General features: G+C 72.0%; 48 protein-coding genes, 1 tRNA gene and 1 riboswitch (2 of these 50 cut by a window edge). Of the genes, 38 read left to right on the top strand and 11 right to left on the bottom strand.

What is annotated here, in order from left to right; genetic code table 11:
• A protein-coding gene (gene polA, locus AC1C2W_RS08305) for a DNA polymerase I (protein ID WP_495389200.1) crosses the window boundary here: on the top strand, positions 1 to 1,251 show its final stretch. The gene continues 1,524 nt to the left of window position 1, outside the view; 1,251 of the gene's 2,775 nt are visible here — the last part of the coding sequence; its start codon lies beyond the left edge, outside the window; its stop codon occupies positions 1,249 to 1,251.
• 36 nt (positions 1,252 to 1,287) lie between these two features.
• On the opposite strand, the gene AC1C2W_RS08300 is transcribed toward polA, so the two are convergent.
• On the bottom strand, positions 1,288 to 2,109 hold the full coding sequence (locus AC1C2W_RS08300; protein WP_495389201.1) for a class I SAM-dependent methyltransferase: 822 nt from the start codon (positions 2,107 to 2,109) through the stop codon (positions 1,288 to 1,290).
• Positions 2,110 to 2,354: 245 nt separating this feature from the next.
• Between AC1C2W_RS08300 and rpsA the strand changes: the two genes are divergently transcribed.
• On the top strand, positions 2,355 to 3,896 hold the full coding sequence (gene rpsA, locus AC1C2W_RS08295) for a 30S ribosomal protein S1 (RefSeq protein WP_495412855.1): 1,542 nt from the start codon (positions 2,355 to 2,357) through the stop codon (positions 3,894 to 3,896).
• 207 nt (positions 3,897 to 4,103) lie between these two features.
• Here the strand turns inward: rpsA and AC1C2W_RS08290 are convergent, their stop codons facing one another.
• A complete protein-coding gene (locus AC1C2W_RS08290; RefSeq protein ID WP_495412854.1) occupies positions 4,104 to 5,987 on the bottom strand; it encodes an ABC transporter ATP-binding protein in 1,884 nt (627 codons plus the stop codon).
• Between the two features lie 82 nt (positions 5,988 to 6,069).
• Here AC1C2W_RS08290 and coaE point away from each other — a divergent pair, with 82 nt between their 5' ends.
• The 4 genes from coaE (at position 6,070) to AC1C2W_RS08270 (ending at position 11,259) form a co-directional block, all read left to right on the top strand.
• Positions 6,070 to 6,705 (top strand): dephospho-CoA kinase, encoded by a 636-nt coding sequence (gene coaE, locus AC1C2W_RS08285; RefSeq protein WP_495412853.1) that lies wholly within the window; start codon positions 6,070 to 6,072, stop codon positions 6,703 to 6,705.
• A gap of 55 nt (positions 6,706 to 6,760) precedes the next feature.
• On the top strand, positions 6,761 to 8,875 hold the full coding sequence (gene uvrB / locus AC1C2W_RS08280) for an excinuclease ABC subunit UvrB (RefSeq protein WP_495412852.1): 2,115 nt from the start codon (positions 6,761 to 6,763) through the stop codon (positions 8,873 to 8,875).
• 222 nt (positions 8,876 to 9,097) lie between these two features.
• Positions 9,098 to 10,126, top strand: a complete 1,029-nt coding sequence (locus tag AC1C2W_RS08275; protein WP_495389206.1) for a TerC family protein — start codon at positions 9,098 to 9,100, stop codon at positions 10,124 to 10,126.
• Positions 10,123 to 11,259, top strand: coding sequence for a TerC family protein (locus AC1C2W_RS08270; protein ID WP_495412851.1), 1,137 nt, complete (start codon positions 10,123 to 10,125; stop codon positions 11,257 to 11,259). Before AC1C2W_RS08275 ends, AC1C2W_RS08270 begins: the two co-directional genes overlap by 4 nt.
• A 16-nt stretch (positions 11,260 to 11,275) precedes the next feature.
• On the opposite strand, the gene AC1C2W_RS08265 is transcribed toward AC1C2W_RS08270, so the two are convergent.
• Together AC1C2W_RS08265 and AC1C2W_RS08260 are read right to left on the bottom strand one after the other, a co-directional pair.
• Positions 11,276 to 11,572 (bottom strand): YciI family protein, encoded by a 297-nt coding sequence (locus tag AC1C2W_RS08265; protein WP_495389208.1) that lies wholly within the window; start codon positions 11,570 to 11,572, stop codon positions 11,276 to 11,278.
• A 62-nt stretch (positions 11,573 to 11,634) separates the two neighbouring features.
• The gene (locus tag AC1C2W_RS08260) at positions 11,635 to 13,200 is read right to left on the bottom strand and encodes an SDR family oxidoreductase (protein ID WP_495412850.1); all 1,566 of its coding nucleotides are present in this window, start codon (positions 13,198 to 13,200) and stop codon (positions 11,635 to 11,637) included.
• A gap of 73 nt (positions 13,201 to 13,273) precedes the next feature.
• On the opposite strand from AC1C2W_RS08260, the gene uvrA reads away from it, so the two are divergent.
• The 15 genes from uvrA to AC1C2W_RS08185 all read left to right on the top strand — a co-directional run bounded on the left by uvrA (position 13,274) and on the right by AC1C2W_RS08185 (position 31,042).
• Positions 13,274 to 16,276, top strand: coding sequence for an excinuclease ABC subunit UvrA (uvrA, locus tag AC1C2W_RS08255; RefSeq protein ID WP_495412849.1), 3,003 nt, complete (start codon positions 13,274 to 13,276; stop codon positions 16,274 to 16,276).
• A 17-nt stretch (positions 16,277 to 16,293) separates the two neighbouring features.
• Positions 16,294 to 16,797 carry an OsmC family protein gene (locus AC1C2W_RS08250; protein ID WP_495389212.1) on the top strand — a complete coding sequence of 168 codons (504 nt, stop codon included), beginning with the start codon at positions 16,294 to 16,296 and terminating at the stop codon, positions 16,795 to 16,797.
• A 402-nt stretch (positions 16,798 to 17,199) separates the two neighbouring features.
• A complete protein-coding gene (ngcE, locus tag AC1C2W_RS08245) occupies positions 17,200 to 18,582 on the top strand; it encodes an N-acetylglucosamine/diacetylchitobiose ABC transporter substrate-binding protein (RefSeq protein ID WP_495412848.1) in 1,383 nt (460 codons plus the stop codon).
• Positions 18,579 to 19,592 carry a carbohydrate ABC transporter permease gene (locus AC1C2W_RS08240; protein ID WP_495412847.1) on the top strand — a complete coding sequence of 338 codons (1,014 nt, stop codon included), beginning with the start codon at positions 18,579 to 18,581 and terminating at the stop codon, positions 19,590 to 19,592. The genes ngcE and AC1C2W_RS08240 overlap by 4 nt, the downstream gene beginning before the upstream one ends.
• 41 nt (positions 19,593 to 19,633) lie before the next feature.
• The gene (locus AC1C2W_RS08235; RefSeq protein WP_495389496.1) at positions 19,634 to 20,488 is read left to right on the top strand and encodes a carbohydrate ABC transporter permease; all 855 of its coding nucleotides are present in this window, start codon (positions 19,634 to 19,636) and stop codon (positions 20,486 to 20,488) included.
• 51 nt (positions 20,489 to 20,539) lie between these two features.
• Positions 20,540 to 22,675: an excinuclease ABC subunit UvrC gene (gene uvrC / locus AC1C2W_RS08230; protein WP_495389215.1), complete on the top strand. Its 2,136-nt coding sequence runs from the start codon at positions 20,540 to 20,542 to the stop codon at positions 22,673 to 22,675.
• Positions 22,672 to 23,607 (top strand): RNase adapter RapZ, encoded by a 936-nt coding sequence (gene rapZ, locus AC1C2W_RS08225; RefSeq protein WP_495389216.1) that lies wholly within the window; start codon positions 22,672 to 22,674, stop codon positions 23,605 to 23,607. Before uvrC ends, rapZ begins: the two co-directional genes overlap by 4 nt.
• A complete protein-coding gene (locus tag AC1C2W_RS08220; protein ID WP_495389217.1) occupies positions 23,604 to 24,581 on the top strand; it encodes a gluconeogenesis factor YvcK family protein in 978 nt (325 codons plus the stop codon). The genes rapZ and AC1C2W_RS08220 overlap by 4 nt, the downstream gene beginning before the upstream one ends.
• A 122-nt stretch (positions 24,582 to 24,703) precedes the next feature.
• On the top strand, positions 24,704 to 25,684 hold the full coding sequence (gene whiA, locus AC1C2W_RS08215) for a DNA-binding protein WhiA (RefSeq protein ID WP_495412846.1): 981 nt from the start codon (positions 24,704 to 24,706) through the stop codon (positions 25,682 to 25,684).
• 292 nt (positions 25,685 to 25,976) lie between these two features.
• A complete protein-coding gene (gene gap / locus AC1C2W_RS08210; protein WP_495412845.1) occupies positions 25,977 to 26,981 on the top strand; it encodes a type I glyceraldehyde-3-phosphate dehydrogenase in 1,005 nt (334 codons plus the stop codon).
• 162 nt (positions 26,982 to 27,143) lie between these two features.
• The gene (locus tag AC1C2W_RS08205; RefSeq protein ID WP_495389220.1) at positions 27,144 to 28,343 is read left to right on the top strand and encodes a phosphoglycerate kinase; all 1,200 of its coding nucleotides are present in this window, start codon (positions 27,144 to 27,146) and stop codon (positions 28,341 to 28,343) included.
• A 37-nt stretch (positions 28,344 to 28,380) separates the two neighbouring features.
• Positions 28,381 to 29,175: a triose-phosphate isomerase gene (gene tpiA, locus AC1C2W_RS08200; RefSeq protein ID WP_495389221.1), complete on the top strand. Its 795-nt coding sequence runs from the start codon at positions 28,381 to 28,383 to the stop codon at positions 29,173 to 29,175.
• A gap of 186 nt (positions 29,176 to 29,361) precedes the next feature.
• Complete coding sequence (gene secG, locus AC1C2W_RS08195; RefSeq protein WP_495389222.1) at positions 29,362 to 29,604, top strand: preprotein translocase subunit SecG; 243 nt, start codon at positions 29,362 to 29,364, stop codon at positions 29,602 to 29,604.
• Positions 29,605 to 29,714: 110 nt separating this feature from the next.
• Positions 29,715 to 30,080 (top strand): RNA polymerase-binding protein RbpA, encoded by a 366-nt coding sequence (locus tag AC1C2W_RS08190; protein WP_495389223.1) that lies wholly within the window; start codon positions 29,715 to 29,717, stop codon positions 30,078 to 30,080.
• A gap of 65 nt (positions 30,081 to 30,145) precedes the next feature.
• A complete protein-coding gene (locus AC1C2W_RS08185; RefSeq protein ID WP_495389224.1) occupies positions 30,146 to 31,042 on the top strand; it encodes a phenylalanine 4-monooxygenase in 897 nt (298 codons plus the stop codon).
• Between the two features lie 53 nt (positions 31,043 to 31,095).
• On the opposite strand, the gene pgl is transcribed toward AC1C2W_RS08185, so the two are convergent.
• The 5 genes from pgl to tkt form a co-directional block, all read right to left on the bottom strand.
• Entirely contained in the window at positions 31,096 to 31,896 is an 801-nt protein-coding gene (pgl, locus tag AC1C2W_RS08180) for a 6-phosphogluconolactonase (RefSeq protein WP_495412844.1), read from the bottom strand.
• Positions 31,893 to 32,828, bottom strand: coding sequence for a glucose-6-phosphate dehydrogenase assembly protein OpcA (gene opcA / locus AC1C2W_RS08175; protein ID WP_495389226.1), 936 nt, complete (start codon positions 32,826 to 32,828; stop codon positions 31,893 to 31,895). Before opcA ends, pgl begins: the two co-directional genes overlap by 4 nt.
• A gap of 79 nt (positions 32,829 to 32,907) precedes the next feature.
• Complete coding sequence (gene zwf / locus AC1C2W_RS08170; protein WP_495389227.1) at positions 32,908 to 34,449, bottom strand: glucose-6-phosphate dehydrogenase; 1,542 nt, start codon at positions 34,447 to 34,449, stop codon at positions 32,908 to 32,910.
• 79 nt (positions 34,450 to 34,528) lie between these two features.
• Complete coding sequence (tal, locus tag AC1C2W_RS08165) at positions 34,529 to 35,647, bottom strand: transaldolase (protein ID WP_495412843.1); 1,119 nt, start codon at positions 35,645 to 35,647, stop codon at positions 34,529 to 34,531.
• 100 nt (positions 35,648 to 35,747) lie between these two features.
• The gene (tkt, locus tag AC1C2W_RS08160) at positions 35,748 to 37,874 is read right to left on the bottom strand and encodes a transketolase (RefSeq protein ID WP_495412842.1); all 2,127 of its coding nucleotides are present in this window, start codon (positions 37,872 to 37,874) and stop codon (positions 35,748 to 35,750) included.
• Between the two features lie 582 nt (positions 37,875 to 38,456).
• On the opposite strand from tkt, the gene AC1C2W_RS08155 reads away from it, so the two are divergent.
• From AC1C2W_RS08155 to scpB, 5 genes are all read left to right on the top strand, one after another.
• Positions 38,457 to 39,377 carry a heme o synthase gene (locus AC1C2W_RS08155; protein WP_495412878.1) on the top strand — a complete coding sequence of 307 codons (921 nt, stop codon included), beginning with the start codon at positions 38,457 to 38,459 and terminating at the stop codon, positions 39,375 to 39,377.
• Positions 39,378 to 39,428: 51 nt separating this feature from the next.
• Complete coding sequence (xerD, locus tag AC1C2W_RS08150; protein ID WP_495412841.1) at positions 39,429 to 40,430, top strand: site-specific tyrosine recombinase XerD; 1,002 nt, start codon at positions 39,429 to 39,431, stop codon at positions 40,428 to 40,430.
• 204 nt (positions 40,431 to 40,634) lie between these two features.
• Entirely contained in the window at positions 40,635 to 41,450 is an 816-nt protein-coding gene (locus AC1C2W_RS08145) for a ParA family protein (protein ID WP_495389498.1), read from the top strand.
• Positions 41,443 to 42,345 (top strand): segregation and condensation protein A, encoded by a 903-nt coding sequence (locus AC1C2W_RS08140; RefSeq protein WP_495389499.1) that lies wholly within the window; start codon positions 41,443 to 41,445, stop codon positions 42,343 to 42,345. The genes AC1C2W_RS08145 and AC1C2W_RS08140 overlap by 8 nt, the downstream gene beginning before the upstream one ends.
• The gene (gene scpB, locus AC1C2W_RS08135) at positions 42,342 to 43,058 is read left to right on the top strand and encodes an SMC-Scp complex subunit ScpB (RefSeq protein WP_495389231.1); all 717 of its coding nucleotides are present in this window, start codon (positions 42,342 to 42,344) and stop codon (positions 43,056 to 43,058) included. Before AC1C2W_RS08140 ends, scpB begins: the two co-directional genes overlap by 4 nt.
• A 47-nt stretch (positions 43,059 to 43,105) precedes the next feature.
• Here scpB and AC1C2W_RS08130 read toward each other — a convergent pair whose 3' ends face one another.
• Entirely contained in the window at positions 43,106 to 43,528 is a 423-nt protein-coding gene (locus AC1C2W_RS08130; protein ID WP_495389232.1) for an organic hydroperoxide resistance protein, read from the bottom strand.
• Positions 43,529 to 43,764: 236 nt separating this feature from the next.
• Here AC1C2W_RS08130 and AC1C2W_RS08125 point away from each other — a divergent pair, with 236 nt between their 5' ends.
• From AC1C2W_RS08125 to AC1C2W_RS08070, 12 genes are all read left to right on the top strand, one after another.
• On the top strand, positions 43,765 to 44,331 hold the full coding sequence (locus tag AC1C2W_RS08125) for a TetR/AcrR family transcriptional regulator (protein ID WP_495412840.1): 567 nt from the start codon (positions 43,765 to 43,767) through the stop codon (positions 44,329 to 44,331).
• 84 nt (positions 44,332 to 44,415) lie between these two features.
• Positions 44,416 to 45,306 (top strand): pseudouridine synthase, encoded by an 891-nt coding sequence (locus AC1C2W_RS08120; protein ID WP_495389234.1) that lies wholly within the window; start codon positions 44,416 to 44,418, stop codon positions 45,304 to 45,306.
• An 81-nt stretch (positions 45,307 to 45,387) separates the two neighbouring features.
• A complete protein-coding gene (gene cmk / locus AC1C2W_RS08115; protein WP_495389235.1) occupies positions 45,388 to 46,092 on the top strand; it encodes a (d)CMP kinase in 705 nt (234 codons plus the stop codon).
• Between the two features lie 94 nt (positions 46,093 to 46,186).
• On the top strand, positions 46,187 to 47,761 hold the full coding sequence (gene der, locus AC1C2W_RS08110) for a ribosome biogenesis GTPase Der (RefSeq protein WP_495389236.1): 1,575 nt from the start codon (positions 46,187 to 46,189) through the stop codon (positions 47,759 to 47,761).
• Between the two features lie 30 nt (positions 47,762 to 47,791).
• Positions 47,792 to 48,838, top strand: coding sequence for a hypothetical protein (locus AC1C2W_RS08105; RefSeq protein ID WP_495389237.1), 1,047 nt, complete (start codon positions 47,792 to 47,794; stop codon positions 48,836 to 48,838).
• A 68-nt stretch (positions 48,839 to 48,906) separates the two neighbouring features.
• Positions 48,907 to 49,036: riboswitch (FMN riboswitch) on the top strand.
• A gap of 142 nt (positions 49,037 to 49,178) precedes the next feature.
• Positions 49,179 to 50,297, top strand: coding sequence for a bifunctional diaminohydroxyphosphoribosylaminopyrimidine deaminase/5-amino-6-(5-phosphoribosylamino)uracil reductase RibD (gene ribD, locus AC1C2W_RS08100; protein ID WP_495412839.1), 1,119 nt, complete (start codon positions 49,179 to 49,181; stop codon positions 50,295 to 50,297).
• Between the two features lie 3 nt (positions 50,298 to 50,300).
• Positions 50,301 to 50,936: a riboflavin synthase gene (locus AC1C2W_RS08095; RefSeq protein ID WP_495412838.1), complete on the top strand. Its 636-nt coding sequence runs from the start codon at positions 50,301 to 50,303 to the stop codon at positions 50,934 to 50,936.
• On the top strand, positions 50,933 to 52,306 hold the full coding sequence (locus AC1C2W_RS08090; RefSeq protein ID WP_495412837.1) for a bifunctional 3,4-dihydroxy-2-butanone-4-phosphate synthase/GTP cyclohydrolase II: 1,374 nt from the start codon (positions 50,933 to 50,935) through the stop codon (positions 52,304 to 52,306). Before AC1C2W_RS08095 ends, AC1C2W_RS08090 begins: the two co-directional genes overlap by 4 nt.
• Entirely contained in the window at positions 52,303 to 52,830 is a 528-nt protein-coding gene (gene ribH, locus AC1C2W_RS08085; protein ID WP_495389241.1) for a 6,7-dimethyl-8-ribityllumazine synthase, read from the top strand. Before AC1C2W_RS08090 ends, ribH begins: the two co-directional genes overlap by 4 nt.
• A 57-nt stretch (positions 52,831 to 52,887) precedes the next feature.
• Positions 52,888 to 52,961 (top strand) — tRNA-Pro (locus AC1C2W_RS08080).
• Between the two features lie 457 nt (positions 52,962 to 53,418).
• Positions 53,419 to 55,356, top strand: a complete 1,938-nt coding sequence (locus AC1C2W_RS08075) for a hypothetical protein (RefSeq protein ID WP_495412836.1) — start codon at positions 53,419 to 53,421, stop codon at positions 55,354 to 55,356.
• A gap of 27 nt (positions 55,357 to 55,383) precedes the next feature.
• Positions 55,384 to 57,192: a hypothetical protein gene (locus AC1C2W_RS08070; protein ID WP_495412835.1), complete on the top strand. Its 1,809-nt coding sequence runs from the start codon at positions 55,384 to 55,386 to the stop codon at positions 57,190 to 57,192.
• 29 nt (positions 57,193 to 57,221) lie between these two features.
• On the opposite strand, the gene AC1C2W_RS08065 is transcribed toward AC1C2W_RS08070, so the two are convergent.
• On the bottom strand, positions 57,222 to 57,671 hold the final stretch of the coding sequence (locus tag AC1C2W_RS08065; protein WP_495412834.1) for a sugar phosphate isomerase/epimerase family protein. The gene runs 552 nt beyond the window's last position; the window shows 450 of its 1,002 coding nt (coding positions 553–1,002); its start codon lies beyond the right edge, outside the window; it ends in the stop codon at positions 57,222 to 57,224.

Here is a 57,671-nt window from a genome sequence, read left to right as displayed (position 1 = left end):
TCGGGCCAGCTCGCCGACCGCGGGGCGGACGGGCTGCTCACCGACCTCGAGCTGCCGCTGACCGGCGTCCTGGGCCGGATGGAGGCCACGGGGATCGCCGCCGACGTCGAGTACCTCACCGAGCTCGAGCAGCAGTTCGCGGTCGCGGTGGCCGACGCCGCGGCCGAGGCGTACGACGTCATCGGCCGGCAGGTGAACCTTGGCAGCCCGAAGCAGCTCCAGGAGGTGCTCTTCGACCAGCTGGGGATGCCCAAGACGAAGAAGATCAAGACGGGCTACACCACCGACGCCGCCTCGCTGCAGGACCTCTACGTCAAGACGGAGCACCCCTTCCTCGAGCACCTGCTCGCGCACCGGGACGCCACGCGCCTCCGGTCGACCGTGGAGGGCCTGCTGAAGTCGGTCGCGCCCGACGGCCGGATCCACACGACGTTCCAGCAGACGATCGCGGCGACCGGGCGGCTGAGCTCGACCGACCCGAACCTGCAGAACATCCCGATCCGCACGGAGGAGGGTCGCCGCATCCGCCGGGCGTTCCGGGTCGGCGAGGGGTACGACACGCTGCTGACCGCCGACTACAGCCAGATCGAGATGCGCATCATGGCGCACCTGTCGGGCGACGAAGGGCTCATCGAGGCGTTCCGGTCGGGCGAGGACCTGCACCGTTACGTGGGCTCGCGGGTGTTCGAGGTGGCGCCCGAGGACGTCACCGCCGCGATGCGCTCGAAGATCAAGGCCATGAGCTACGGCCTCGCGTACGGGCTCAGCGCCTTCGGCCTCTCGCAGCAGCTGACCATCCCGACCGGCGAGGCCCAGTCGCTGATGGACGACTACTTCACGCGCTTCGGCGGCGTGCGCGACTACCTCACGGGGGTGGTCGAGGAGGCGCGCGCCACCGGGTACACGGCGACGATCCTCGGCCGTCGTCGCTACCTGCCCGACCTGACGAGCGACAACCGGCAGCGCCGGCAGATGGCGGAGCGCATGGCGCTCAACGCCCCGATCCAGGGCAGCGCGGCCGACATCATCAAGGTCGCGATGCTCGGAGTGCAGCGCGAGCTGGACGAGCGCGGGCTCGCGTCCCGCCTGCTGCTCCAGGTGCACGACGAGCTCGTGGTCGAGGTCGCGCCGGGGGAGCGGGAGGCCGCCGAGGACGTGCTGCGCACGCAGATGGGCTCTGCCGTGAGCCTTGATGTGCCGCTCGACGTCTCGGTCGGGGCCGGGCCGACCTGGCACGACGCGGGGCACTGACCGACCGTGGGCGCGCGCTGGCGGCGGTGCGCGGGCTCAGCCCTTGGTCGTCACGAAGACCGCCGTGCCGGGCAGGTAGGCGCCGCGGTCGGGCCCCCAGCCTCCCCAGGTCGCGGTGTTCCACGCGGGCCACTCCGGCTCGATGATGTCCCGGACCTGCAGCCCGGCGGCGACGACGTCCCGGACGTGGTCGCCCAACGTGCGGTGGTACTCGGCGTACGCGACGTCGCCGCGGTCGTCGATCTCGACGTAGGGCCGCCGGTCGAAGTACGAGCGGTGCGCGGTGAGGCCGCGGAGGCTGGGGTCGTCGGGGAAGGCCCAACGCAGCGGGTGGGTCACGGAGAACACCCAGCGCCCACCGGGCCGCAGCACGCGCGCCGCCTCCGCGTGCACCCGCACGGCGTCGGCCACGAACGGGATCGCCCCGAACGACGTGAAGACGGCGTCGACGCTCGCGGACGCGAAGGGCAGCGCCCGCGCGTCGGCCTGGACCAGCGGGACCGCGACACCGGTGCGCGAGTTCAGGCGCGCCGCCCCGGCGAGCATCTCCCCGGACACGTCGGTCGCCACCGCGTGGGCGCCGCGGGTGCGGAGCCACCGCGAGCAGTGCGCCGCCCCGGCTCCGACCTCGAGGACCTGGGCACCGTCGACGTCACCCAGGAGACCTGCCTCCGCCTCGGTCAGGCCCTCGGGCCCCCAGCGGAAGCCCGAGTCGCCGAGGAACCCGCCGTGCTCCTCGAGGTACTCGGCGGCGTTCGCGTCCCACCACCCGCGGGCGGCGGCGCTGCCGGCGGCGACCGGGACCTCGCGGTAGCCGGTGCGCTCGATCGGCCGGGGTGCGGGAGGATGGTGGCTCACCCGGTCATCGTGGCACGCCGGAGGGTCGCGTCGCCGGGCCGGGCCGAGGGGCGATCGACGGGTTCGCCCTGCGGCGGGAAGCCGCCGCGTTGACCCTTCGCATCCCCATCGATAGGATTGCCGGCGGTGCAGTGCGCCCGAGCACGTCCGGGGCGCGGAATCTCTCGCCTCGTCGTCTGCCCTGTCGCCCCGTACCAACTTCCTCTGTCCGCACTACGTCCTGTCCGCATCGGAGCATCCACTCAATGACCATCTCCACCACGAAGTCCGCCCCGCAGGTTGCCGTCAACGACATCGGCACCGAGGAGGACTTCCTTGCCGCCGTCGACGCCACCATCAAGTACTTCAACGATGGTGACATCGTCGAAGGCACGATCGTCAAGGTCGACCGCGACGAGGTTCTCCTCGACATCGGCTACAAGACCGAGGGCGTGATCCCCTCCCGCGAGCTGTCGATCAAGCACGACGTCGACCCCGGCGAGGTTGTCGCCGTCGGTGACGCCGTCGAGGCGCTCGTCCTCCAGAAGGAGGACAAGGAGGGTCGTCTGATCCTGTCCAAGAAGCGCGCACAGTACGAGCGCGCCTGGGGCACGATCGAGAAGATCAAGGAGGATGACGGCGTCGTTACCGGCACCGTCATCGAGGTCGTCAAGGGCGGCCTCATCCTCGACATCGGCCTGCGCGGCTTCCTCCCCGCCTCGCTCGTGGAGATGCGTCGCGTCCGCGACCTCGCGCCGTACGTCGGCAAGGAGATCGAGGCCAAGATCATCGAGCTCGACAAGAACCGCAACAACGTGGTCCTGTCGCGCCGCGCCTGGCTCGAGCAGACGCAGTCCGAGGTTCGCTCCACCTTCCTGCAGACCCTGCAGAAGGGCCAGGTGCGCCCCGGTGTCGTCTCGTCGATCGTCAACTTCGGTGCGTTCGTGGACCTGGGCGGCGTGGACGGCCTCGTGCACGTCTCCGAGCTGTCCTGGAAGCACATCGACCACCCGTCCGAGGTCGTCGAGGTCGGCCAGGAGGTCACCGTCGAGGTGCTCGACGTCGACTTCGACCGCGAGCGTGTCTCCCTGTCGCTGAAGGCGACGCAGGAGGACCCGTGGCAGACCTTCGCCCGTACGCACGCCATCGGACAGGTCGTGCCGGGCAAGGTCACGAAGCTCGTGCCGTTCGGTGCGTTCGTCCGCGTCGAGGACGGCATCGAGGGTCTCGTGCACATCTCCGAGCTGGCCGTGCGCCACGTCGAGCTGCCCGAGCAGGTCGTCAGCGTCGGTGCCGAGGTGTTCGTCAAGGTCATCGACATCGACCTCGAGCGTCGTCGGATCTCGCTGTCGCTCAAGCAGGCCAACGAGGGCATGGACGCGGAGTCCGAGGACTTCGACCCCGCGCTCTACGGCATGGCTGCCGAGTACGACGAGAACGGCGAGTACAAGTACCCGGAGGGCTTCGACCCGGAGACCAACGAGTGGCTCGAGGGCTTCGAGACCCAGCGCGAGGCCTGGGAGGCGGAGTACGCCAAGGCGCACACCCGCTGGGACTCGCACCGCGAGCAGGTCCGTGCGGCCATCGCGGCGGACGCTGACGCGGCCGTGAACGACGCGGTCCCCGGCGGCAGCAGCAGCAGCTCCGGCTCCTCCTCGTCGTCGTCCTCGTCGTCGTCCTCCTCCTCGTCGTCTTCGTCGTCGTCCTCGTCCTCCTACTCGTCGGCTCCGCCGGCGGAGGAGGCCGCGGGCACGCTCGCCTCGGACGAGGCGCTCGCCGCGCTTCGCGAGAAGCTCACCGGCAACTGATCCGGCCGGGTCGCCCCGCGACCCACCGGTGCCCACGACGGCCCGTCACCCCGAGGGGTGACGGGCCGTCGTCGTCCCGTGCCGCTCTCGTCGCCGCTCTCGTCGCCGCTGTCGACCACCGCCCTCGCGACCACCGCCCTCGCGACCACCGCCCTCGCGACCACCGCCCTCGCGACCGGCGGGAGAACGGGCGCCCGGGCCCTGTGCCTACGCCCGGGGCCCAGGGGTGCCGTCGGCGAACTGGGTCGCGTAGAGCTCGGCGTACAGGCCGCCGGCGGCGAGCAGCTCGGGGTGCGTGCCGTGCTCGACGACGCGCCCGTCCTGCAGCACGACGATGGCGTCGGCGGCCCGGACGGTGGAGAGCCGGTGGGCGATCACCAGCGAGGTGCGGCCCGCCAGCGCCTGGTCGAGCGCCGCCTGCACCGCGGCCTCCGACTCCGAGTCGAGGTGCGCGGTCGCCTCGTCGAGCACGACGACGTCCGGGGCCTTGAGGAGGAGCCGGGCGATCGCGAGGCGCTGCCGCTCGCCGCCGGAGAGCCGGTAGCCCCGGTCGCCGACGACGGTGTCGAAGCCCTCGGGCAGCCGCGACACCAGGTCCCAGATCCGTGCCTGCCGCAGGGCCCGCTCGAGGTCGTCGTCGGAGGCGTCGGGGCGGGCGAACCGCAGGTTGGCGGCCACTGTGTCGTGGAAGAGGTGCGCCTCCTGGGAGACGACGCCGACGGTGGCGCGCAGGGACGCCGCGGTGACGTCGCGGATGTCGAGGCCCGCGACGCGGACGACCCCCGACGTCGGGTCGTACATGCGCGAGACGAGCTGCGAGATGGTCGTCTTGCCGGCTCCGGACGGCCCGACGAGCGCGACCATCGTGCCTGCCGGGACGGTGAACGTGACGTCACGCAGCGTGTCGCCGCTCGGGTCGGACCGCAGGGTGGCGACGGACTCGAGCGAGGCCAGCGACACCTCGTCGGCGCGCGGGTACCGGAAGGAGACGTGCGCCAGCTCGACCGAGGCCCCGCGGGCGGCCACGGCGGCGCGCAGGTCGGCGGCGTCGGGCTTCTCGTCGAGCATCGGGACGAGGTCGAGCACCTCGAGCACCCGCTCGAAGCTGACCAGCGCGGTCATGACGTCCACCTGGACGTTCGACATCGCGGAGAGGGGGCCGTACAGCCGCCCGAGGTACGCCGTGAGCGCCACGAGGGTCCCGACCGTGAGCTCGCCGGCGATCGCCTGCAGCCCGCCGACGCCGTAGACGAGGGCGATGGCGACGGACGCCAAGGTCGTCAGCCCTACGCGGAACCAGGTGCCCAGCAGGGCGGTGCTCACGCCGAGGTCCCGGAGCCGGCCCACCTGCGCCGCGTACCGTTCGCTCTCGCGTTCGGGGTCGCCGAAGATCTTGACGAGGTGCGCACCCGCGACGTTGAACCGTTCGTTCATCATCTGCCCGGCGTCGGCGTTGAGGTCGTAGCCCGTGCGCGCGAGCGCGGACAGGCGGCGGCCGAACCAGCGCGCGGGCAGGACGAAGACCGGCACCAGCACGAGCGAGAGCAGGGTGAGCTGCCACGACATCGCGAACATCGCCGCGAGGGTGAACACGATCGTCAGCCCGTTGGACACGACGGTCTGCAGCGTGGACGTGAACGCCTGCTGGGCGCCGAGGACGTCGCCGTTGAGGCGCTGCACGAGCGCCCCGGTGCGCGCCCGGGCGAAGAACGCGAGCGGCATGCGCTGGACGTGATCGAAGACTGCCGTCCGCAGGTCGAGGATCAGCCCTTCGCCGACGCGCGCGGAGAGCCATCGCTCGGCCACCGCCAGGAGGGCGGTGAGGAGGGCGATGCCCGCCGCGCCTGCGGCGAGGAGCACGACCAGGCCGCGGTCGCCGCCCGCGATGCCGTCGTCGATGAGCCGCCGGAAGAGGAGCGGCGTGACCGCGCCCGCCGCGGCGCTGACGACGAGCAGCGCGACGAACACGGCGAGCTGCCCCCGGTAGGGGCGGGCGAACCCGAGGATCCGGCGGAGCGTGGTGCCGGCGAGGCGGTGGTCGGTCACGGACGAGTCGTTGAGGAACGTACGCATCCCGCGCCCGCCGGGCATGCCGCCTCCTTGTCCGGCCCCGGGCCATCGGCCCGGGGCGTGCTCATGGCGGGAAGCCTACGCCGGGGGCAAGATGGTCCCCATGCTCCGCATCGGCCTCACGGGCGGCATCGCCGCAGGCAAGTCCGTCGTCGCGCACCACCTCGCCGAGCTGGGCGCGGTGGTCGTCGACCACGACGTCCTCGCCCGGGAGGTGGTGGCCCCCGGCACGATCGGGCTGGAGGAGGTCGTCGCGGCCTTCGGCGAGGGCGTACTCGCCGAGGACGGATCCCTCGACCGTCCCGCGCTCGGCAGGCTCGTCTTCGACGACGACGCCGCGAGGGCCCGGCTCGAGGGGATCTTGCACCCCGAGATCCGAAGGATCGCCGCGGAGCGGGAAGCACTCGCCGGGGCGTCGGACGACCGCGCCGTCGTGGTGCACGACATCCCGCTCCTGGTCGAGACGGGGCAGGCGGACCATTTCCATCTGCTCGTCGTGGTGCACGCCCCGGCAGACCAACGCGTGGCCCGGCTGGTGGCGGGCCGGGGGATGGACGAGCCGGCGGCGCGGGCACGGGTGGCCGCGCAGGCCACCGACGAGGAGCGGGCGGCCGTCGCCGACGTGACGCTCGACGGCTCCGGGACCGAGGACGGGCTCAGGGCGCAGGTGGACCAGCTGTGGCAGCGGCTCGTGCGGGAGGTCGACGAGGAGTCCGAGGCCGAGACCTCCCGGACCTGAGCGTCGGTCCGGTGTCATTCGGTCGGGTGTCAGAGGGGCGCCGTACGGTGGTGACATGCGACCTGTGACCGACCTGCAGCGTGCGGTGGCGCCCTTCGAGGTGGTCTCCGAGTTCGTGCCCTCGGGCGACCAGCCGACCGCCATCGCCGACCTGACCTCGCGTGTGCAGGCGGGCGAGAAGGACGTCGTCCTGCTCGGCGCCACCGGTACCGGCAAGAGCGCGACCACGGCGTGGCTCATCGAGAAGGTGCAACGGCCGACGCTCGTGATGGCGCCGAACAAGACGCTCGCCGCGCAGCTCGCCACGGAGTTCCGCGAGCTGCTGCCGAACAACGCCGTCGAGTACTTCGTCTCGTACTACGACTACTACCAGCCCGAGGCGTACATCGCGCAGACGGACACCTACATCGAGAAGGACTCGTCGATCAACGACGAGGTGGAGCGCCTGCGGCACTCCGCGACGTCGTCCCTGCTGACCCGACGCGACGTGATCGTGGTCGCCTCGGTGTCCTGCATCTACGGCCTCGGCACGCCGCAGGAGTACGTGGACCGGATGGTGCGCCTCGACGTCGGCGACGTCGTGGACCGAGACGACATGCTCCGGCGCTTCGTGCAGATGCAGTACCAGCGCAACGACATGGCGTTCACCCGCGGCACTTTCCGCGTGCGCGGTGACACGGTGGAGATCATCCCCGTGTACGAGGAGCTCGCCGTGCGCATCGAGATGTTCGGCGACGAGATCGAGTCGATCCAGACGCTGCACCCGCTCACCGGCGAGGTGCTCCGCTCGGAGCAGAGCGTCTATCTCTTCCCCGCCACCCACTACGTGGCAGGGCCGGAGCGGATGGAACGGGCGATCACGGGGATCGAGGCCGAGCTCGCGGACCGGCTCGCCGAGCTGGAGCAGCAGAACAAGCTGCTCGAGGCGCAGCGGCTGCGCATGCGCACCACCTACGACATCGAGATGATGCGTCAGATCGGCACCTGCAGCGGCATCGAGAACTATTCGCGGCACATCGACGGGCGCGAGCAGGGAACGCCGCCGAACACGCTGCTCGACTACTTCCCGGAGGACTTCCTGCTCGTCATCGACGAGTCGCACCAGACCGTGCCGCAGATCGGCGCCATGTTCGAGGGCGACATGTCCCGCAAGCGGTCGCTCGTCGAGCACGGGTTCCGCCTGCCGAGCGCGATGGACAACCGCCCGCTGCGGTGGGAGGAGTTCGTCGAGCGGATCGGGCAGACGGTCTACCTGTCCGCCACGCCGGGCGACTACGAGCTGTCCGTGTCGGACGGCGTCGTCGAGCAGGTGATCCGCCCGACGGGCCTCGTGGACCCGCAGGTCGTGGTCAAGCCCACCACGGGGCAGATCGACGACCTGCTGCACGAGATCCGGGAACGGGTCGACCGCGACGAGCGGGTGCTGGTCACCACGCTCACGAAGAAGATGGCCGAGGACCTCACCGACTACTTCCTCGAGAAGGACGTGCGGGTGCGATACCTGCACTCCGAGGTCGACACGCTTCGCCGCGTCGAGCTGCTGCGCGAGCTGCGGTTGGGGGAGTATGACGTCCTGGTGGGCATCAACCTGCTGCGCGAGGGACTCGACCTGCCCGAGGTGTCGCTCGTGGCGATCCTCGACGCGGACAAGGAGGGTTTCCTGCGCTCGGCGCGGTCGCTGATCCAGACCATCGGGCGCGCGGCGCGCAACGTCACGGGCCAGGTGCACATGTACGCCGACAGGATGACGCCCGCGATGCAGTTCGCGCTCGAGGAGACCGACCGGCGGCGCGCCAAGCAGGTCGCGTACAACGAGGAGCGGGGGATCGACCCGCAGCCGCTGCGCAAGAAGATCGCCGACGTCACCGACATGCTTGCCCGGGAGGACATCGACACCCAGGAGCTGCTCTCGGGCGGGTACCGCAAGACGCCCGCGTCGGGGCAGGGTCGCGGCCGCGCATCCGTGCTCGGTTCACCCAAGGAGGGGGCCACCACCGGGAACCGCCTCGCCGGCGCGGCGGCGAGCGAGCTCGCCGAGCTGATCCAGGAGCTGAGCGACCAGATGCACGCCGCCGCGGCGGAGCTGCAGTTCGAGGTCGCGGCCCGCCTGCGCGACGAGATCGGCGGGCTGAAGAAGGAGCTGCGCCAGATGCAGGCCGCCACGGCCTGAGGGGCTCTCATCAGCGGTTCCGCACCCTGACGTGCGCGGGTTGCCGGGCCAAGGTCTCATGTAGGGTATGCGGGTTGGAGGGGAGTACCCCGCCCACGATGAGGTCGTCATCACGTCCGGCGCAGACGCCGGTCCGGCCTCGTTGGCCCGGACGTTCGGCATGCAGCCGCTCCGGGTGGGGAAGACCTCCGGTGCTCAGTGTCACGTACCGGAGGTTTGCCCGTGAATGTTCCCGTGTGGGTCTGGATCGTCACCATCGCCGTCATCCTGGTGATGCTCGCCGTCGACTATCTCGGCCACGTGCGGACGCCGCACGCCCCGACCCTGCGCGAGTCCGCGAGCTGGTCGCTGGCCTACGTCGCGATCGCCGTGGTCTTCGGGGTGGTCGTGTGGATCGTGTGGGGCAGCACGTACGGCGGGGAGTACTTCGCCGGCTACATCACCGAGAAGTCGCTCAGCGTCGACAACCTGTTCGTCTTCGTCCTGATCATGACGAGCTTCCGCGTCCCACGGGAGTACCAGCAGCGGGTGCTGCTCATCGGCATCACGATCGCGCTCGTGCTGCGCACGGTCTTCATCGTCGCCGGCGCCGCGATCATCGCGAACTTCGCGTGGGTGTTCTACGTCTTCGGTGCCTTCCTGATCTGGACCGCGATCGCCCAGGCGCGCTCGGGCACCGGCCATGACGAGGAGTGGAACGAGAACGGCCTGCTGCGCCTGACGCGCCGCCTGTTCCCCACGACCGACTCCTACGTCGGCGACAAGATGATCACGAAGATCGACGGCAAGCGGTTCATCACGCCGATGCTCATCGTGATGGTCGCGATCGGCAGCGCGGACCTGCTGTTCGCTGTCGACTCGATCCCCGCGATCTTCGGGCTCACCCAGGAGACGTACCTGGTCTTCGCGGCCAACGCGTTCTCGCTGCTGGGCCTGCGCCAGCTCTACTTCCTCGTGGACGGCCTGCTCGACCGGCTCGTCTACCTCAACTACGGGCTCGCGGCGATCCTCGGCTTCATCGGCGTCAAGCTGGTCATCCACGCGCTGCACACCAACGAGCTGCCGTTCCTCAACGGCGGGCAGCACGTCGAGGTGATCCCCGAGATCCCGACGACCTTGTCGCTGGGCTTTATCGTGGTCGTCCTCGCCGTCACCACGATCGCCTCGCTCGTCCGTGACCGCCGCGACCGCCGCGACCGCCAGGTCGGGGCAGCGTCCGCGGCGCAGCCACCCTCTGAAGGAGATGCATGATCCACGAGTTGCCGTTCTGGTTCGAGGGGGCGTCGCTCGCGGCGCTCATCCTGCTGCTGGCGGTGGACCTCGTGGTCGTCGGCCGGCGCCCGCACGTGCCCAGCATGAAGGAGAGCGGCATCTGGGTCGCCTTCTACGTGGGCCTGGCCTTGGTGTTCGGCCTGATCGTGCTCGCGGTCGGCGGCGCGGCGCCTGCCGGTGAGTTCTACGCCGGCTGGCTCACCGAGTACTCGCTGAGCGTGGACAACCTGTTCGTCTTCGTGATCATCATGTCGCGCTTCGCGGTGCCCAAGCAGCACCAGCAGATGGTGCTCATGGTGGGCATCATCATCGCGCTGGTGCTGCGCGGCGCCTTCATCCTGGCGGGCTCGGCCATCCTCGAGCACTTCGTGTGGGTGTTCTACCTGTTCGGCGCCTTCCTCATCTACACCGCCGTCAAGCTGGTGGCGGGCGGCGACGAGGACGACTTCAAGGAGAACGTCGCGATCCGGATGCTCCGGAGGGTGCTGCCCCTCAGCGAGCAGTACGACGGCGGCAAGGTGCGCACGGTGGTGGACGGCAAGCGTCTGTTCACGCCGATGCTCGTGGTGTTCGTCGCGATCGGATCGACCGACCTGCTGTTCGCGCTCGACTCGATCCCGGCCATCTTCGGCCTGACGAAGGACCCGTTCATCGTCTTCACCGCGAATATCTTCGCGCTCATGGGCCTGCGCCAGCTCTACTTCCTCCTCGGCGGCCTGCTGGAGCGGCTGGTCTACCTGCCGATCGCGCTCGCCGTGATCCTCGGCTTCATCGGCGTGAAGCTCATCCTCGAGGCGCTGCACACCAACACGCTCCCGTTCATCAACGGAGGCGAACACGTCGCGTGGGCGCCCGAGATCCCGATCTGGCTGTCGCTGGCCGTCATCCTCGGGTCGATCGCGATCGCGACGGTCGCGAGCCTGCTCAAAACGCGCTTCACGGCGGCGCTGGCGGCGGACTCGGTGTCGCCGTCGGACCGGGCCGAGCAGTCCGACGGCCAGTCCGACGGCCAGTCCGACGGCCAGTCCGACGGCCAGGCCGACGACCGGGCCGACGTTCAGGCCGACGACCGGGCCGGCTCCCCGACCGGGCCGGACCCGTCGGCCACCTGATCCGACCCACCCGGCGTCAGGCCGCGAAGCCGCCGATCACGGGGACGAACTCGCGCGCGGCGCGGTCGGCGACGAGGCCTTCGCGCCGCATCGGGTCGGGCTCGAGCAGCTCGAGCGCGGCCGTGGCGTCCTCGGCCTCGACGACGAGCAGGGCGCCGCGGGGCTCGCCGTCCGCGGTGGCCGGGAGCGGGCCGGACACATGCAGCTCACCGCGCTCGTGCAGGCCGCCGAGGAACTCGCGGTGCTCGGGACGAACCGCGTCGAGGCGGTCGGGGTCGGTGACGTAGACGTAGGTGACGGCGTAGGTCGGCATGGCGGTATTCAAGCACCGCGCGGCCCGTCCCATGGTGGCCAGCGGGTCGTCCATCGGGTCGATCAGTACAGCTTGATCGACCCGCCGTCGGCCATGATCGTCTGCCCCGTGACGTAGCGGGATCCATCTCCTGCGAGGAAAGCGACGACCGGGGCGATGTCGTCCTCGGGGGATCCGAGCCGGCCCAGCGGGATGCCGTCGACGACCTGCTGGTAGTCGGCGGGGTAGGCCTGGGACCACTGAACGATGCCGGGGGTCATGGCCACCGGCGACACGACGTTGACGCGGATCCCGTCGGCCGCCCACTCGTTGGCGGCGACGCGGCTCAGGGCGCGGATGGCCTCCTTCGCCGCGGCGTAGGCGCCCTGCGTGGGCAGGCCCTTGATGCCGGCCCCGGAGCCGAAGTTCACGATCGCCCCAGAGGCCTTCGCGAGCTCTGGGTGCGCCGCCTGCATCAGGCGCAGGGTCGCGAGGGCACCGGTACCGAAGGACAGGTCCCACATCTCCTGGGTGGTCTCCAGCAGGGGCGCCTGCCTCGACGCGTGCGCGTTGTTCACCAGCACGTCGAGCCTGCCGAAGCGCTCCACCGTGGCTGCGACGATCTCGGCGGGCGCATCGGGCTGCGCGATGTCCGCGCGGACGTAGGCGGCCTCGCCGTCCCGCTCGCCGTCGTGCTCGCCGTCCAGCCGGGAGACGAGGTCGGCGACGAGCTGCTCGCCATCGGCCTGCGGGAGCAGGTCGACGATCATGACCCGTGCGCCGTCGGCGAGGAAGCGCGAGACGATGCCGCGGCCGATGCCGCCGGCGCCGCCGGTGACGATCGCGACCTTGCCGTGCAGCTCTGCGTGATTGGTCATGGGTGGTGGTCCTTTCATCGGGAGGATCCGGTCGGGATCCGTGGAGCGGCCGGGGCGCGTCGCGCTGAGACGGATCCGCCGGTCGATGCCGTCGAGGTAGGCGGCGAGGGTGAGGTCGTGCACGCGCCGGGCCACGGGGGCCGCGAGCCCCCGCGCGTGCAGGGCGGCGTACGGCGCCGGATCGTCGGCAGCGAAGTTCCCTGGGAGATGGTTCGCCACGTGGTGGTCCGCCGTGAGCGGGTCCGCCGCGACGTCCTGGCGCGGGGGCTCGGCCAGCTCCTCGGAGGCGTCGACGACGCGGGGCGGGTGGGGGTGCCCGAGCCCGGTGAGCGCCGCGACGCCGACGGGGATGCCGGCGGCACCGAGCAGGGCGTCGAAGGCGTCGTCCTCGGCGAGGCCGGCGGTGCGGAGCCGGCCGAGGACGTCTGCGAGCGTGGACCGGGGCGTGAGGTTCAGCACACGGTCGGGCGCGAGGGCGAGGGGCAGCATCCAGGGGTGCGCCTCGAACGCGCGCCGCCCGGACTCCGCGACGGCGGCGAGCCCGTCGCGCCAGCCGGCGCCCGGCGCCGGGGCGGTCCGCGTCTCCTCGGCCGCGAGGGCCGCCATCGCCGCGAGCAGGCCTTTTCTTCCGTCGACGTGCCGGTAGAGCGCCATCGCGGAGACGCCGAGGTCGGCTCCGACCCGGCGCGTCGAGACGGCCTCGAGGCCGCCCGCGTCGGCGACGGCGAGGGCCGCCTGAGCGATGCGGCGACGGGTGAGGGGCGCAGCCATGTTTACAGTGTAAACCCGTCAGAGGACGTCGAACGCCTGTACGACCGTCGGTATGCGGACGTAGGATGCCGGGGTGAGCAACCGCCTCGTCATCTCCGGCGCCCGCGAGCACAATCTGCGCAACGTCGAGCTCGATCTCCCGCGTGAGAAGCTCATCGTCTTCACCGGCCTGTCGGGCTCGGGCAAGTCGTCGTTGGCGTTCGACACGATCTTCGCCGAGGGTCAGCGCCGCTACGTGGAGTCGCTCTCCGCCTATGCGCGCCAGTTCCTGGGCCAGATGGACAAGCCCGACGTCGACTTCATCGAGGGCCTGTCGCCCGCCGTGTCGATCGACCAGAAGTCCACCAACCGCAACCCGCGGTCCACCGTCGGCACGATCACCGAGGTGTACGACTACCTGCGCCTGCTGTTCGCGCGGGCGGGCACGCAGCACTGCCCTGTGTGCGGGGAGCCCGTGCGCTCGCAGACGCCGCAGCAGATCGTCGACAAGCTGCTGGAGCTGCCGGAGGGCACCCGCTACCAGGTGCTCGCGCCCGTAGTGCGCGGGCGCAAGGGCGAGTACGCGGACCTGTTCACGGAGCTGCAGACGCAGGGCTTCGCCCGCGCGCGGGTGGACGGCGAGGTCGTGCAGCTGACCAGCCCGCCGGCGCTGGAGAAGAAGCTCAAGCACGACATCGAGGTGGTCGTGGACCGCCTTGTCTCACGGGACGGCGTGCAGCGACGGCTCACCGACTCGGTCGAGACGGCCCTGCGGCTCGCCGGCGGCCTCGTCCTGATCGAGCTGGTCGACGCCGACGTCGACGACCTTCTCCGCGTCCGCAAGTTCTCGGAGAAGCGGGCCTGCCCCAACGACCACCCGCTGACCCTCGACGAGATCGAGCCGCGCACGTTCTCGTTCAACGCGCCGTACGGCGCGTGCCCGGAGTGCACGGGCATCGGGTTCCGCCTCGAGGTCGACCCCGACCTGGTGGTCCCGGACGAGGAGCGGACGCTGCGCGAGGGCGCGGTGGTGCCGTGGGCACTGACGTCGTCCGAGTACTTCGAGCGGGTACTCACGGCGCTGGCGGAGGAGATGAGCTTCTCCATGGACGTGCCGTGGCGCGCCCTGCCGCAGCGGGCCCGCGAGGCCATCCTGCACGGCCGCAACCACCAGGTGCACGTGAAGTACCGCAACCGCTGGGGGCGCGAGCGGCAGTACTCGACGGGCTTCGAGGGAGCGGTGACGTTCCTGGAGCGGCGGCACCGGGAGACCGAGTCGGACTGGTCGAAGGAGAAGTACGAGGCCTACATGCGCGAGGTGCCGTGCCCGGTCTGCTCCGGGGCACGGCTGAAGCCGGAGGTCCTGGCGGTCACGATCGGCGACAAGTCGATCTGGGACGTCTGCCGGATGCCGATCGACGAGGCCAAGCATTTCCTCGACGGCCTGGAGCTCGGGCAGCGGGAGCGCGCCATCGCCACCGAGGTGCTCAAGGAGATCCACGCGCGGCTCGGCTTCCTGGTCGACGTGGGCCTGCACTACCTGTCGCTCGAGCGTCCTGCGGGCACGCTTTCCGGCGGCGAGGCTCAGCGGATCCGGCTCGCGACGCAGATCGGGTCGGGGCTGGTGGGGGTGCTCTACGTGCTCGACGAGCCGTCGATCGGCCTGCACCAGCGCGACAACCGCCGCCTCATCGAGACCCTCACGCGGCTGCGCGACCTGGGCAACACGCTGATCGTCGTGGAGCACGACGAGGACACCATCCGTGCCGCGGACTGGATCGTCGACGTCGGTCCGGGCGCGGGGGAGCACGGCGGGCAGATCGTGCACTCCGGCGACTACGCGGGACTGCTCGAGGCCGAGGGCTCGGTGACGGGCGCCTATCTGTCGGGCCGGCGCCGCATCGCCCTGCCGGTCGAGCGCCGCGCGACGGACGCGGGGCGGCAGATCACGGTGGTCGGAGCGCGGGAGAACAACCTGCGTGGCGTGGACGTCTCGTTCCCGCTCGGCGTGCTGACCGCCGTCACCGGCGTCTCGGGGTCGGGCAAGTCCACGCTGGTGAACTCGATCCTGCACACCGTGCTGGCGAACGAGCTGAACGGCGCGCGCCAGGTCCCCGGCCGGCACACCCGGGTCACCGGGATGGACCAGCTCGACAAGGTCGTGCACGTCGACCAGGGGCCGATCGGGCGCACGCCGCGCTCGAACCCCGCCACGTACACCGGGGTCTGGGACCGGATCCGCAAGATCTTCGCCGAGACCGAGGAGGCGAAGGTCCGTGGCTACGGGCCGGGCCGGTTCTCGTTCAACGTCAAGGGTGGGCGCTGCGAGGCGTGCGCCGGCGACGGCACGCTGAAGATCGAGATGAACTTCCTGCCGGACGTCTACGTGCCGTGCGAGGTGTGCCACGGTGCGCGCTACAACCGCGAGACCCTCGAGGTGCACTTCAAGGGCAAGACCGTCGCGGACGTGCTGGACATGCCGATCGAGGAGGCCGCGGAGTTCTTCGCGGCGTTCCCGGCGATCTCGCGCTACCTCTCCACGCTGGTCGAGGTGGGCCTGGGCTACGTCCGTCTGGGGCAGCCGGCCCCCACGCTCTCCGGCGGCGAGGCGCAGCGCGTGAAGCTGGCGAGCGAGCTCCAGAAGCGTTCCACCGGCCGCACGGTCTACGTGCTGGACGAGCCGACCACCGGGCTGCACTTCGAGGACATCCGCAAGCTGCTGGGCGTGCTGCAGTCCCTCGTCGACAAGGGCAACACCGTCCTCGTCATCGAGCACAACCTGGACGTCATCAAGAGCGCCGACTGGATCGTCGACATGGGCCCCGAGGGCGGCTCCGGTGGCGGCACGGTCGTCGCGGAGGGGACGCCGGAGGACGTCGCCCAGGTCGAGGCGAGCCATACCGGTGAGTTCCTGGCCCGGGTTCTCAGGGAGCACCCGGCCGTGCCGACGGCGCCCCGAACGCAGGCGCGCAGCGCGGCCGCGACGTCGACGTCGTCCGCGTCGCGCACCCGGAGCTCGACCAAGGTCTCCGCCAAGGGCACGACGAAGCCGGCCGCGTCGAAGGCCAAGCGGCCCGGTAAGCGCAGCGCGGCCTGAACCTCTAGCGTGTGGCCATGGGTTCGCACCACAACTACGCCGTCACCGTCGCCTGGCCCGACCCTGACGTGGGTGGTGGAGCGACGGGGACGACCTCGTACACGTCGTACCCCCGCGATCACCGGGTGCTCGTGACGGGCAAGCCGCCGCTGCTGGCCAGCGCCGACCCGGCATTCCGGGGCGACCCGGCCAGGCACAATCCGGAGGAGCTGTTCGTCGCGAGCCTCGCGCAGTGCCACATGCTGTGGTTCCTCCACCTCGCTGCGGAGCAGGGGCTCGTGGTGCGGGAGTACGTCGACGACACGACGGGCACCATGCGCGTGGAGTCCCGTGGGGAGGGCCAGTTTACCGACGTCACCCTGCGTCCACGGGTGACCGTCGACCCGGGGCCGCACGTGTCGGACGAGTTCGTCGCAGGGCTGCACCACCGTGCGCACGCGCTGTGCTTCATCGCGAGGTCGGTGAACTTCTCGGTGCTGGTCGAGCCGGCCCCCGTGCGCCTGTCGACGCCGGCCGCCTGACGGAGCGCCTGCCCGAAGGGTGAAGGCCGGTACCAGTCCGGTTACAGGTGCGCGTCAGATGTTGACGTACCGACCGCGCGTGAATACTTTCCATGCATCCCTCCAATGATGGGAGAAAGTTCCGTGCGCGGTGTGGACGTCCGGTCGGTCGGCGATCGTCGGCCGGGCCCGCCCGCGCGCCCCCGGTGCGCCCGCCTGTTCGACACGTCCCGTGCCGGCACCCTGACGCGATCCCGGCCCAGGGGGATCTACCGCACCCCGTCCCGAGGCCGATCAGGCCCCAGAGCCACCTGCTGACGGGGCGCCGATCGGCGCACCCTGACACGAAGGGCATCAACGACGATGACCAGCAACCTCACCTCGACCCCCAGCTCTCCTACCGCCGCACCCTCCCGCAGGTCCGTGCTCCGAGCAGTGATGTACACCGCGGCAGCGGTGCCGCTCGGCCTGCCCCTCGCCGCCTGCGCCACGGGCGGCGGGCAGCAGGACGACGAGACCACGGCGCCGACGGGCAGCGCGGACCCCAAGAACCCGTTCGGCATGACGGAGAACACCACGGTGGACGCCGTGGTGTTCGACGGCGGCTACGGCGTCGACTACGTCGAGTTCGCGGGCGAGGTCCTCGCGGGCCTGCACGCCGGGTCCTCCGTCAAGGTCTCGCCCTCGACACAGATCGCCACGGAGCTGCAGCCCCGGTTCGTGGGCGGCAACCCGCCGGACCTCGTGGACAACTCCGGCGCCCAGTCGATCGGCTTCAACACCATCCTGGACCAGCTCGAGGACCTCACCGACATCATCGACGCGCCCAACATCGAGGGCACGACCATCCGCGACACCCTCTACGAGGGCGTGCTCGCACCGGGCACGTATGGGGACAAGTTCGCGGCGCTCAACTACGTCCTCACCGTGTACGGCGTCTGGTACTCCGGGAGCCTTTTCGAGAAGAACGGGTGGACGCCGCCGACCACGTGGGAGGAGGCCAAGGCCCTCGGCGCTGAGGCCAAGGCGGCGGACAAGTACCTCTTCCTGTGGGGCACCGAGGCTGCGACGTACTACCAGACCCTGGCGATCGAGTCCGCCATCAAGGAGGGCGGCGACGAGGTGCGCCTCACCCTGGAAAACCTTGAGCCGGACTGCTGGTCGAACGACTCGCTCCAGGCGACCTTCGCGATCATGAAGGAGATCGTCGACCTCGGGTACTTCAAGCCCGGCGGGTCAGGCACCCAGTTCACGGCGGCGCAGGCGCAGTGGAGCAACAAGCAGGATGCTCTGCTCTACCCCTCGGGCGCGTGGATCGAGAACGAGATGAAGAAGCAGACCGCGGACGGCTTCGAGATGAAGGGGGTGCCGAGCTTCTCGGTGACCTCGGCCGCCGCGATGCCCGCCACGGCCCTCCACTCGACCGCCGGCGAGCCGTTCATCGTGCCGTCGGACGCCAAGAGCGTGGCGGGCGGCAAGGAGCTGCTGCGCGTGATGCTCTCCAAGGACTCGGCCACGAAGTTCTCCAAGGAGAAGCTGGCGCCGACCATCGTCAAGGACATCGTCCCCGCCGACGGGTTCGGGTCGACGGCCCTCGTCTCGCAGACGGACATGCTCAGCGCGGCGGGCAGCGACATCTTCACCTTCAACTTCGTCAACACCTACGGCATGAACCCGGAGCAGCTGCCGATCTGGAACTCGTTCCTCGACGGCAAGAAGTCGGTGGCCGATACGACCAAGGAGCTGCAGGCCATCACCGACCGGATCCGCGAGGACGACACCATCGACAAGATCGAGGTGTCATGACCGCCATCCCCCCGGCGGTGCCCTCTACGGAGGGCTCTCTTGCGGGGCCCGTCGCCGGGCCCCGCAAGAGGCGGTTTGGCAAGGCGTCCTTCGACAGCGTCAGCTTCTTCGTGGTGTTCCTCGGCATCCCGCTGGCGCTCTTCCTGATCTTTGTGATCTGGCCGTTCGCCCAGGCGTGCTTCTATGCCCTCAGCGACTGGTCGGGATTCTCGGCGGAGTTCAACGTCATCGGCCTGGACAACTTCGCGGCGCTCCTGTCGGACCCGAGGTTCGTCAACGCCGTCGGCAACAGCGTGATGTTCGGGATCTTCATCCCGTTGATCACCATCACGATCGCGCTCGTGTTCGCCATCCTCATCACGGTGGGGGGCGCGGGCAAGGGACGGATCCGCGGTGTGCGGGGCTCGGGTTTCTACCGCGTCGTCTCGCTCTTCCCGTACGTCATCCCGGCGATCGCCGTCGCCATCATGTGGCGACTGATCCTCGACCCGAGCAACGGCCTCGTGAACGGGATTCTCACCGGGCTAGGGCTGGAGCAGTTCGAGTCGTTCGCGTGGCTGGGGAACGTCGGGACGGCGATGCCCGTGACGATGTTCGTGGTCGTGTGGGGCTTCGTCGGGTTTTACATGCTCCTGTTCATCGCCGCGATCAAGGGCGTGCCCGCCGAGACCTACGAGGCCGCGCGGATCGACGGCGCCGGGCGCCTGCGGATGTCGTGGTCGATCACGCTCCCGCTGATCCGGGACAACGTGCAGACGGCGTACATCTACATCGGGATCGTCGCGCTCGACCTGTTCGTCTACGTCCAGGGTCTCAACCCGCAGGGCGGCCCCGACAACAGCACGCTCGTGATGTCCCAGCAGCTGTTCCGGACCGCGTTCACCGAGGGGAAGTTCGGCTACGCCAGTGCCATGGGCGTGTCGATGGCGATCGTCACGCTGGTCTTCGCGGCGCTGGTGTTCGCCGTCAACCGGCTCACCAGGGGCAAGGACGAAGGAGGGCGACGATGAGCGCCGCGACGAGCACGGCGGCCGGAACCGCCACCCTGCAGATGCCGTCCCGACGGGTGACCGGGCCGGGTGGTGACCGGGCGGTCACCGGCGCCTCGCACACGGTGCTGGTGATCTGGTGCGTCCTCGTGATCGCCCCGATGATCTGGGTACTCATCGGGTCGTTCAAGACGAGCGACGAGATCTTCGGCTCGCCGTTCTCGCTGCCGAGCGAGTGGTCGTGGACCAACTACGTGAGCGCCTGGACCGACGCGGAGATCGGTCGGGCGTTCTTCAACACGATCATCGTGGTCGGCGCGTCCCTGGTGCTGGTCATGATGTTCGGAGCGATGTGCGCCTACGTGCTGGGGAGGTTCGAGTTCCCGGGCCGGCGCGCGATCTACTACCTGATGCTCGCCGGGCTGACGTTCCCGGTGTTCCTCGCGATCGTGCCGCTGTTCTTCGTGCTGGACAACATCGGCCTGCTGGGGACCCTGCCTGGGCTGGTCATCACCTACGTCGCGTTCGCGCTGCCGTTCACGGTCTTCTTCCTGTACGCCTTCTTCCGCGGGCTGCCGGACGACATCGCCGAAGCGGCGGCGATCGACGGCGCCGGGCACTGGCGCACCTTCTTCCAGGTGATGCTGCCGATGGCGCGGCCGGGGATGGCGTCGGTGGCGATCTTCAACTTCCTGGGGCTCTGGAACCAGTTCCTCCTGCCCGTCGCCCTGAACCCGAACTCGGACAACTGGGTGCTCTCCCAGCGTCTCGCCGCCTTCGTGTCCTCCGCGGGGTACGCGGCGGACTTCGGAGCGATGTTCGCGGCCGTGGTGATCACGATCGTCCCGGTGCTGATCGCCTACCTGATCTTCCAGCGCCAGCTCCAGGGATCCGTGTCGGCTGGCGCGATGAAGTAGCGCCAGGTGTTCCGACCGGAGGCGTCGGTGGCCTGACCTAGGCTGGCGGGCATGGCAGACCCCGCGACGTACCGCCCGAAGCCGGGGGAGATCCCGACCTCGCCCGGGGTCTACCGGTTCCGTGACGTGCACGGCCGCGTCATCTACGTGGGTAAGGCGAAGAACCTGCGCGCTCGGCTGTCGAGCTACTTCCAGGACGTCGCGCACCTGCACCACCGCACGCAGACGATGGTGACCACGGCCGCGTCCGTCGAGTGGACCGTCGTGGGCACGGAGGTCGAGGCGCTCGCGCTCGAGTACTCCTGGATCAAGGAGTACGACCCGCGGTTCAACGTGAAGTACCGCGACGACAAGTCGTACCCGTACCTCGCGGTCACCATGGCCGAGGAGGTGCCGCGCGCGCAGGTGATGCGAGGCGCGAAGCGGCCCGGCACCAGGTACTTCGGCCCCTACGGGCACGCGTGGGCGATCCGCGAGACCCTCGACCTCCTGCTGCGGGTCTTCCCGATCCGCACGTGCTCCGCGGGGGTCTACCGGCGCGCGCACCAGACGGGCCGCCCCTGCCTGCTCGGGTACATCGACAAGTGCTCCGCCCCGTGCGTGGGCCGCATCGGCATCGACGACCACAAGCAGCTCGCGCGCGACTTCTGCGACTTCATGGCGGGGGACACACAGCGGTTCGAGCGCCGGCTGACGGAGCGGATGAACGAGGCCGCCGCCTCGATGGAGTACGAGCAGGCTGCGCGGCTGCGCGACGACGTCCAGGCCCTGCGCCGCGCCACCGAGAAGAACGCCGTGGTGCTGCCCGACGCGACGGACGCCGACATCTTCGCGCTCGCGGGCGACGAGCTGGAGGCCGCGGTCCAGGTGTTCCACGTGCGCGGCGGCCGCATCCGCGGCCAGCGGGGCTGGATCGTGGAGAAGGTCGAGGACGTCACCGACGCGGAGCTGGTCGAGCACCTGCTGCAGCAGGTGTACGGCGCCGTCGAGGACGCGCGCGCCGTGGGCGAGGGCGCGGCCGGCGATGCCGAGGCGCGCGCGGCAGCTCGCCGGGAGGCGCGCGACGCCGTGCCGCGCGAGGTCCTGGTGCCGGTGCTGCCGCCGGACCCGGCCCAGATGACGGCGTGGCTGACCGGCCTGCGCGGGGCGCGGGTGGAGCTGCGTGTGCCGCAGCGCGGCGACAAGCGCGAGCTGGCCGCGACCGTCAAGGCCAACGCCGAGCACGCCCTCGTGCTGCACCGCACCCGGCGGGCGGGCGACCTGACCACCCGGAGCCAGGCGCTGCGCGAGATCCAGGAGGCGCTCGGTCTCGAGTCCGCGCCGCTGCGGATCGAGTGCTACGACGTGTCGCACACGCAGGGCACGTACCAGTCCGCCTCGATGGTGGTCTTCGAGGACGGGCTGGCGCGCAAGAGCGAGTACCGCACCTTTTCGGTCCGGGGCCCGGAGGGGGACGGCGCCCGGGACGACACGGCCGCGATGCACGAGGTGATCACGCGCCGGTTCCGGCGGTACCTGGCGGACCGGCTCGCGTCGGGCGAGGTGGAGCTGGACGACGGCGACGGGACCGAGCCGGGGGCGGGCGAGGCTCCGCGCGGCGGGGTGCCGCCGCGGTCGGGCGAGGTGTCCGCGGAGCCGGGCGAGCGCAAGCGGTTCGCCTACCCGCCGAACCTCGTGGTGGTCGACGGCGGCCCGCCCCAGGTGGCGGCCGCGCAGCGGGCGCTCGACGAGCTCGGCGTGACCGACGTGGCGCTGTGCGGCCTGGCGAAGCGGCTCGAGGAGGTGTGGGTGCCCGGCGAGGACTACCCCGTCATCCTGCAGCGCTCGTCCGAGGGGCTCTACCTGCTCCAGCGGGTGCGGGACGAGGCGCACCGGTTCGCCATCACGCAGCACCGGCGGCGGCGCAGCAAGGGCATGACGGTGTCGGCCCTCGACGACGTGCCGGGCCTGGGGCCCGCGCGCCGCAAGGCGCTGCTGGCCCGATTCGGCTCCGTGAAGCGGATGCGCGCGGCGAGCGTCGAGGAGATCGCCGAGGTCCGCGGCATGGGCCGCCGCACGGCGGAGGCCGTGGTGGCCGCCCTGGCCGGCGATGCGGCCGGCAATGTGGCCGGTCCTGCGGCCGGAGAGGGCGCGAGCAGCGCGCCTATCGGCCAGGACGCCGTCGCCCCTGGCATGCTGGACGCATGAGCGAGCCGTCGCCCACCACAGTCCCGCAGGGCATCCCCGAGATCGAGGCCACCACACACTCGCCGGAGGCGTCGGAGCCGGAGGTGCTGATCATCACCGGCATGTCCGGCGCCGGCCGGTCGCGTGCCGCCGGCGTGCTGGAGGACCTCGACTGGTTCGTCGTCGACAACCTGCCGCCGCTGATGATCGTGCCCCTGGTCGACCTGATGACGCGCGCCGGGTCGTCGGTGGAGCGCCTCGCCGTCGTCGTGGACGTGCGCGGCCGGGAGTACTTCGCCGAGCTCACCCGGGTGCTCCAGCACCTGCACGACGCCGGCGTGAACTATCGCATCCTCTACCTCGACGCGCGGGACGAGACCCTCGTGCGCCGGTACGAGAGCGTCCGCCGCCCGCACCCGCTGCAGGGGGAGGGCCGCATCCTCGACGGCATCGGCGAGGAGCGTCGCCGGCTCGCGTCCCTCGAGGAGCGGGCCGACGTCGTCATCGACACGTCCGAGCTGTCGGTGCACGACCTCGCCCGCGAGGTCCGGGCCGCCGTCGCCGACGGCGCGCCCGAGGCGCTGCGGGTGAACGTTCTGGCATTCGGCTTCAAGTACGGCCTGCCGCTCGACGCGGACCACGTGGTGGACGTGCGGTTCCTGGCGAACCCGTACTGGATCACGGAGCTGCGCCACCTCACCGGCCGCGACGCCCCGGTCCGGGAGTACGTGCTGGCGCGGCCCGGGGCGATCGAGTTCGTGGACCGGTACGTCGCGGCGCTCGAGCCCGTCCTGGCCGGCTACCTGGCCGAGGAGAAGCGATACGTCACGATCGCCGTCGGGTGCACGGGGGGCAAGCACCGGTCCGTGGCGATCGCCGGCGAGATCGCCCAGCGGCTGCGCGACGCCGGCCAGCGCGTGACCCTCACGGCACGCGACCTGGGGAAGGAATGACGACGCCCTCCACAGGGATGGGCGCGCCTGCGGTCACGGCGCTGGGCGGCGGGCACGGGCTGTACGCGAGCCTGTCGGCGCTGCGGCTCATGTCGGACCGGCTGACCGCGGTCGTCACGGTCGCCGACGACGGCGGGTCGTCCGGCCGGCTGCGCGACGAGCTGGACGTGCTGCCGCCCGGCGACCTGCGCATGGCGCTCGCGGCCCTGTGCGACGACTCGGAGTGGGGGCGCACCTGGAGCGGCCTGCTGCAACACCGGTTCGTGTCCGGCGGGAGCCTGGACAAGCACGCGATAGGCAACCTCATGATCGTCGCGCTCTGGGAGCTGCTGGGCGACACCGTGTCGGGCCTGGACTGGGTGGGCAAGCTGCTCGGCGCGCGCGGCCGGGTGCTGCCCATGGCGTCGGTCCCGCTCGTGGTGGAGGCCGACGTCCGGCGGGGCGCCCCGGGCGGAGTGGACCGGCTCGAGACCGTCGTCGGGCAGAGCGAGGTCGCGGTCACCGACGGGCGCATCGAGCAGCTGCGGCTGGTGCCGGCCGACCCGCCGGCGTGCGTCGAGGCCGTCGAGGCGGTGCGCACGGCCGACTGGGTCGTGCTCGGTCCCGGCTCCTGGTACTCGTCGGTGCTCGTGCACCTGCTGGTCCCGGAGCTCGCACGGGCGCTGCACGAGACCGACGCGAAGGTGTGCGTGACGCTCAACCTCAGCGCCGAGCGGGGCGAGACTCAAGGGCTGACGGCGACCGACCACCTGGAGGCCCTGTACCGGCACGCGCCGGGCCTGCGCGTGGACGCGGTGCTCGCCGACCCGTCGGCCGTCGAGGACGTGGACGGGCTGGCCAGGGCCGCGGGAGCGATGGGCGCCAAGCTGCTGATGCGGCAGGTGCGGCGCGGCGACGGCAGCGCCCGACACGACCCGTTGCGCCTCGCGGCCGCGTACCGGGACGTGTTCGAGGGGGTCTACGGCGACGTCTGACGTCACGTCGCATCGCACGTCGCATCGCACGTCGCATCGCACGTCGCATCGCACTTCGTAGCCCACGTCGGCCCGTCCTCGGGCGGCGGGAGGGTGCTTGTCGCGCGTGGCAGGATGACGCCATGGCGCTGACGGCAGAGGTGAAGGACGAGCTCGCTCGGATCAAGGTGACCCGGACGTCGTGCCGTAAGGCGGAGGTCTCGGCGACGCTCCGGTTCTCCGGCGGGCTGCACATCATCTCCGGGCGCGTGGTGATCGAGGCGGAGCTGGACGACGAGGCGGCCGCGGCGCGCCTGCGGCGGTCGATCACCGACCTCTACGGGCACGTGAGCGACCTGATCGTGGTGCAGGCGGGCGGGCTGCGGAAGAACAACCGTTATGTGGTGCGCGTGGTGCGCGACGGCGAGTCGCTCGCCCGCCAGACGGGGCTGCTGGACTCCCGCGGGCGACCCGTGCGGGGGCTCGCCCCGGAGGTCGTGTCCGCGGGGGTCGCGGAGGCGGAGGCCGTGTGGCGCGGGGCGTTCCTCGCGCACGGCTCGCTCACGGAGCCGGGCCGGTCGATGGCGCTGGAGGTGACCTGCCCCGGCCCGGAGGCGGCGCTCGCGCTGGTCGGTGCCGCACGACGCCTGGGGGTGCAGGCGAAGTCGCGCGAGGTGCGTGGCGTGGACCGGGTCGTGGTGCGCGACGGCGAGGCGATCGGCGAGATCCTGCGCCGCATGGGGGCCGAGCGGACCCGCGAGGTGTGGGAGGAGCGGCGCGCCCGGCGCGAGGTGCGCGGCACGGCGAACCGGCTCGCGAACTTCGACGACGCCAACCTGCGCCGCTCGGCCCGTGCGGCGGTCGCCGCGGGGGCGCGGGTGGAGCGTGCGTTCGAGATCCTGGGCGAGGAGGTGCCCGACCACCTGCGCCAGGCCGGGGAGCTGCGCCTCGCGCACAAGCAGTCCTCGCTGGAGGAGCTCGGCCAGCTCGCCGACCCGCCGTTGTCCAAGGACGCGGTGGCGGGGCGGATCCGGAGGCTGCTGTCGACGGCAGACAAGCGCGCGCTCGAGTTGGGTCTGCCGGACACCGAGGCGGGTCTGAGCCCGGACCTGCTCGACCTCTGACGGCCGTACGAGGGCCCCTCGCCGCGGCCGCCAGGCGTCTGGCGAACGGCTGCCTTGGCTGTGGTCAGACCACCCGTCTCACGCCTCCGCGAGGGTCGGCGGGCGTGCCGATCTGGGTATAGGCTCGTGACGTCAGGTGACGACGACGTGACCCAAGGCTGACCGCCCGGAGGAAGACGTCGGGGGTCCCAGGGTCGCGGCGTGAATCATCAGCGCGCCCATCGCGGCGCGCGGAAGTCGGCATCAACCGTGTGCGCCGGGCATGACCGGGCGCGCCCTGAGGAGGGCAATCGTGACCATCCGCGTCGGGATCAACGGCTTCGGTCGGATCGGACGGAACTTCTACCGGGCTCTCGTGGAGTCCGGTGCGGACATCGAGGTCGTCGGAGTCAACGACCTGACCGATAACAAGACGCTGGCCCACCTGCTCAAGTACGACACGGTGCTCGGCCGCTTCCCCAAGTCTGTCAGCCATGACGACGACAACATCATCGTCGGCGGCGTGAAGATCCGTGCGCTCGCCGAGCGCGACCCCGCCAACCTGCCCTGGGGCGAGCTGGGCGCGGACATCGTCATCGAGTCCACCGGCTTCTTCACCGACGCCACCAAGGCGAAGGCGCACATCGACGCCGGCGCCAAGAAGGTCATCATCTCCGCCCCGGCGAAGAACGAGGACGCGACCTTCGTCATGGGTGTGAACAACGACCAGTACGACCCGGCCGTGCACCACATCATCTCGAACGCGTCCTGCACCACCAACTGCCTCGCGCCGCTCGCCAAGGCCCTCAACGACTCGATCGGTATCGAGCGCGGCCTCATGACGACGATCCACGCGTACACCGGTGACCAGAACCTGCAGGACGGCCCGCACAAGGACCTGCGTCGTGCCCGTGCGGCCGCGCAGAACATCGTGCCGACCACGACGGGTGCCGCCAAGGCCGTGGCCCTCGTGCTGCCCGAGCTGAAGGGCAAGCTGGACGGCTACGCCCTGCGCGTGCCGGTCATCACCGGCTCGGCCACGGACCTCACCTTCGAGGCGCCGAGGGAGGTCACGGTCGAGGAGGTCAACGCCGCGGTCAAGGCCGCCGCCGAGGGCCCGCTCAAGGGCGTGCTCGAGTACGTCGAGGACGAGATCGTCTCGTCGGACATCGTCACCGACCCGCACCAGAGCATCTTCGACTCGAAGCTCACCAAGGTGATCGGCAACCAGGTCAAGGTCGTCTCCTGGTACGACAACGAGTGGGGCTACTCCAACTCGCTGGTCTCGCTGACGGTCTACGTCGGCGAGAAGCTCTGACGATCTCGGCGCCCGACACCGCTCGAGCGTGAGCTACGACGTCCGCGTGCGCGCCGAACCCCGGCTGCGCACGCGGACGTCGTCATGTACGGAAAAGATCACCCTCGCCCGGGACGTGCGGCCATGCGACACGCACCGGGCCTTGACGGACAGGTGTGCCCCATGAAGACCATCGACTCCCTGGGCGAGCTGCGCGGCAAGCGCGTCCTCGTCCGCTCGGACTTCAACGTGCCGCTCGACGGCACCACCATCACGGACGACGGCCGCATCCGGGCTGCGCTGCCCACGCTGCGCCGCCTGGTCGACGCGGGCGCCCGCGTCGTCGTCACGGCGCACCTGGGCCGCCCCAAGGGCGCTCCCGACCCCGCGTACTCGCTCGCGCCCGTCGCGGCCCGCCTGGGCGAGCTGCTCGGGCAGGACGTCGCCCTCGCGGGGGACGTGACCGGCGCCTCCGCGCAGCAGACGGTCGCGGGCCTGGTGGACGGCCGCGTGGCGCTCCTGGAGAACGTGCGGTTCGACGCCCGCGAGACCTCGAAGGTGGACGCCGAGCGCGAGGACCTGGCGACGGAGCTGGCCGCGCTCGCGGACGCGTTCGTGTCCGACGGCTTCGGCGTCGTGCACCGCAAGCAGGCGTCGGTCTACGACGTCGCGAAGCTCCTGCCGGCCGCCGCCGGCGACCTGGTGCTCACGGAGGTCGAGGCGCTCTCCCGCGCCACGACCGACCCGCAGCGCCCGTACGCCGTCGTCCTGGGCGGGTCGAAGGTGTCGGACAAGCTCGGCGTCATCGAGAACCTGCTCGCCAAGGCCGACCGCCTGCTCATCGGCGGCGGGATGGTCTTCACGTTCCTCGCGGCGCAGGGCCACCCGGTCGGCTCGTCGCTGCTCGAGGCCGACCAGGTCGAGACGGTCAAGGGCTACCTGGCGCAGGCGAGGTCGGCCGGCGTGGAGATCGTCCTGCCGACCGACATCGTCGCGGCAGACTCGTTCGCCGCCGACTCCGCGCACCGCACGGTGGCGGCCGACGCGATCCCGGACGGCACGATGGGCCTGGACATCGGCCCGGACTCCGGCGCGCTCTTCGCCGCCAAGCTGGCGGACGCCAGGACGATCGTGTGGAACGGACCCATGGGGGTGTTCGAGTTCGACGCCTTCGCCGCCGGCACGCGTGCCGTGGCGCAGGGGATCGTCGACGCGACGGCCGCCGGCGCCTTCTCCATCGTCGGCGGCGGCGACTCGGCCGCGGCCGTGCGCACGCTCGGTTTCGACGAGGCCGGCTTCAGCCACATCTCGACCGGTGGCGGTGCCAGCCTCGAGCTGCTCGAGGGCAAGGTGCTCCCCGGCCTCGCCGTCCTCGACGACTGACCTTTCCGACCATCCGTAGCACGAGAGACGAGGACCCATGGTGGCCACCACCCGCACGCCCCTGATGGCGGGCAACTGGAAGATGAACCTGGACCACACCGAGGCGATCGCCGCGGTGCAGAAGCTCGCGTGGACGCTCAAGGACGCGAAGCACGACTACGAGGCCGTGGAGGTCGCCGTCCTGGCGCCGTTCACGGACCTGCGCTCGGTGCAGACGCTCGTGGACGCCGACAAGCTCGAGGTGCGCTACGGCGCCCAGGACCTGTCGACGCACGCGTCCGGCGCGTACACCGGCGAGATCTCCGGTCCGATGCTCAAGCGTCTGGGCTGCACCTACGTGGCCGTGGGCCACTCGGAGCGCCGCGAGTACCACGCGGAGGACGACGTCCTGGTGGGCGCGAAGGTCCGCGCGGCCTTCGAGCACGGGCTCGTCCCGATCCTGTGCGTGGGCGAGGGCCTGGACGTGCGCAAGGCGGGCGACCAGGTGCCGTACACGCTCGCGCAGGTCGACGCGGCCCTCGATGGTGTGCTCGCCGAGCAGGCGGCCACGGTCGTGATCGCGTACGAGCCGGTGTGGGCCATCGGCACGGGCGAGGTCGCGACCCCCGAGGACGCGCAGGAGGTCTGCGGCGCGATCCGTGGGCGCCTCGCCGAGCTGTACGACGCCGAGCTTGCCGCCGGCGTGCGCGTGCTCTACGGCGGCTCCGTGAAGTCGGGCAACGTCGCGCAGATCATGTCCCAGACCGACGTCGACGGCGCCCTCGTCGGCGGCGCGAGCCTGGACCCCGTCGAGTTCGCGAAGATCGCGCGCTACCAGTCGCACGTCGCGTGACCCTGCGGGTGCCGCGGCGCTAAGCCGGACACCCGGCCGGACGCCTTCCGAGATCGTGACACCGTGAAAAGTACGGTGTTCGCCTCGGGAGGCGTCCGTCACTTACTCTTGACCCGGCCGGGACGACGTCCCGGAGCCGGGCCCGTCCTGCGGGACGGACGACGAACGAGGACGGCCGAGGACATCGTGAACGCGTTGCAGATCATCCTTCAGGTTCTTCTGGTCATCACCAGCGGCTTCCTGACCCTGCTCATCTTGATGCACAAGGGCAAGGGCGGCGGGATGTCCGACATGTTCGGCGGGGGGATCTCGAGCGCCGCGGGCGGCTCGGGTGTCGCCGAGCGCAACCTCAACCGGATCACGGTGAGCTTCGCGCTCGTCTGGTTCGTCGTGGTCGTGTTGCTCGGTCTCATCACGCGGGTGAGCTGAGGCCCGGCCGCGCGCCGCGACCGTCGTCGGCCCCCAGGGGTCGGTGCGGGGGCACACGAAGATCGTCCGTGGGTAGACGCCCACTCAGTCGAAGGTGAGGACGACAAGACGTGGCTACAGCCAGTCATGCGATCCGGGGCTCGCGCGTGGGCGCGGGCCCGTTGGGAGAGTCCGAGCGCGGGGAGGCGGCACCGCGGGTGCGCGTCTCCTACTGGTGCGCCAACGGGCACGAGACGACGCCGAGCTTCTCGGCGAACCGGGATGTCGAGGCCCCGGAGTTCTGGGACTGTCCGCGGTGCGGGTTCCCTGCCGGGCTCGACGCGGCGAACCCGCCGGAGCCGTCCCGCAACGAGCCGTACAAGACGCACCTCGCCTACGTGAAGGAACGCCGGTCCGAGGAGGACGGGGCGGCCTTGCTGGAGGAGGCGCTCGCGACGCTGCGGGCACGCCGGTCGGGCCTGCGCCGGGCCGGCTGACCTGCCGCAACGCCACATCGGCGTCCCACCTGTCGATACAGGTGCGCCGGGCGTAGTCTGTCGGCATGTTTGAGGAAGGTCAGCTCTACGCCCCTGTCACCGAGGACGAGAACGGCGTCACGGTGCACCTTGCCGACGACCACCCCGGTGCGAAGGATCCCGAGTACCGGCGCCGGCGCGAACTCATCGCCGGCCCCGCACTGCGCTGGTCACCGGGGGACCCGGTGCCGCAGGTGGACTACACGGACGCGGAGAACGCGATCTGGCGCACGGTGTGCACCGAGCTTGCGCCGAAGCACGAGCGGCTCGCGATCCGCGGGTTCCTCGAGGGCAAGGAGGCCCTCGGCCTGCCGACCGATCACGTCCCGCAGCTCGACGAGGTCAGCGCGGGGCTCGAGCGGCTGAGCAGGTTCCGCCTGCACCCGGCCGCCGGGCTCGTGCCCCTTGACGTGTTCTACGGCTCGCTCGCCGACGGCGTCTTCCACTCCACGCAGTACCTGCGGCACGGTTCGCAGCCGCTCTACACACCGGAGCCGGACATCATCCACGAGGTGGTCGGGCACGGGAACCTGCTGGCGAACCCGGCGATCGCCGAGGTCAAGCGACGCGCGGGGGAGGCGGCCCGGCGGTGTGAGACCGCGGAGGGCCTCCAGTTCGTGGCGGACGTCTTCTGGTTCACCATCGAGTTCGGTGTGATGTACGAGGAGGGCGAGCTGCGCTGCTACGGCGCCGGCCTGCTGTCCTCCTACGGCGAGATCGAGGAGTTCCGGGGCGCCACGATCCTCCCGCTCGACTTCTACTCCATGGGCACGGTCGAGTACGACATCTCGCACTACCAGCCCACGCTCTTCGCGTGCGACGGGATGTCCGAGCTCACGGAGCGCGTGGGGGAGTTCTTCGCCGAGTTCGACGACGAGACTCCGGGCAGGCTCCTGGCGGCCCGCAAGCGGTCCGCGAGCTAGTCCGTCCCGGCGGACGGCCCCTCGCCGGCGGACGGGGGGCCGCCCCGCCCGGGTCAGTCGGCGGGCGCCGCGGCGGCGGCGTCGAGGAGCCAGAGCGTGCGCTCGGTGCCCCGCGCGCCGGCCGCCGGGACCACGACGACGTCCGCGCCGGCCAGTGCGGCGGCGGCCTGCGCGGCCTTCTCCGCGCCGGCTGCCACGACCCAGACCTCGCGGGCGCGGTGGACGGCGTCGAAGGTGAGCGAGACGCGCTCCGGCGGGGGCTTGGGGGAGCCGTGCAACCCGACCGTGGCGCCGCTCGCCGAGAGGGCGGCGTGGCCCGGGAACAGGGAGGCGACGTGCCCGTCCGGGCCCATCCCGAGCAGCAGCACGTCGAAGGCCGGCACGGCCACGGCCGCCGCCGGTTCCCCGGCCGTCCCGTCGAACCGGGCGAGCTCCGCCGCGTACGCGGCGGCGGACTCCTCGGGCGTGGTCACCGGCCGACCGTCGATGACGGCGCCGAGCGCCGGCATCGCGTGCACGTGGTCGGCCGGGAGCCCGGACTCCGCCTCGAGCGCGTCGACCAGCGCGTCGCGGGCCTGCGTCTCGTTCCGGTCGCCATCGCCGTCGGGGAGGAAGCGTTCGTCGCCCCACCACAGGTGCACCCCCGACCAGTCCACGGCCGGTCGCAGCGGGCTGGCCGCGACCGCCGCGAGGGTCCTGATGCCGACGGTGCCGCCGGTCAGGACGACGTGCACCGGGGTGCGGACCGACTGCGCGTCGAGCAGCCGGGTCAGGAGCCGTGCGGCGGTCGCCTCCGCCAGGAGGCCGGCGTCCGGGTGGACGACGACGAGCGGCGCGGACGCGTCGTGGCTCACGCGCTCGCCTGCACGGTCTCGACGCGGGCCAGCCCCTTGGTGAGGACCTCCCCGTACAGCTCGTCGGGGTCGAGGCGCCGCAGCTCCTCGATCAGCGCCTCGCTCAGCACGCGGATCGGCAGGGCCATGCGGCGCTCGGGCTTCTCCGGCTGGGTGATCGTCACGACGCGCCCGTCGGGGCGGTCGAGGACGATCGGCCCGCTCTTGCGATCGAGCGTGACGCGCGTGATGGCGTCGTCGCTGTCGGTGCGCACGACGGTCGCGGGGCAGCGGAGCTTCTGTCCGAGCCAGGCCGCCAGCAGGTCGAGGGACGTGTGCTGGTCCTGGCCCTCGACCCGCACCGCGGTGACCGGCTCGAAGGGCGGCTGCTCCACGGCCGCGGCGATGAGCCCGCGCCACAGCGTGACCCGCGCCCACGCCAGGTCGGTGTCGCCCGGGGCGAACGTGTCGGCGAGGCGGTGCAGCATCGCGACCGGCTCACCGGACGTCGTCGTGTCGGTGATGCGCCGCTGCGCCATCGCGCCGAGCGGGGAGGACGACGGGTCGACCGGGCCGCCCGCCGGCCACCACACGACGATCGGCGCGTCGGGCAGCAGCAGGGGCATGACGAGCGTGTCGGTGTGCTCGACCATGGGTCCCGACCCGCGCAGCACCAGGACCTCGGACGCACCGGCATCCCCGCCGATCCGGATCTCGGCGTCGAGCCGGGGGGTGCCGTCGTCCTGGGTCAACGACGCGACGACGATGACCCGGCACGGGTGCTCGTGGCTGGCCTCGTTCGCCGCACGGACGGCGTCCTCGATGTCCGCCTCCTCGGCGACGACCACGAGGGTCAGCACACGCCCGAGGGCGACGGCGCCGCCCTCGTCGCGCAGGTGCGTGAGTCGCTTGCCGACGGCGTTCGCCGTGGTGTCCGGCATGTCGATGATCATCGGGGCTCTCCTCGGTCGAGGCCGGTCCGTACGTCGACGGTGTGTCGGGTCTGGCTGGGGGCGGCTGCGTCGTCGGGGCTCACGGGCGCCGCCACGTGCGGCCGTCGCGCGCCATCATGGCGTCGGCGGACGGGGGGCCCCAGGTACCGGACGGGTACGGCTCGGGCTTGCCCCTGCTCGCCCAGTACGACGTGATCGGGTCGACCACCTGCCAGGACAGCTCGACCTCCTCGCGGGTGGGGAACAGCGGTGGGTCGCCCAGGAGGACGTCGAGGATGAGCCGCTCGTAGGCCTCCGGGGAGGACTCCGTGAACGAGTGGCCGTACCCGAAGTCCATCGTGACGTCACGGACCTCCATCGCGGTGCCGGGCACCTTGGCGCCGAAGCGCAGGGTGACGCCCTCGTCGGGCTGCACCCGGATGACCAGGGCGTTGCTGCCCAGGTCGGACGTGAGCGACGACTCGAACGGCAGGTGCGGGGCCTTCTTGAAGACCACCGCGACCTCGGTCACGCGCCGGCCCAGCCGCTTGCCCGTGCGCAGGTAGAACGGGACGCCCGCCCACCGTCGGTTGTCGATGTCGAGGCGCGCCGCGGCGAAGGTCTCGGTCGTGGAGTGCGGGTTGAACCCCTCCTCCTCGAGGAAGCCGGGCACCTTCTCTCCGCCCTGCCAAGCAGCGGCGTACTGGCCGCGGGCCGTGTGCCGGCCCAGGTCGCGGGGGAGGCGCACCGAGGACAGCACCTTGATCTTCTCGGCGCGCAGGGCCTCGGCGTCGAAGTTCACCGGCTCCTCCATGGCGACGAGCGCCAGGAGCTGCAGCAGGTGGTTCTGGATCACGTCGCGGGCGGCGCCGATGCCGTCGTAGTAGCTGGCCCGCCCCCCGATGCCGATGTCCTCGGCCATGGTGATCTGCACGTGATCCACGTAGTTGCCGTTCCACAGCGGCTCGAACATCTGGTTCGCGAACCGCAGCGCCAGGAGGTTCTGGACGGTCTCCTTGCCCAGGTAGTGGTCGATGCGGAACACCGACTCGGGGTCGAAGACCTGCGAGACCACCGCGTCGAGCTCGCGGGCGCTCTCCAGGTCGTGCCCGAACGGCTTCTCGATGACGACCCGGCGCCAGGCATCCTGGGAAGACTTCGACAGACCGGACTCCGACAGCTGGCGGCACACCAGGGGGAAGGCGCTCGGCGGCACGGACAGGTAGAAGGCGTGGTTGCCGCCGGTGCCGCGCTCGGCGTCGAGCTGCTCGACGGTCTTGCGCAGGCGCTCGAAGGCGTCCTCGTCGTCGAAGGAGCCCTGGACGAAGCGGATCCCCTCGGCGAGCTGCTTCCAGGTGGCCTCGCGGAACGGCGTGCGGGCGTGCTCCTTGACCGCGTCGTGGACGACCTCCGCAAAGTCCTGGTCGTCCCAGTCCCGGCGGGCGAAGCCGGTGAGCGCGAAGCCCGGCGGCAGCAGGCCCCGGTTCGCCAGGTCGTACACGGCGGGCATGAGCTTCTTGCGCGAGAGGTCGCCCGTGACGCCGAAGATCACCAGGCCGCTGGGGCCGGCGATGCGGGGCAGCCGCAGGTCGAGGGGGTCGCGCAACGGGTTGTGGTCGGCGGTGATCTTGGCCGGTCTCACGAGGTGGGCACCGTTCTTCGTCGTGCGGGCGGGAGAGGGTTGCACCCCGGCGCGCCACGGGCGCCCCGGGTAGGGCGGGTCAGCCGTCCTGCGCCTGCAGCCCGGCGGAGGCGGTGTCCAGGAGCTCGGTCCAGGAGTCCTCGAACTTGCGCACGCCGTCCGTCTCGAGGTGGTCGGTGACCTCCGAGAGGGAGATCCCGAACGACTCGATGGTGTCGATCGTGCGGCGCGCGGCGGTCGCGGTGCCGCGGACCGTGTCCCCGGTGACGACGCCGTGGTCGGCGAACGCCTGGAGCGTGGGCTCGGGCATGGTGTTCACGACGCCGTCCGTGACCAGCTCGGAGACGTACAGCGTGTCGGGGTACTCGGGGTTCTTCACGCCGGTCGAGGCCCACAGCGGACGCTGCGGGTGGGCGCCGGACGCCGCGAGCGAGCGCCACTCGTTCGTGGCGAGGAACTGCTCGTACGCCTCGAAGGCGAGCCGCGCGTTGGCGATCGCGGCCTGACCGCGCAGGTCGAGCGCCTCGGGTGTGCCGACCTTCTCCAGCGCCGCGTCGACCGAGCCGTCCACGCGGGAGACGAAGAAGGAGGCGACCGACCCGATCGGCCCGAGGTCGATACCGTCGGCGCGGGCCTGCTCGAGGCCGATCGCGAACGCCTGGAGCACGGACCGGTACCGCTCGAGCGAGAAGATCAGGGTCACGTTGACGCTGATGCCCTGGGCGAGGGTGCGCGAGATCGCGTCGAGCCCGGGCACCGTCGCGGGGATCTTGATGAAGATGTTGGGCCGGTCCACGGTGCGCCACAGCCGCTCCGCGACGACCACCGTCTTGTCGGCGTCGTAGGCCAGGCGCGGGTCCACCTCGATGGACACGCGGCCGTCGACGCCGTCGGTCGCGTCGTAGACCGGCCGCAAGAGGTCGGCCGCGGCCCGCACGTCGTCGGTGGTGATGGTATCCACCGCGGACTCGACGTCCGTGCCGGCGAGCTCGGTCAGCTGTTCGTCGTAGGCGTCGCCGGCCGACATGGCCTTGGCGAAGATGGTCGGGTTCGTCGTGACGCCGACCACGCCGCGTTCCGCGACGAGCGCGGCCAGGCTGCCGCTGCGCAGGCGCTCGCGCGACAGATCGTCGAGCCAGATGGACACCCCGGCTCCGGTCAGGTCGGTGATGGGTGCTGGGACGGTGCTCTGCGTCATCGGACGTCCTTCCAAGTCGGAGGCCCCTCGCCGGTGATGTCTCGAGGGGGCCGGGTGAGGCGCCGGTGGCCGACGCCCCACCCTGGGAATCTACGAGCGGTCAGGCGGCGTCGCCAGTGCCGCGCACCGCGGCGATCGACTCGCGCGCGGCGGCCGCGACGGCCTCCGACGTGATGCCGAACTCGCGGAACAGGGTCTGGGAGTCCGCCGACGCGCCGTAGTGCTCGAGCGAGACGCTGCGGCCGGCGTCGCCGACGACGTCACGCCAGCCCTGGGCGATGCCCGCCTCGACGGACACGCGCGCCTTGACCGCCGCCGGCAGCACCGACTCGCGGTACGCCGCGTCCTGCTTGTCGAACCACTCGCGGCTCGGCATTGACACGACGCGCGCGGTCACGCCCTCGGCGGCGAGCAGCTCGCGCGCTTGCACCGCGAGCTGCACCTCGGAGCCGGTGCCCACGAGGATCACGTCGGGCTCGCCGTTCTCGGCGTCCAGGAGCGTGTACGCACCTCTGAGCGTGCCCTCGGCGCCGGCGAACCCGGCGTCGCCGCGGGGGAACGTCGGCACGTTCTGACGGGTCAGGACGATGCCGGCCGGGTTGGCGGTGTTCTCGAGGATGCCGCGCCAGGCCCAGGCGGTCTCGTTGGCGTCCGCGGGGCGCACGACGTCGAGGCCAGGGATGGCGCGCAGCGCCGCGAGGTGCTCGACCGGCTGGTGCGTGGGGCCGTCCTCGCCGAGGCCGATCGAGTCGTGCGTCCACACGAACGTCGTCGGGATCTCCATGAGCGCGGCCAGGCGGACGGAGGCGCGCATGTAGTCGGCGAACTGCAGGAACGTGCCGCCGTAGGGGCGGGTCAGGCCGTGCAGCACGATGCCGTTGAGGATCGCGCCCATACCGTGCTCGCGGATGCCGAAGTGCAGCGTGCGGCCGTACTCGTGGCCGGGGAACTTCTTGGTCGCGTGCTCGACGGGGATGAACGACGGCTCGCCGTCCATCGTCGTGTTGTTCGAGCCCGCGAGGTCGGCGGAGCCGCCCCACAGCTCGGGCAGCACGTCCTTGAGCGCGGTGAGGACCTTGCCTGAGGCGGCGCGCGTCGCGACGCCCTTCTCGGAGGCTTCGAAGACCGGCAGCTCGTCGGTCCAGCCCTCGGGCAGGTCGTGCTCCACGAGGCGGTCGAGGAGGGCCGCGCCCTGCGGCGTCGCCGTGCGCCAGGCGGCGTACGACCGGTCCCACGCGGCGCGCTGCTCGGACTGGTGGTCCGCCACGGCGCGCGTGTACGCCAGCACCTCGTCGTCGACGGCGAAGGAGGCTGCCGGGTCGAGGCCGAGCGCCGTCTTGAGGCCCGCGACCTCGTCCGCGCCCATGGCCGAGCCGTGGATGCCACCGGTGTTCTGCTTGGTGGGCGACGGCCAGCCGATGATGGTGCGCAGCGCGATGAACGACGGCCGGTCGGTCTCGGCCTTGGCCGCGTCCAGGGCGGCGGCGAGGACATCGACGTCCTCCGCGTAGCCCGTGCCGCCCTGCGTCCAGTCGACCTGCTGAGTGTGCCAGCCGTAGGCCGCGTAGCGGGCCACGGTGTCCTCGGTGAACGAGATGTCGGTGTCGTCCTCGATCGAGATCTTGTTCTGGTCCCAGATCACGACGAGGTTGCCGAGCTTCTGCGTGCCCGCGAGGGACGACGCCTCGGAGGTCACGCCCTCCTGCAGGTCGCCGTCGGACGCGATGACGTAGACGTGGTGGTCGAAGGGCGACTCGCCGAGCGCGGCGTCCGGGTCGAGCAGACCCCGCTCGCGGCGGGAGGCGATGGCCATGCCGACCCCCGAGGCGAGGCCCTGGCCGAGCGGGCCGGTGGTCATCTCGACGCCGCGGGTGTGGCGGTACTCGGGGTGGCCGGGGGTCTGGGAGCCCCACGTGCGCAGCGCCTCGAGGTCGGCCAGCTCCATGCCGTAGCCGGCGAGGAAGAGCTGCAGGTACAGCGTGAGCGAGGAGTGCCCCGCGGAGAGGACGAACCGGTCACGACCCACCCAGTGCGGGTCCGCCGGGTCGTGCCGCATCGTCTTCTGGAAGAGCAGGTACGCGGCGGGGGCCAGGGAGATCGCGGTGCCCGGGTGGCCGTTGCCGACCTTCTCCACGGCGTCGGCCGCCAGCGCCTTGATGGTCTTCACCGCACGGTCGTCGAGTTCATTCCACTCGAGCGGGGCGACGACGGGGTCGAACGCGTTCACAGATGTGCCTCTTTCCTGCCTGGAGCGAGCCCCGGGTGATTGCTGCTGCTCTGCCGGTACGGGGCGCCGGCGCGTCGTACGCCACTGGGGGCTCCTCCGCGCGCCGGCGCACGTGGCGGGCCACGTGGTCGTGCGCGCGTGTCGACGCTACGGCGGGGCATGGTGGCGAAGGCTGCCCCGGACAGGCCGTGTGGACATGTCGCGAAGAGGTCTTCACCGTTGTGCAGCACCACCCTAGCGCCGTGCATTCCCGCGGCGCCTGTCCCGGGGTCGTTCGTCCCACCTGGTGAGCGGACGTCGACCGGAGCGCAGGCGGGCATTTCTCACAACCGCGCCACGTCGCCCCGGGCCACCACGCGGAGCACCTCGGCGTACGATGAGGCGGCGGCGGTCCCACGTCGCACTAGCTCCCCGGACCCCAGCCGAGACCCCCCGGACCCCAGCCGAGAACGGACAAGCACGCGCGTGAGCAGCACCACGAGCACCACGACGTCCCACCCGTCGACGCCGACCCGAGCGGCAGTGCGGGCCCGGCGGGAGCGTGCCGACGCCGAACGGTCCGACCAGTCCGACCAGTCCGGCGTGCCGGCCGAGGACCAGGACGCGGGGCCGCGCAAGGGCTGGCGCGACGTGCTGGGTGCGTACGTCGCGCTCACCAAGCCGCGGATCATCGAGCTTCTGCTCGTCACGACGCTGCCCACGATGATCCTCGCCCAGGGCGGCCTGCCCGACCTGTGGCTCGTGCTCCTCACCCTCGTCGGCGGCACCCTGGCGGCCGCCTCGGCCAACGTCTTCAACTGCTACCTCGACCGCGACATCGACAAGGTCATGAATCGCACCAAGCGGCGGCCGCTCGCGACCGGAGAGATCGCACCCCGGTCCGCGCTCGTCTTCGCCACCGCGCTCGGCGTCGTCTCGCTCGTGTGGTTCGCGCTGCTGGTCAACGTCGCGTCCGCGTGGCTGACGTTCGGGGCGATCGCCGTCTACGTCGTCGGCTACACCATGATCCTCAAGCGGCGCACCCCGCAGAACATCGTCTGGGGCGGCATCGCGGGCTGCATGCCCGTCTTCATCGGCTGGGCCGCGGTGACCGGGTCGCTCAGCTGGTCTGCACTCGCGCTGTTCGGCGTCATCTTCTTCTGGACGCCCCCGCACTACTGGCCGCTGTCGGTGAAGTTCAAGAAGGACTACGCGAACGCGGGCGTACCGATGCTCCCCGTCGTCGCCAGCGACCGCCGGGTCGCGATCGAGATGGTCGCGCACACGGTCGCGATGATCGCCTGCTCGCTCGTGCTCGTCCCGCTGGCGGGGATGACATGGGCCTACACCGTGGTGGCTGTCGCCGCCGGCGCGTGGTTCCTGTGGCTCGTGGTCGCGATGCTGCGCCGCGCCGACCACCCCGAGCGCGGCAAGCTCGGCGCGATGAAGGTCTTCCACGGCTCGATCACCTACCTCACGGTGCTGTTCATCGCGGTGGCGGTCGACGTCTTCCTGCCGTTCTGACGATCGCGTCCGACGATCCGAGAAGTCGCCGTCGCGCGGCATGATGGGCCGGTGCCCGACTCGTCGCCCGCCCTGCCCCTGCCGCCCGCGCTGACCAGCGCGCTGCAGGGCTACCTCGCACACCTCGGCGTGGAGCGCGGGCTGTCGACCAACACCGTGGCCGCCTACCGCCGGGACCTCGCGCGGTACGCCCGCCATCTGCACGCGACCGACCGTCGCACCCTCGACGACGTGGGGGAGCGCGACGTCGAGGAGTACGTGCTGGTGCTGCGTCAGGGTACGGACGGCGGGGCGACCCTGTCGCCGTCGTCGACCGCCCGGGCGCTCGCCGCGGTGCGCGGCTGGCACCGGTTCGCGCACGCCGAGGGGGCGACCCGGGCCGACCCGGCCTCCCAGGTGCACGCGCCGAGCGCGCTGCGTCGCCTTCCCCACGCCCTGTCGATCGACGAGGTGGCCCGGCTCCTGGACGCCGCCGGCGCCGGGGACGGAGCCGTCCCGCTGCGCGACCGGGCGCTGCTCGAGCTGCTCTACTCGACCGGCGGCCGCATCAGCGAGGTCGTGGGCCTCGACGTGGACGACGTCGACGGGCTGCTCAGCGTCCCCGGGATCGGCGGGCAGGTCGAAGCGGGCGACGCGCAGGGCGGCGTCGTCCGCCTGCGCGGCAAGGGCGACAAGGAGCGGGTCGTGCCCGTGGGCTCGTACGCGTGCGCGGCACTCGAGGCCTACATGGTTCGCGCCCGCGCGCCGCTCGCGTCGGCGGGCCGGGGAACCCCGGCGCTGTTCCTCAACACGCGCGGCGCGCGGCTCTCGCGGCAGAGCGCCTGGTCGGTGCTGCAGGCGGCGGCGGGACGCGCGGGGCTCACCCAGCACGTCTCGCCGCACACCCTGCGGCACTCCTTCGCGACGCACCTGCTCGCGGGCGGCGCCGACGTGCGCGTGGTCCAGGAGCTGCTGGGGCACGCGTCGGTGACCACCACGCAGATCTACACGATGGTGACGCCCGAGGCACTGCGCGAGGTGTACGCCGCGGCGCACCCGCGGGCGCTCGGCTGACACGCGCCGCGCCCGGCGTGCCGCCCGGAACCAGGGAGGCCCTGGGGTAGCGTGACGCAGGTGAGCGAGGGACTCGGGAGCGACATCATGACGCAGACGACCACGAGCGACGCCTCACCGGCCGCGGCCTCCGCGGCCAGTCCCACCCCGGGCAGTCCGGCCGGGCAGGTCGAGGAGCCGCGTACCGACGTCGTCGGGCGACCGATGCCCGATTTCCGCGACCCCGTGCCGCTGGCGTCCCACGGACCGGCGCGCATCGTCGCGATGTGTAACCAGAAGGGCGGCGTCGGCAAGACCACCACGACGATCAACCTCGGCGCCGCGCTCGCCGAGTACGGCCGCCGGGTGCTCCTCGTCGACTTCGACCCGCAGGGCGCGGCCTCCGTCGGCGTGGGTGTCAGCCCGCACGACCTCGACCTCAGCGTCTACAACCTGCTCATGGAGCGGGACGTGAGCTTCCAGGACGTGCTCCAGCCCACCAGGATCGAGGGCATGGACGTGCTGCCCGCAAACATCGACCTGTCGGCGGCGGAGGTGCAGCTCGTCGGAGAGGTCGCCCGCGAGTCGGTCCTCGCGCGGGCGTTGCGCCCGGCCCTGGACGACTACGACGTCATCCTCGTGGACTGCCAGCCGTCCCTGGGCCTGCTGACCGTCAACGCGCTCACCGCCGCGCACGGCGTGCTCATCCCGCTGGAGTGCGAGTTCTTCGCGCTGCGCGGCGTCGCCCTCCTCGTGGAGACGATCGAGAAGGTGCGCGACCGGCTCAACCCGGCGCTCGAGGTCGACGGCATCCTGCCCACGATGTACGACTCCCGCACGCTGCACTCGCGCGAGGTGGTCGCCCGCGTGCACGAGGCGTTCGGCGACACCCTGCTGCACACCACCATCGGTCGCACCGTGAAGTTCCCGGACGCGTCCGTGGCCGCGGAGCCCATCACCAACTACGCCCCGGCGCACGCCGGCGCCGCCGCGTACCGGCAGCTCGCGCGCGAGCTCGTCGCCCGTGGTGACGCTGCCTGAGGCCGACGACGTCGCGTCGGAGCCTGACGCCGCGACGTCGGGTGGCCGGCCCGGGTTCGAGGTGCACCTCGACAACTTCACGGGTCCGTTCGACCTGCTCCTGTCGCTGATCGCCAAGCACGAGCTGGACGTCACGGAGGTGGCGCTCGCGGCGGTGACCGACGAGTTCATCGCGCACATCCGCGCGGCGGACGAGGAGGCGCGTGCCGCGACGGCGCGCGGCGAGGAACACCCGTCCTGGGACCTCGGGACGGCGAGCGAGTTCCTCGTCGTGGCGGCCACGCTGCTGGATCTCAAGGCCGCGCGCCTGCTGCCCGGCGTCGTGGAGGACGACGCCGACGACCTGGAGCTGCTCGAGGCCCGCGACCTGCTCTTCGCGCGGCTGCTGCAGTACCGCGCGTACAAGGAGATCTCCGGCGTCCTCGCGGAGCGATTCGAGACCGAGGGCCGCCGGGTGCCGCGGGCGGTGACGCTCGAGCCGGGTCTCGCGGCGCTCCTGCCGGAGCTCGTCTGGACGCTCGACGGCGCACGGCTCGCCACGCTCGCGGCCAAGGCGCTGGAGCCGAAGGCTCCGCCGGTCGTGGGGCTCGACCACCTGCACGCCTCCACGGTGAGCGTGCGGGAGCAGGCCGGCATCCTGGCGCGCCGGCTGCGGCGGGACCACGCGGCGACGTTCCGCGCCCTCGTCGCCGGGGAGGAGCGGCTGGTGGCCGTGGCCCGGTTTCTCGCCCTGCTGGAGCTGTTCCGGTCCGGGCAGGTGGCGTTCGAGCAGGTGACGGCGCTGGGCGAGCTGACGGTGCGGTGGACGGCGGAGGACGGTGGGGACCCCGACGAGGATCCCGCCTTCGCGGCCGGTTTCGAGGAGTTCGACGGCGCGACGGAGGTCGTGGCATGACGGAGGAGGCGGGCGTGCCGGCGGACACGGCGGCGGACACGGCGGCGGACACAGGGACGGACGCGGCCGACGCGGAGGGGGCGCCGCCCCCGGCCGTGGTCGACGTCGACGACCTGCCCGGGGGCCTTTCGGCGGCGCTGGAGGCCGTGCTGATGGTGACCGACTCGCCGGTGACCGTGGAGCGCCTGGCGGCCGGGGTCGCGCGGACGGTGCGGGAGGTTGCCGGCACGCTGCAGGAGCTGGCGGCGGAGTATCGCGGCGAGCTCGGGGGCCGGCCCCGGGGGTTCGAGCTGCGCGAGGGTGCCGACGGCTGGCGCGTCTACTCGGCGCGGGCGCAGGCCGACGTGGTGGGCGCGTTCGTCCTGGAGGGGCAGTCGTCGCGGCTGAGCCAGGCCGCGCTGGAGACGCTCGCCGTGGTCGCCTACCGGCAGCCGGTGACGCGTGGTCAGGTGTCGGCCGTGCGCGGCGTCAACGTGGACGGCGTCGTGCGTACCCTGCTGGCGCGCGGGCTGATCGCGGAGACCGGCCAGGACCCGATGACCGGCGCGGTGCTGTTCGGCACCACGAGCGAGTTCCTGGACCGGATGGGCTGGTCGTCCCTCGACGCGCTGCCGCCGCTCGCTCCCCACCTGCCGGGCGTCGAGGAGGCGGTCGGTCTCGACCCCTCCTCGACGCGGCTCACGCTCGGCGCAGTGGACGAGCCTGGCGACTAGACCGGTGACCGGACCGGCAAGCAGACCGGTGGCACCGGAAGGCGGCGTCAGGCGATGGTGGCGTCGACCGTGACGTCGACGTTGCCGCGCGTGGCGTTCGAGTACGGGCACACCTGGTGCGCGGCCTGGACCAGGGCGTCGGCGGTGGCCTGGTCGACGCCGGTCATCTCGGCGTGCAGCGCGACGGCGAGCCGGAAGCCGCCCTCGTCGGTGGGCAGCACCGAGACCTCCGCCACGACCGCGGAGTCGGCGACGGCCGCCTTCTGCCGCCGTGCGACGAGCTTGAGCGCGGAGTGGAAGCAGGCCGCGTACCCGGCGGCGAACAGCTGCTCGGGGTTCGTGGCGCCACCCGCGCCGCCCATCTCCTTGGGGACGGCGAGGTCGACGTCCAGGATCCCGTCGTCGGTGGTGCTGCGGCCGTCGCGCCCCTCGCCGGTGGCGGTGGCGACGGCGGTGTAGATCGCGCTCATGGGTGCTCCTCAGGTAGAGTTACTAGTTCGTCTACTAAATCATGTCGTGACGGCTGCCGCAAGCAGCCGGTACTCCGGCCGACGATGCGGCCGATGATGCGGCCGATGATGCGGCCGATGATGCGGCCAGCGACGTGGCCGATGACCGTGAGCGATGGCCGTGAGAGGTTGGACCGATGGGAACCAGGGCAGCAACACCGGCCACACCCGTGCCTGCGCCCGCGCCACGCGGGGACGTGCGCGGTCGGATCCTCGACGCGGGGGGCGCGCTCTTCTACACCGACGGGATCCGCGCGGTGAGCGGGGACAAGGTGATCGCCGCGGCGGGCGTGTCCAAGGTCACGTTCTATCGCCACTTCCCGACCAAGGACGACCTGGTCGTGGCCTACCTGGACGCGAGTGCCGCCCAGGAGCAGGACCAGCTCGAGCGGCTCCGGCAGGAGCACGCCGGCGACCCGGACGGCACGCTCGCGGCGCTCGCCGAGACCCTCGGTGGCGTGGCGCGGAGCGACCGGTTCCGCGGCTGCGCGTTCGTCAACGCCGGGGCGGAGTTCGCCGACCCGGACCACCCCGTGCGCAGGGCGGTCGCGCGCCATCGCGCCTGGTACGAGGGCTTCTTCGCCGACGTCGCGCGCGCCGCGGGGGCGCGCGACCCGCAGGCCGCGGCCGCCGAGCTGATGATGCTGCGCGACGGGGCGATGGTGTGCGGGGACGTCGGCGACGCGGCCGCGGTGGGCCCGCGCCTCGCGTCGGCCTTCGCCGCCGTCCTGGCCGCCCACCGGGCGCCCGCCGCCCGCCGCTGACCGCGCGGAATGGCCCGGGTGGAGTGGCCCGTGCGTCGCGGCCCGGTGCGGCGAGACCGGCCCGACCTGAGAGAATCGGGCACCATGAGCACCGAACGCCGCGGCGGGAGCCGCCGCACCAACCGCCCGCAGGGCCCCACCACCCGCCGCCCGACGCAGTCGCGCGGCAACCAGACGGGCAACCGGTCCGGCCGGACACGCCCCGCCGCCGCACGTCCCGCGGAGCCCGTCCGCGACGTGCACGTGGCCGACGGCGTGCGGCTGCAGAAGGTGCTCGCGCAGGCCGGGCTCGGGTCGCGCCGCAAGTGCGAGGAGCTCATCGCCGAGGGCCACGTCGAGGTGGACGGGGTGCTGGTGACGGAGCTCGGCGTGCGCGTCGACCCGGCCAAGGCCGTCGTGCACGTCGACGGGCTGCGCATCCAGCTCGACACCACGAAGGTGACGCTCGCGCTCAACAAGCCGCTCGGCGTCGTGTCGACGATGAGCGACCCCGAGGGTCGCGCCACGCTGGCGGACCTGGTCAAGGACCGGCCCGAGCGCCTGTTCCACGTGGGCCGCCTCGACGCCGACAGCGAGGGCCTGCTGCTCCTCACCAACGACGGGGAGCTCGCCAACCGCCTCGCGCACCCGAGCCACGAGATCCGCAAGACGTACCTGGTGACGGTCGAGGGCGGCGAGTTCTACCCCCGCCACGCGAAGCAGCTGCTCGACGGCGTGGAGCTCGAGGACGGGCTCGCCCGCGTGGACAAGGTGCGCGTGGTCGACTCGGTGCCCGGCTCCACGATGCTCGAGGTGGTGCTGCACGAGGGCCGCAACCGCATCGTGCGCCGCATGTTCGACGCCGTCGGCTTCCCCGTCGCGCGCCTGGTGCGCACCCGCATCGGGCCGATCGCCCTGGGCGACCTGCGGGTCGGGCGCACGCGGGTGCTCGGCCGTATCGAGCTCGGCACGCTCATGCGGGCCGTCGACATGTGATCCGACGGCGGGCCTTGCCGTCCGCCGTCCCGCCCCCGTCCTCCGCAAGCGCTGCGCGGCCCGGCCGTGCGACAACAGAAGGTGAGCTCTCACGTGGTCGTCATCGCCGTCGACGGTCCCTCCGGGTCCGGCAAGTCCAGCGTCTCGAAGGCGGTGGCCGCCCGGCTCGGGCTCGCCTACCTCGACACGGGCGCGATGTACCGGGCGGCGACGCTGTGGTGCGTCGAGGGGGGCACGGACCTCGCGGACCAGGCCGCCGTCGCCGACGCCGTGCGCGCGATGCCGCTCGAGATGGGCGTGGACCCGGGCGAGCCCACGGTGCGCCTGGACGGCCGCGACGTGGCTGAGGCCATCCGCACCACCGAGGTGTCGACGGCGGTCTCGCAGATCGCGACCAACCTGGACGTGCGCGCGGAGCTGCGCCGCCGCCAGCGCCATATCATCGAGGTGGAGAACGTCCCGGGCGGCTTCTCGGGCGGCCACGGCATCGTGGCCGAGGGCCGCGACATCACCACCGTGGTCGCGCCCGACGCCGACGCCCGCGTGCTGCTCACCGCGAGCGAGGAGGCGCGCCTGCGCCGCCGTTCGCTCGAGGTGCACGGCGCGGCGGACGACTCCGCGGTCGAGGCGACCCGCGACCAGGTGCTGCGCCGCGACCGCGACGACTCCACCGTGAGCGAGTTCCGGGTGGCCGCCGACGGCGTCGCCACCGTGGACTCGTCCGACCTCGATTTCGACCAGACGGTCGACGCCGTGCTCGCGGTCGTCGCCCAGGTCACGGCCTGACGAGACCCCGCGCCGGACGGCGGGACCCCCGCCGCGCACCGCGTGACGGGGGTCTCGTTCGTGACACCTGCCCAGGCCTGGGAGAATGGACTCCATGACCCCTCCCGCCGACGGCTCCGTGCCCGCTGCCGAGCCCACCGACGACCCCATCGCAGGCGCCGGCCCCGAGCTCGATGACGCGCCCACCGACGAGCCGACCCGCGACGCCGTGGCCGAGGTCCTCGAGGACGACGGCGACGACGAGGCGCGCGAGCGCGCCCTGCGCGTCGGCCTGGAGGAGTTCGAGCTCGACGAGGCCGACCGTGCGCTCCTCGACGCGGACTGGGACTCCGACGGCTTCGGGCCGGGCGAGATTCCGCTGCCCGTGCTGGCCGTCGTCGGCCGCCCTAACGTCGGCAAGTCGACCCTGGTCAACCGCATCCTCGGGCGCCGCGCGGCCGTCGTCGAGGACACCCCGGGTGTCACCCGCGACCGCGTCAGCTACCCCGGTGAGTGGGCTGGGCGGGAGTTCACCCTCGTGGACACCGGCGGCTGGGAAGTCGACGTCGCCGGGATCGAGTCCAAGGTCGCGGAGCAGGCCGAGGTGGCCGTCGAGCTGGCCGACGCCGTGCTCTTCGTCGTCGACGCGACAGTGGGCGCCACCTCGACCGACGAGCGCGTGGTCGAGCTGCTGCGCCGCTCGGGCAAGCCCGTGATCCTGTGCGCCAACAAGGTGGACGGCCCGTCGGGCGAGGCCGACGCCGCCTACCTCTGGGCCCTGGGCCTGGGGGAGCCGCACCCGGTCTCCGCGCTGCACGGGCGCGGCACGGGCGACCTGCTCGACGCCGCCATGAAGCTGCTGCCCGAGGTCTCCGAGCACGGCGAGCTGCGCCCGGCCGGCCCGCGCCGCGTCGCGCTCGTCGGGCGCCCGAACGTCGGCAAGTCGTCGCTGCTGAACAAGATCGCCGGCTCCGAACGCGTCGTCGTCGACGAGGTGGCGGGTACCACGCGCGACCCGGTCGACGAGCTCGTCGAGATCAAGGGCGTGCCCTACTGGTTCGTCGACACGGCAGGCATCCGCCGACGCGTGCACCAGACCCGCGGCGCTGACTTCTATGCCTCCCTGCGCACGCAGGCGGCGATCCAGAAGGCCGAGGTGGCCGTGGTGCTGGTCGACGCCTCGCAGCCGATGACGGAGCAGGACACGCGCGTCATCTCGCAGGCCGTCGACGCCGGGCGCGCGCTCGTCATCGCCTACAACAAGTGGGACCTCATGGACGACGACCGTCGTCCGTACCTCGAGCGCGAGATCGAGAAGGACCTGGTGCAGGTGCAGTGGGCGCCGCGGGTCAACGTCTCGGCGCGCACGGGGTGGCACACCGACAAGCTGGAGCGGGCCCTCGAGGCGTCGCTCGCATCATGGGACACCCGCATCCCGACCGGACGGCTCAACGCGTTCCTCGGCGAGCTCGTGGCCGCGCACCCGCACCCGCTGCGGGGCGGGAAGCAGCCACGCATCCTGTTCGGCACCCAGGCGGCCACGCGGCCGCCGCGGTTCGTCATCTTCGCCACCGGCTTCCTCGAGGCCGGGTACCGCCGGTTCATCGAGCGCCGCCTGCGCGAGACCTTCGGCTTCGAGGGCACGCCCATCGAGATCAGCGTGCGCGTGCGCGAGAAGCGGCGGCGGTGATCGGGCGGTGCGCACCTCGGTGAGCCGTCGATGAAGCCAGAGCCGCTCGTCAGGAGGGGGCGCCTGCTGCGCCTGGGCGCGGCGCGCGACACCTCGGCCGTGCGGCACCTGGTGACCTTCCTCGTGCTCACCGTGGCGACCGTGCTGGTCACCCGGTTCCTGCTCGCCGCCTCCGGCTACCCGCAGGTGGGCGGCGGGGGGCTGCACGTGGCGCACGTGCTGTGGGGCGGGCTCGGCATGGCGCTCGCGGTCGTGGTCCTGCTGTCGTGGGTGGGCCCGGCGCTGCGCTCGCTGGGCGCGGTGCTCGGCGGGATCGGCTTCGGCCTGTTCGTCGACGAGATCGGCAAGTTCGTCACGTCGGACAACGACTACTTCTACGAGCCGACGGCCGCCCTGATCTACGCCGTGGTGGTCGTGCTCGTGCTGCTCGTGGAGGCGCTGCACGGGCGTCGGGAGCGCCACCCCGCCGAGTACCTGGCCGTCGCCACCGACCGCGCCGTGGCGGGGGTGGCCGGCGGCTTCACGGGCGCAGAGCGCGCGGAGGCCCGCGCCCTCGTGGAGCGCGGGCGCGACGAGCCGTTGGCGGCGGAGGTCTCGGCCCTCGTCGAGGCCGTGCCGCGGGACGACGTCGCGGTGCCTGACCCGGTGCGCGCCCTCGTGCGCAGGGGGTCGGCGTGGTTCGCCGACGCGATGGAGCACCGGTGGGCGGCCACCGTCGTGGCGGTTGTGGTGCTCGGCACGGCCGCGGGGTCGCTGGTGGTGGGGCTGCGGGCGGCGACCGGCGCCCTCGACGTGCCCGGCTGGGTGGGCGTCGGGATCCTCTCCGCGGCGGCCTGCACGGTGGCCTGCGTGGTCACGGGGATCTTCGTCGGGCGCGGCGACCACCGCTCGGGCGCGGTATGGGTGCGGCGCGGGGTCCTCGTCAGCCTGCTCGTCACGCAGCTGCTCGCGTTCCGCGCCGTGCAGTGGGTGGCCGTGTCCGGGCTGGCCGTGGACCTGCTGGTGCTCGCCGCCCTCGAGGTGGCCCTCGGTCGCGACGACGAACGACGGGTCGCCCGCCGTCGTGCCGCTGCGTGAGACGTCTGTCACTCGGGCTTGCAGTGCCGTGGGCTCCGTGGCACGGTCAGCGATGACGAGCGAGAAGCTCGCGTGCTCTGGGGTCGGTGAAAATCCGAGCCGGCGGTGAAAGTCCGCGACCCGGTCACATCCTGTGACCGGTTGACCAGGTGGAACTCCTGGACCGACGGTCAAAGTCCGGATGGGAAGCGCACGCGGCGGGCTCCCCGTCCGGTCCGTTCCCGGTCCCTTGTGGGCCGGCGCCCCCTCGTGGTGGCGTTCGCGGCCCGGCCGGTCGTGAGCACGTCCGACCCAGCCTTCCTGTCTCCGGGGTCCGCGACCGGACGACGGAGGCAGGGAAATGACACAGCCGGCCGGCACCACGGGTGCCCTGGCGGGGGCGAGCGCGGCGGAGGACGCCGCGATGCGGCGGGCGCTGGAGCTCGCGAGGCAGGGCCCCGCCCGCGGGCCGAATCCGCGGGTCGGGTGCGTGCTGCTGAGCCCCGACGGCCGCGTGCTCGCCGAGGGATATCACCGTGGCGCGGGCACCGCGCACGCCGAGGTCGATGCGCTGCTGCGGGCGCGCGAGGCCCACGGTCCGGATGCCGCCAGCGGGACGACCGCCGTCGTCACCCTCGAACCCTGCGCCCACCGCGGCCGTACCGGCCCGTGCGCCGACGCGCTGCGCGAGGCCGGGGTGGCGCGCGTCGTGCACGCCCAGCGCGACCCCAACCCCGCCGCCTCCGGCGGCGGAGCCCGGCTGCGCGCCGCGGGCGTCGACGTCGCGAGCGGGCTGCTCGCCGACGAGGCGCGCGCCCTCAACGAGACCTGGACGCGGGCGCTCGAGCTCGGCCGCCCGGTCGTCACCTGGAAGCTCGCCAGCACCCTCGACGGGCGCGCGTCCGCCGCCGACGGCACGTCGCGTTGGATCACCGGCCGGGCGGCGCGCCGCGACGTGCACAGGCTGCGCGCCGGCGTCGATGCTGTGCTGGTCGGGACGGGCACCGCCCTGGCGGACGACCCCGACGTCACCGTGCGGCACGGGCACCTGCACGGGCCACAGCCCGACCGCGTCGTCGTCGGCCTGCGCGACCTGCCGTCGTCGTCCCGCCTTGCGCGCGCCGCCGCGGCGGGGGAGGCCGTGCACCACCTGCGCACCCACGACCCGCACGCGGTGCTCGACGCGCTCTGGCACCGCGAGCACCGGCACGTGCTGCTGGAGGGCGGCCCCGCGCTCGCCGCCGCCTTCTGGCGCGCCGGGCTCGTCGACCAGGTGGTCGCCTACGTGGCACCCGTGCTGCTCGGCCTCGGAGCCCCCGCCGTCGCCGACCTGGGCATCGGCACCATCGCGGACGCCGCTCGCCTCGACCTGATCGACGTCACCGTGCTGCCCGCCGAGGCCCCCACGGCCGGCGACGCAGCGGACCCCACCGACACCACCACCGTGCGGCTCACCCTGCGGCCGCGGAAGGAGCGCTGAGCCATGTTCACCGGGATCGTGGAGGAGCTGGGCACCGTCATCGCAGTGCGCGAGGACGCCGACGGCGCGCGGCTGACCGTCGCCGCCGAGACCGTGCTGGGGGGCACCCGGCTCGGCGACTCCATCGCCGTCGACGGCTGCTGCCTGACCGTGACCTCCGTCGAGGGCGGGGAATGGACCGCCGACCTCATGGCCGAGACGCTCAAGCGCACCAGCCTGGGCACCCGCGAGCCCGGCGACCGCGTGAACCTGGAGCGGGCGCTCGCGGCCGACGGGCGGCTCGGCGGGCACGTGGTGCAGGGGCACGTCGACGGCGTCGGCACCGTGCTGTCGCGGACGCCCGGCGAGCGGTGGGAGGTGGTGGAGATCGCGCTGCCGGTGGACCTCGCGCGGTACGTCGTGGCGCAGGGGTCGATCGCCGTCGACGGCGTGAGCCTCACCGTGGTGCACGCGGGCGACGAGTCGTTCACGGTGAGCCTCATCCCCGAGACGCTGGCCCGCACGACCCTCGGGCGCCGCGGCGCGGGCGAGGCCGTGAACCTCGAGGTGGACGTACTGAGCAAGTACGTGGAGCGGCACCTGTCGTACGGCGCTGCGCAGGGCCTGCGCGCCCCCGCCGGGAGCGGGGCGGACCGATGAGCGCGGGGACGGCTCGGGAGGCGACGGCGGCATGGGAGCGTGTCGCGCGGGCGATCGCGGACGTCGCCGCCGGGAGGGCCGTCGTCGTCGCGGACGACGCGGACCGGGAGAACGAGGGCGACCTCATCTTCGCTGCCGACGCCGCGACGCCGGAGCTCATGGGCTTCCTCGTGCGGCACTCGAGCGGGCTGGTGTGCGTCGGGACGTCCGGCCGGACGCTCGACCGGCTGTGGCTGCCGCTGATGGTCGGTGAGAACCAGGACGCCTATCGCACGGCCTATACGGTGACCGTGGACGCCGCCGCGGGCGTGACGACGGGCATCTCGGCGGCCGACCGGGCGCTGACCGCCCGGGTGCTCGCGGACCCCTCGTCCGCGGCCGGTGACCTCACCCGGCCGGGGCACGTGCTGCCGCTGCGGGCCCGGCCCGGCGGGGTGCTGGAGCGCCGCGGGCACACCGAGTCCGCCGTCGACCTGGCCCGCCTGGCCGGGCGCGGCGTTGCCGGGGTGCTTGCCGAGCTGGTGCACGACGACGGCACGATGATGCGGCTGCCCGCGCTGCGGGAGTTCGCCGCCGAGCACGGGCTGACGCTGATCAGCGTGGCCGACCTCGTCGCGTACCGGCGGGCCACCGAAATGCTCGTGGAGCGGGTCGCGGTCACGACCCTGCCGACGACCCACGGCGAGCTCACCGCCGTCGCCTACCGGGACACGCGGACCGGCGACGAGCACGTGGCGCTGGTCGCCGGTGAGCTCGACGCCCTGACGGACCCCTCCGCCGGTCCCGTGCTCACGCGCGTGCACTCCGAGTGCCTGACGGGCGACGCGTTCGGCAGCCTGCGCTGCGACTGCGGGCCGCAGCTCGACGAGTCGCTGCGCAGGATCGTTGCCGAGGGCCGTGGGGTCGTCGTCTACCTGCGGGGGCACGAGGGCCGGGGGATCGGCCTCGCGGCCAAGCTCGCCGCGTACGCCCTGCAGGACGCGGGCCTCGACACCGTGGACGCCAACCTCGAACAGGGCCTGCCCGCTGACGCCCGCGACTACACCGCCGCCGCGCACGGGCTGCGCGACCTCGGCGTCGGCGCCGTGCGTCTGCTCACCAACAACCCGGCCAAGCAGGCGGGGCTCGAGGACGGCGGAGTGGAGGTCGTCGAGCGGTTGCCGCTCGCCGTGCCCACCGACCCGCGCACGCTCGGCTACCTGCGCACCAAGCGCGACCGCATGGGTCACGACCTGCCGCACCTGGGCGGCGCCCCGCGCGACACCGAACTCGATACCGGACTCGATACCGGACTCGATACCGGACTCGACACCGCTGGAGGAACGATGACGCACCGCCCGCTGACCACCGCCGCAGGGACCGCCCGATGAGCGGCGCGGGGGCGCCGGCGACCGCGCCGGTCGACAGCTCGCACCTGCGCGTGGCCGTCGTCGCCGCGAGCTGGCACGAGACGGTCATGGACGGCCTGCTCGACGGCGCGCTGCGGGCGTGCGCGGACCACGGGGTCGTCGAGCCGCGCGTCGTGCGCGTGCCAGGCTCGTTCGAGCTGCCCGTCGCCACCCAGGCGCTCGCGGCCGCCGGGTACGACGCCGTCGTCGCGCTGGGCGTCGTCGTCCGGGGTGGCACGCCGCACTTCGACTACGTGTGCGCCGCCGCGACCGACGGTCTCAGCCGCGTGGCGCTCGACCACACCGTGCCCGTGGGCTTCGGGCTGCTGACGTGCGACGACGAGCAGCAGGCGCTCGACCGCGCCGGCCTCGAGGGCTCGCACGAGGACAAGGGCTACGAGGCCGCCGCCGCCGCGCTGGCCACCGCGCGCGTGCTCGGCGAGGTGCGCGGAGCACGCCCCGACGCGGCCCTGGTCGATGCAGAAGCAGCGTCCGACCTGGGGTAGTATTTCCGTCGGCCCTCCGGGTGACATCCTTGCTGGTGTCACGACTTTGAGGGCCGGCGGGCTGTGGCGCAGCTTGGTAGCGCACCTGACTGGGGGTCAGGGGGTCGCAGGTTCAAATCCTGTCAGCCCGACAGATGCGAGGCCCGGGATGAAGCCGATCCCGGGCCTTCGTCATGTCGCCGCCGATACCGAGGTGCACACCTCGCCCCTCAGTGCCTGTCGGTGAGGCGACTGAAGGCGCCACTGGCGCTCCCACGACTGGGCCCTCCGAAGAGGCCACCTCCGACAAAGGCACCTGGGGCACCTGGCGGCCTCGGCGAGACCAACACCGAGACCTCCATGGAGTCGACCGTCGGAGAGGTCCACATCGCCGCGTCGGCCGACCGGAAGGTCGCGGGCGGCGGAAGAGGAGTTGGCCCTGGACGGTACGCCCCCGGGCCGGATCGGCGAGGAGCCGGTTCGCCTGCGTTCGAGCCCGCCCGGCCTGTATCACTCGGAGAACCCAGCAACTCTCTTCTTTGTAGACGCGTCGGCCTAGCCGTCCCCGGCAAGCCGGCCGCATGACTCACGCTGGCGGAAGGCACGACGATGGCTGAGTTCTTCAAGGGTCGGTGGCGCGGAACGGTCACCGGCAGGACGGCTCTTTTCGGCCAGCGGGTGCTGGTCACCAGCGGTGGGAGCGGCAACGGCGCCTACAACGGCGTCGTCGGCAACAGTTTCGAGTTCTCGGACGCGCAGGTCGAGCTGCAGTGGAACGACGGCGAGGGTTCCGGCTGGCAGCCGAGCGGGGTCATCAGTGCGGTGGGCCAGACCAGTCCGCTGGTGATCGCACGCTTCCTCAGGGCGGACGACAACTTTCCCGACAAGCGCGACGGCGACTTCGACGACCTCACGGTGAGGTTCGAGTGCCTTGATGCGCCGTTCGCGGTGGACCAGCGGCCGTTCGCCGTCGAGCGCGGCAGCAAGGTGATGCTCCCCGACGGGGTCTTCGACACCTCCCAGGGCGTGCAGTACATGGGCGTGACCGTGCGCAACTCCTGGTTCTTCGACTGGCAGTCGACCTTCCCCGCGACGGGGATGAAGATCGGCATCTCGCCGCAGTCCCGTGCCTCGCTGGCCGCCCAAGGCATCGTGGTGCACGACGACTGGCAGCCCCGCGAGCAAGAGGCGTTCGGCCAGGTGGTGGACGGCGGCTACGTCCTGGTGCCGGATCTCGACGTCGGCGAGACGACAACGGTCTACTTCAAGCTCGACGTCGCGGCCGCGGGGCCGTCCAAACCCACCATCGGGTTCGTCGCCCAGCGGGCAGCCTTCGACCCGCGCTTCGACGAGCCCTCGCGCGTGGTGCGCAAGCAGATCTTCATCAGCCGCAGCTCGTTCGACCCGGTGACCAAGGAGCTCGTCTGCGACGTACCCGAGGGCCGCCTGCGGGCGCGGGTGACCTCCATGGTGGTCGACCTCAAGGCCGCCAATGACGCGGCAAAGGACCTCATCGCCTGCCTGAACCAGGTCGCGGCCGGGCGGCACGCCGCAACCCGGCCCGGCGGCGGAAGGCCCGGAACGTCCGGCCACGGCTCAGGCGAGGACGACGAACTTTCCCGCCTGCGCGACCTCGTGCTGGCATGCTGTGGAGCACCGTCGGACACGAAGTGCCGCGACTGCGGCGGGCAGGACCCCTGCCGAGGCCGCTGCGACCACCCCGGCGGCCCGTGCATCCCCTGCGACCACGGGGACGGCGGCCACGACGACGGCGGCTGGGGCGGGGGCAGCGGGAGCGACGGCTGGTGCCGGGTCAAGCCCGTCGGCTGGCTCCCGTTCGCCATCGAGTACTCGATCGAGCCCAACCCTGCTTACGCGGGGCAGCTCGGGCCGCTGGCGTTCGAGGACCCGTGGTGGAAGGTGGTGCTGATCATCGTCGCGGTGCTGCTGGCGATCGCTTCCCTGGTCTACGACTACGTCAGCGCCGGCCAGGACCCGCAGTACGTCATCGGCTCCGTCCTGCGCAACGGCGACGCCATGACCAACGGGGTCGACGCCGCGGTCAGCAGCCTCAACGGCTCGCGCGGCCTCGACCTCGGATCGCAGGACGCGCAGGGCGACGACGTCAACAACGGCCAGCCGATCGAGGCGCTCGGAGGCGTGATCTCTCTCGACCGCACCGACAACGGTGCCTTCGGAGTCGGACCGCCGACCGTGGGCAACGTCGTCTGGAAGTCCGGTGGCCGCAGCGGCACGACGCGCGGCGTCGTGACCAGCGTGACCTATGCGACCAACGTCCCCTACGACACCCACGACACCATCTCAGGCACGGTCAGCTTCACGAACCAGGTGCTCGTGGAGCAGATCGTAGGGATGGAACAGCCATTGTCCCAGGGCGGCGACTCCGGTTCCGCATGGGTCGATCTAGCGACGAAGCGCCCGGTCGCCCTGAACTTCGCCGGCGACACCGAGGACCTGGGCGTCTCCGCCGTCGGCAACCCCCTGACCGAGGTGGTCGACCGCCTCGGCATCCGGTTCAACACCTGACCCGCACCCACGTTCGGAGGACCCGCCATGAACACCTTCGACGACGCCGTAGCCGCCGCGATCGCCGCCGCCGAGGCGCACGAGACCGAGCTGCTCAGGATCCCGGGCGTGATCGCTGTCGGTGTCGGGCCGCGACGACGAGGCGGCGTCGTCACCGACGAGTTCGCCGTCGTCGTGACGGTCAGGACCAAGCGCAGCCCCGACGAGCTCGAGGCCGACGACGTGCCCGCGCTTCCCCACGAGCTCGGCGGCGTCCCGGTGGACGTCGTCGAGCAGGGAGCCCCGGCCGAGGCCCCCGAGATCGTCGCGTCCCAGACTGCCGCGGCTGCCGCCCTCGACCGGATCCGCGAGGCGTGGCTGGCCGAGCCGAACGTCACCGGGATCGGCGTGGCCTACAAGGTCACGGGCGGGACGACCGACTACCGGACCGTCGCCCTGACCTTCTTCGTGGCGCGCAAGCTCACGGGCGAGCAGCTCGAACGCCGTCAGCTTCGCGAGGTGCCGCGGGAGATCGACGGCGTTCTGACCGACGTCCGGGAACTGCCGCAGCTGCGCCCGACCGGCGCGTCGGGGTCGCGGGACGACCGCAAGGACCCACTTGTCGGTGGGATCACCGTCGGTGTCAACACGAAGCCGTTCTGGTACGGGACCCTGGGGTCGGTCGTCTTCGACCGAACCAGCGGCGACCCGCTCGTCCTGAGCAACCAACACGTGCTCGACGGCGCGCCCGGCACGCAGGTGGTGCAGCCGTCCCCCGTCGGGCTGGACGACTCGCTCGAGATCGGGTTCCAGCTCGACGTGTGCAACCCGCTGCACTTCTTCCGGCTGGACTCACCGAACACCACCGTCGGCACCGTGCTCGCGGGGGCAGCGGTCGCGGCCGTGGTCGCGGCGGCACTGAGCGACGAGATCGACCCGACCCGGCGCGGGCAAGAGGCGACGGTGCCACCCGCCGGAGCGCTGACGGTGCGCGAGTCGACATCGGTCGCGCTCAAGTACCCCACTCTGCCCGTTCCCGGTACGCATTTCGCCGTCGACACGGACTGGGAGTACACGCGGCACACGACGGCGGCGGACCTCACCCACGAGGTGAGCGAGTCGAAGGTCAACCCGCACGTCCTCACGGACAAGTTGCTGCTCACCGACCGGACGCACTACGCGCCCGGCGAGACCATCCGGCTCTATGCGCTCATCCTCCCCGAGCGCTGCGCACCCCGCGGCGACCGGCCCGACGAGCACGTGGAGCTCACCCCCGAGGAGATCGCCGCGTTCTCCCGGCGCACGGGCCCGGCGCCGGTGCGGCTCGGCCAGTTCGTGAGCGCACCGCCCGAGGTGACGAGCGAACAGCCCGGGCCGGCGTCGGAGGGGCGGGACACTGCCGGCAGCACGACGGCGTCGGCACGGGCGATCATCGTCAAGCGCTGCCGCTGCTCCAGCTTCCAGGTGACTGCCCTGCTGGCCCCCAGCGGGATCGACAGCACCTATCCCGTCGTGCTCCGCGAGCCCGTCCGGGCGCAGAAGGAGGAGGCGCTCACGGGACTCGTCGCGACCCTGCAGCGCATCGACGACCCGAAGCTCATCGAGCGCGCGGTGCGGATCCTGCGTCACGGCTGCCTGTACACCGGCGCGATGCAGGCGATCGACGTCCCGCTCGGCGAGTGGAAGCACTACCTCTACGTCCAGACGGTGAACACCGCGGGCGCGGGCTTGAAGCCGACCGAGGCGGCGCAGATCATCGGGGGCCTTCCCGTCAGCCAGAACACCGTGCCGCAGCTCGACGTCGCCTGCGGGCCGCTCGTCGTCGAGGACGGCCAGTTCGACATCGAGCTGATCTGACTGCAATCGGCGCCGCCGTGCATCGGTGATCAGAAGCGGATCCTCCTGAGGTAGTCGTACCCGACGTCCGCCGTCTGGAGGTACGTCACGTCCGGGGTGTCGTTCTCGACGATGTACTCCTCCACCTCCTGCGCGCGGAAGAACCGCTCGAAGTCGATGAAGCCCGTGCCGAGGTCGGCGTGGCTCGTCTCCTCGGGGCCTGTGGTGTGGCGGTCCTTGACGTGGTACTGCCGCACGCGGAGCGGTGACCTGCGGATGGTGCGGATGGCGAACCGCTGGGCGGCGTCGTTGGACAGCCCAAGGTTCACGCCGCCGGTCACGACCCAGTAGATGTCGATCTCGAGGTGCACGTATCGGCGGTCGAGCCTAGACGTCAGCACGTCCCAGGGCGTGATGCCGCCGCCGAGATCGGTGGTGAACTCGTGGGCGTGGTTGTGGTAGCCGTACGCGAGTCCGTACTGCCGTGCGACGCGGCCCTC

The sequence above is a fragment of the Isoptericola sp. Y581 genome, assembly GCF_059445475.1.
The sequence above is the reverse complement of the archived record's forward strand: the minus strand, read 5'-3'. Positions and strand labels throughout refer to the sequence as shown.

Bases quoted from the DNA above. Each gene is read 5' to 3' on its own strand.
- AC1C2W_RS08260 (WP_495412850.1), bottom strand. From the start codon at position 13,200: ATGGCTGCGCCCCTCACCCGTCGCCGCATCGCTCAGGCGGCCCTCGCC.
- AC1C2W_RS08265 (WP_495389208.1), bottom strand. From the start codon at position 11,572: ATGCCGACCTACGCCGTCACCTACGTCTACGTCACCGACCCCGACCGC.
- rpsA (WP_495412855.1), top strand. From the start codon at position 2,355: ATGACCATCTCCACCACGAAGTCCGCCCCGCAGGTTGCCGTCAACGAC.
- whiA (WP_495412846.1), top strand. From the start codon at position 24,704: ATGGCGCTGACGGCAGAGGTGAAGGACGAGCTCGCTCGGATCAAGGTG.
- AC1C2W_RS08070 (WP_495412835.1), top strand. From the start codon at position 55,384: ATGAACACCTTCGACGACGCCGTAGCCGCCGCGATCGCCGCCGCCGAG.
- AC1C2W_RS08075 (WP_495412836.1), top strand. From the start codon at position 53,419: ATGGCTGAGTTCTTCAAGGGTCGGTGGCGCGGAACGGTCACCGGCAGG.
- ribH (WP_495389241.1), top strand. From the start codon at position 52,303: ATGAGCGGCGCGGGGGCGCCGGCGACCGCGCCGGTCGACAGCTCGCAC.
- coaE (WP_495412853.1), top strand. From the start codon at position 6,070: ATGCTCCGCATCGGCCTCACGGGCGGCATCGCCGCAGGCAAGTCCGTC.
- AC1C2W_RS08250 (WP_495389212.1), top strand. From the start codon at position 16,294: ATGGGTTCGCACCACAACTACGCCGTCACCGTCGCCTGGCCCGACCCT.
- scpB (WP_495389231.1), top strand. From the start codon at position 42,342: ATGACGGAGGAGGCGGGCGTGCCGGCGGACACGGCGGCGGACACGGCG.
- AC1C2W_RS08220 (WP_495389217.1), top strand. From the start codon at position 23,604: ATGACGACGCCCTCCACAGGGATGGGCGCGCCTGCGGTCACGGCGCTG.
- AC1C2W_RS08090 (WP_495412837.1), top strand. From the start codon at position 50,933: ATGAGCGCGGGGACGGCTCGGGAGGCGACGGCGGCATGGGAGCGTGTC.
- uvrB (WP_495412852.1), top strand. From the start codon at position 6,761: ATGCGACCTGTGACCGACCTGCAGCGTGCGGTGGCGCCCTTCGAGGTG.
- tpiA (WP_495389221.1), top strand. From the start codon at position 28,381: ATGGTGGCCACCACCCGCACGCCCCTGATGGCGGGCAACTGGAAGATG.
- AC1C2W_RS08185 (WP_495389224.1), top strand. From the start codon at position 30,146: ATGTTTGAGGAAGGTCAGCTCTACGCCCCTGTCACCGAGGACGAGAAC.
- AC1C2W_RS08290 (WP_495412854.1), bottom strand. From the start codon at position 5,987: ATGCCCGGCGGGCGCGGGATGCGTACGTTCCTCAACGACTCGTCCGTG.
- AC1C2W_RS08240 (WP_495412847.1), top strand. From the start codon at position 18,579: ATGACCGCCATCCCCCCGGCGGTGCCCTCTACGGAGGGCTCTCTTGCG.
- der (WP_495389236.1), top strand. From the start codon at position 46,187: ATGACCCCTCCCGCCGACGGCTCCGTGCCCGCTGCCGAGCCCACCGAC.
- uvrC (WP_495389215.1), top strand. From the start codon at position 20,540: ATGGCAGACCCCGCGACGTACCGCCCGAAGCCGGGGGAGATCCCGACC.
- AC1C2W_RS08120 (WP_495389234.1), top strand. From the start codon at position 44,416: ATGAGCACCGAACGCCGCGGCGGGAGCCGCCGCACCAACCGCCCGCAG.
- ribD (WP_495412839.1), top strand. From the start codon at position 49,179: ATGACACAGCCGGCCGGCACCACGGGTGCCCTGGCGGGGGCGAGCGCG.
- AC1C2W_RS08105 (WP_495389237.1), top strand. From the start codon at position 47,792: ATGAAGCCAGAGCCGCTCGTCAGGAGGGGGCGCCTGCTGCGCCTGGGC.
- AC1C2W_RS08095 (WP_495412838.1), top strand. From the start codon at position 50,301: ATGTTCACCGGGATCGTGGAGGAGCTGGGCACCGTCATCGCAGTGCGC.
- AC1C2W_RS08235 (WP_495389496.1), top strand. From the start codon at position 19,634: ATGCCGTCCCGACGGGTGACCGGGCCGGGTGGTGACCGGGCGGTCACC.
- opcA (WP_495389226.1), bottom strand. From the start codon at position 32,828: ATGATCATCGACATGCCGGACACCACGGCGAACGCCGTCGGCAAGCGA.
- rapZ (WP_495389216.1), top strand. From the start codon at position 22,672: ATGAGCGAGCCGTCGCCCACCACAGTCCCGCAGGGCATCCCCGAGATC.
- AC1C2W_RS08130 (WP_495389232.1), bottom strand. From the start codon at position 43,528: ATGAGCGCGATCTACACCGCCGTCGCCACCGCCACCGGCGAGGGGCGC.
- AC1C2W_RS08270 (WP_495412851.1), top strand. From the start codon at position 10,123: ATGATCCACGAGTTGCCGTTCTGGTTCGAGGGGGCGTCGCTCGCGGCG.
- AC1C2W_RS08205 (WP_495389220.1), top strand. From the start codon at position 27,144: ATGAAGACCATCGACTCCCTGGGCGAGCTGCGCGGCAAGCGCGTCCTC.
- tal (WP_495412843.1), bottom strand. From the start codon at position 35,647: ATGACGCAGAGCACCGTCCCAGCACCCATCACCGACCTGACCGGAGCC.
- AC1C2W_RS08145 (WP_495389498.1), top strand. From the start codon at position 40,635: ATGCCCGATTTCCGCGACCCCGTGCCGCTGGCGTCCCACGGACCGGCG.